54 protein-coding genes and 1 tRNA gene (2 of these 55 only partly in view) are annotated in these 56,299 nt (G+C 68.5%); 21 read left to right on the forward strand and 34 right to left on the reverse strand.

The window, feature by feature from the left end:
* Nucleotides 1-299 carry the final stretch of an alpha/beta fold hydrolase gene (locus ACLHG5_RS05315; protein ID WP_411315187.1) on the forward strand. The gene continues 673 nt to the left of window position 1, outside the view, so only the last 299 of its 972 coding nucleotides appear in the window; its start codon lies off the left edge, out of view; it ends in the stop codon at nt 297-299.
* A 4-nt stretch (nt 300-303) separates the two neighbouring features.
* The gene (locus tag ACLHG5_RS05320; protein ID WP_411318057.1) at nt 304-1,137 is read left to right on the forward strand and encodes a UbiA family prenyltransferase; all 834 of its coding nucleotides are present in this window, start codon (nt 304-306) and stop codon (nt 1,135-1,137) included.
* Nucleotides 1,138-1,185: 48 nt separating this feature from the next.
* On the opposite strand, the gene ACLHG5_RS05325 is transcribed toward ACLHG5_RS05320, so the two are convergent.
* Entirely contained in the window at nt 1,186-2,583 is a 1,398-nt protein-coding gene (locus ACLHG5_RS05325) for an MFS transporter (protein ID WP_411318058.1), read from the reverse strand.
* A 91-nt stretch (nt 2,584-2,674) separates the two neighbouring features.
* On the opposite strand from ACLHG5_RS05325, the gene ACLHG5_RS05330 reads away from it, so the two are divergent.
* Genes ACLHG5_RS05330 through ACLHG5_RS05340 form a run of 3 tightly spaced genes read left to right on the forward strand, consistent with a single transcriptional unit; the run spans nt 2,675 to nt 5,724 of the window.
* On the forward strand, nt 2,675-3,268 hold the full coding sequence (locus ACLHG5_RS05330; RefSeq protein WP_411318059.1) for a sulfite oxidase-like oxidoreductase: 594 nt from the start codon (nt 2,675-2,677) through the stop codon (nt 3,266-3,268).
* The gene (locus tag ACLHG5_RS05335) at nt 3,265-3,987 is read left to right on the forward strand and encodes a ferredoxin reductase (RefSeq protein WP_411318060.1); all 723 of its coding nucleotides are present in this window, start codon (nt 3,265-3,267) and stop codon (nt 3,985-3,987) included. Before ACLHG5_RS05330 ends, ACLHG5_RS05335 begins: the two co-directional genes overlap by 4 nt.
* A 9-nt stretch (nt 3,988-3,996) precedes the next feature.
* Nucleotides 3,997-5,724 carry a glycosyltransferase family 39 protein gene (locus ACLHG5_RS05340; protein ID WP_411318061.1) on the forward strand — a complete coding sequence of 576 codons (1,728 nt, stop codon included), beginning with the start codon at nt 3,997-3,999 and terminating at the stop codon, nt 5,722-5,724.
* On the opposite strand, the gene ACLHG5_RS05345 is transcribed toward ACLHG5_RS05340, so the two are convergent.
* From ACLHG5_RS05345 to ACLHG5_RS05355, 3 genes are read right to left on the reverse strand one after another with little or no spacing between them, the layout of a single operon-like run.
* Complete coding sequence (locus ACLHG5_RS05345) at nt 5,699-6,307, reverse strand: flavin reductase family protein (RefSeq protein ID WP_411318062.1); 609 nt, start codon at nt 6,305-6,307, stop codon at nt 5,699-5,701. The genes ACLHG5_RS05340 and ACLHG5_RS05345 overlap by 26 nt on opposite strands.
* A 26-nt stretch (nt 6,308-6,333) precedes the next feature.
* A complete protein-coding gene (locus ACLHG5_RS05350; RefSeq protein WP_411318063.1) occupies nt 6,334-8,910 on the reverse strand; it encodes a DEAD/DEAH box helicase in 2,577 nt (858 codons plus the stop codon).
* Entirely contained in the window at nt 8,903-9,862 is a 960-nt protein-coding gene (locus ACLHG5_RS05355; RefSeq protein ID WP_411318064.1) for a nucleoside hydrolase, read from the reverse strand. The genes ACLHG5_RS05350 and ACLHG5_RS05355 overlap by 8 nt, the downstream gene beginning before the upstream one ends.
* Nucleotides 9,863-9,923: 61 nt before the next feature.
* On the opposite strand from ACLHG5_RS05355, the gene ACLHG5_RS05360 reads away from it, so the two are divergent.
* Nucleotides 9,924-11,402 carry an SDR family NAD(P)-dependent oxidoreductase gene (locus ACLHG5_RS05360; protein WP_411318065.1) on the forward strand — a complete coding sequence of 493 codons (1,479 nt, stop codon included), beginning with the start codon at nt 9,924-9,926 and terminating at the stop codon, nt 11,400-11,402.
* Between the two features lie 12 nt (nt 11,403-11,414).
* Here ACLHG5_RS05360 and ACLHG5_RS05365 read toward each other — a convergent pair whose 3' ends face one another.
* Nucleotides 11,415-11,798, reverse strand: coding sequence for a hypothetical protein (locus ACLHG5_RS05365; protein ID WP_411315177.1), 384 nt, complete (start codon nt 11,796-11,798; stop codon nt 11,415-11,417).
* A gap of 199 nt (nt 11,799-11,997) precedes the next feature.
* Here ACLHG5_RS05365 and ACLHG5_RS05370 point away from each other — a divergent pair, with 199 nt between their 5' ends.
* The 3 genes from ACLHG5_RS05370 to ACLHG5_RS05380 all read left to right on the forward strand — a co-directional run bounded on the left by ACLHG5_RS05370 (nt 11,998) and on the right by ACLHG5_RS05380 (nt 12,960).
* Complete coding sequence (locus tag ACLHG5_RS05370; RefSeq protein ID WP_411315176.1) at nt 11,998-12,315, forward strand: ATP-dependent DNA ligase; 318 nt, start codon at nt 11,998-12,000, stop codon at nt 12,313-12,315.
* A gap of 103 nt (nt 12,316-12,418) precedes the next feature.
* A complete protein-coding gene (locus ACLHG5_RS05375; RefSeq protein WP_411315175.1) occupies nt 12,419-12,721 on the forward strand; it encodes a hypothetical protein in 303 nt (100 codons plus the stop codon).
* Between the two features lie 77 nt (nt 12,722-12,798).
* The gene (locus ACLHG5_RS05380; RefSeq protein ID WP_411315174.1) at nt 12,799-12,960 is read left to right on the forward strand and encodes a hypothetical protein; all 162 of its coding nucleotides are present in this window, start codon (nt 12,799-12,801) and stop codon (nt 12,958-12,960) included.
* Nucleotides 12,961-13,078: 118 nt separating this feature from the next.
* On the opposite strand, the gene ACLHG5_RS05385 is transcribed toward ACLHG5_RS05380, so the two are convergent.
* Nucleotides 13,079-13,155 (reverse strand) — tRNA-Ala (locus ACLHG5_RS05385).
* A 92-nt stretch (nt 13,156-13,247) separates the two neighbouring features.
* On the opposite strand from ACLHG5_RS05385, the gene ACLHG5_RS05390 reads away from it, so the two are divergent.
* Nucleotides 13,248-13,835 (forward strand): antibiotic biosynthesis monooxygenase, encoded by a 588-nt coding sequence (locus ACLHG5_RS05390; RefSeq protein WP_411315173.1) that lies wholly within the window; start codon nt 13,248-13,250, stop codon nt 13,833-13,835.
* On the opposite strand, the gene ACLHG5_RS05395 is transcribed toward ACLHG5_RS05390, so the two are convergent.
* The 13 genes from ACLHG5_RS05395 to rplU form a co-directional block, all read right to left on the reverse strand.
* Nucleotides 13,792-14,625 (reverse strand): MetQ/NlpA family ABC transporter substrate-binding protein, encoded by an 834-nt coding sequence (locus tag ACLHG5_RS05395; protein ID WP_411315172.1) that lies wholly within the window; start codon nt 14,623-14,625, stop codon nt 13,792-13,794. The two genes, ACLHG5_RS05390 and ACLHG5_RS05395, sit on opposite strands and share 44 nt — an antisense overlap.
* On the reverse strand, nt 14,600-15,406 hold the full coding sequence (locus ACLHG5_RS05400; protein WP_411315171.1) for a methionine ABC transporter permease: 807 nt from the start codon (nt 15,404-15,406) through the stop codon (nt 14,600-14,602). Before ACLHG5_RS05400 ends, ACLHG5_RS05395 begins: the two co-directional genes overlap by 26 nt.
* Nucleotides 15,403-16,395: a methionine ABC transporter ATP-binding protein gene (locus ACLHG5_RS05405; protein WP_411315170.1), complete on the reverse strand. Its 993-nt coding sequence runs from the start codon at nt 16,393-16,395 to the stop codon at nt 15,403-15,405. The genes ACLHG5_RS05400 and ACLHG5_RS05405 overlap by 4 nt, the downstream gene beginning before the upstream one ends.
* Before the next feature lie 109 nt (nt 16,396-16,504).
* Nucleotides 16,505-17,521 carry a hypothetical protein gene (locus ACLHG5_RS05410; RefSeq protein ID WP_411315169.1) on the reverse strand — a complete coding sequence of 339 codons (1,017 nt, stop codon included), beginning with the start codon at nt 17,519-17,521 and terminating at the stop codon, nt 16,505-16,507.
* Between the two features lie 30 nt (nt 17,522-17,551).
* A complete protein-coding gene (gene rsfS / locus ACLHG5_RS05415; protein ID WP_411315168.1) occupies nt 17,552-17,929 on the reverse strand; it encodes a ribosome silencing factor in 378 nt (125 codons plus the stop codon).
* Between the two features lie 39 nt (nt 17,930-17,968).
* Nucleotides 17,969-19,570 (reverse strand): hypothetical protein, encoded by a 1,602-nt coding sequence (locus tag ACLHG5_RS05420; protein WP_411315167.1) that lies wholly within the window; start codon nt 19,568-19,570, stop codon nt 17,969-17,971.
* A complete protein-coding gene (gene nadD, locus ACLHG5_RS05425; protein ID WP_411315166.1) occupies nt 19,567-20,169 on the reverse strand; it encodes a nicotinate-nucleotide adenylyltransferase in 603 nt (200 codons plus the stop codon). Before nadD ends, ACLHG5_RS05420 begins: the two co-directional genes overlap by 4 nt.
* 8 nt (nt 20,170-20,177) lie before the next feature.
* Complete coding sequence (locus tag ACLHG5_RS05430) at nt 20,178-20,405, reverse strand: hypothetical protein (RefSeq protein WP_411315165.1); 228 nt, start codon at nt 20,403-20,405, stop codon at nt 20,178-20,180.
* A gap of 88 nt (nt 20,406-20,493) precedes the next feature.
* Nucleotides 20,494-21,762: a glutamate-5-semialdehyde dehydrogenase gene (locus tag ACLHG5_RS05435; protein WP_411315164.1), complete on the reverse strand. Its 1,269-nt coding sequence runs from the start codon at nt 21,760-21,762 to the stop codon at nt 20,494-20,496.
* A 28-nt stretch (nt 21,763-21,790) separates the two neighbouring features.
* Complete coding sequence (gene proB, locus ACLHG5_RS05440) at nt 21,791-22,561, reverse strand: glutamate 5-kinase (RefSeq protein ID WP_411316295.1); 771 nt, start codon at nt 22,559-22,561, stop codon at nt 21,791-21,793.
* 45 nt (nt 22,562-22,606) lie between these two features.
* Nucleotides 22,607-24,244: a GTPase ObgE gene (gene obgE / locus ACLHG5_RS05445; protein ID WP_411315163.1), complete on the reverse strand. Its 1,638-nt coding sequence runs from the start codon at nt 24,242-24,244 to the stop codon at nt 22,607-22,609.
* Nucleotides 24,245-24,393: 149 nt separating this feature from the next.
* Nucleotides 24,394-24,651, reverse strand: coding sequence for a 50S ribosomal protein L27 (gene rpmA, locus ACLHG5_RS05450; RefSeq protein ID WP_411315162.1), 258 nt, complete (start codon nt 24,649-24,651; stop codon nt 24,394-24,396).
* A 35-nt stretch (nt 24,652-24,686) separates the two neighbouring features.
* Nucleotides 24,687-24,995: a 50S ribosomal protein L21 gene (gene rplU / locus ACLHG5_RS05455; RefSeq protein ID WP_411315161.1), complete on the reverse strand. Its 309-nt coding sequence runs from the start codon at nt 24,993-24,995 to the stop codon at nt 24,687-24,689.
* 185 nt (nt 24,996-25,180) lie between these two features.
* Here rplU and ACLHG5_RS05460 point away from each other — a divergent pair, with 185 nt between their 5' ends.
* Nucleotides 25,181-25,453, forward strand: a complete 273-nt coding sequence (locus ACLHG5_RS05460) for a DUF4031 domain-containing protein (RefSeq protein WP_411315160.1) — start codon at nt 25,181-25,183, stop codon at nt 25,451-25,453.
* 13 nt (nt 25,454-25,466) lie between these two features.
* Here ACLHG5_RS05460 and ACLHG5_RS05465 read toward each other — a convergent pair whose 3' ends face one another.
* The 4 genes from ACLHG5_RS05465 to ACLHG5_RS05480 all read right to left on the reverse strand — a co-directional run bounded on the left by ACLHG5_RS05465 (nt 25,467) and on the right by ACLHG5_RS05480 (nt 31,556).
* Complete coding sequence (locus ACLHG5_RS05465; protein ID WP_411315159.1) at nt 25,467-26,858, reverse strand: hypothetical protein; 1,392 nt, start codon at nt 26,856-26,858, stop codon at nt 25,467-25,469.
* A complete protein-coding gene (locus ACLHG5_RS05470; RefSeq protein ID WP_411315158.1) occupies nt 26,858-27,718 on the reverse strand; it encodes a TIGR03943 family putative permease subunit in 861 nt (286 codons plus the stop codon). The genes ACLHG5_RS05465 and ACLHG5_RS05470 overlap by 1 nt, the downstream gene beginning before the upstream one ends.
* Nucleotides 27,708-28,739 (reverse strand): permease, encoded by a 1,032-nt coding sequence (locus ACLHG5_RS05475; protein ID WP_411315157.1) that lies wholly within the window; start codon nt 28,737-28,739, stop codon nt 27,708-27,710. Before ACLHG5_RS05475 ends, ACLHG5_RS05470 begins: the two co-directional genes overlap by 11 nt.
* A 90-nt stretch (nt 28,740-28,829) precedes the next feature.
* The gene (locus ACLHG5_RS05480; RefSeq protein WP_411315156.1) at nt 28,830-31,556 is read right to left on the reverse strand and encodes an Rne/Rng family ribonuclease; all 2,727 of its coding nucleotides are present in this window, start codon (nt 31,554-31,556) and stop codon (nt 28,830-28,832) included.
* A 411-nt stretch (nt 31,557-31,967) separates the two neighbouring features.
* Between ACLHG5_RS05480 and ACLHG5_RS05485 the strand changes: the two genes are divergently transcribed.
* A complete protein-coding gene (locus tag ACLHG5_RS05485) occupies nt 31,968-32,567 on the forward strand; it encodes a vitamin K epoxide reductase family protein (RefSeq protein ID WP_411315155.1) in 600 nt (199 codons plus the stop codon).
* A 37-nt stretch (nt 32,568-32,604) separates the two neighbouring features.
* On the opposite strand, the gene ndk is transcribed toward ACLHG5_RS05485, so the two are convergent.
* The 4 genes from ndk to ileS are packed head-to-tail and all read right to left on the reverse strand — an operon-like array spanning nt 32,605 to nt 38,189.
* Complete coding sequence (gene ndk / locus ACLHG5_RS05490) at nt 32,605-33,021, reverse strand: nucleoside-diphosphate kinase (RefSeq protein ID WP_411315154.1); 417 nt, start codon at nt 33,019-33,021, stop codon at nt 32,605-32,607.
* Nucleotides 33,018-33,482 carry a DUF4233 domain-containing protein gene (locus ACLHG5_RS05495; RefSeq protein ID WP_411318066.1) on the reverse strand — a complete coding sequence of 155 codons (465 nt, stop codon included), beginning with the start codon at nt 33,480-33,482 and terminating at the stop codon, nt 33,018-33,020. Before ACLHG5_RS05495 ends, ndk begins: the two co-directional genes overlap by 4 nt.
* Nucleotides 33,482-34,873 (reverse strand): bifunctional folylpolyglutamate synthase/dihydrofolate synthase, encoded by a 1,392-nt coding sequence (locus ACLHG5_RS05500; RefSeq protein WP_411318067.1) that lies wholly within the window; start codon nt 34,871-34,873, stop codon nt 33,482-33,484. The genes ACLHG5_RS05495 and ACLHG5_RS05500 overlap by 1 nt, the downstream gene beginning before the upstream one ends.
* On the reverse strand, nt 34,866-38,189 hold the full coding sequence (gene ileS / locus ACLHG5_RS05505; RefSeq protein ID WP_411318416.1) for an isoleucine--tRNA ligase: 3,324 nt from the start codon (nt 38,187-38,189) through the stop codon (nt 34,866-34,868). Before ileS ends, ACLHG5_RS05500 begins: the two co-directional genes overlap by 8 nt.
* Nucleotides 38,190-38,510: 321 nt before the next feature.
* Between ileS and ACLHG5_RS05510 the strand changes: the two genes are divergently transcribed.
* The 3 genes from ACLHG5_RS05510 (at nt 38,511) to ACLHG5_RS05520 (ending at nt 40,731) form a co-directional block, all read left to right on the forward strand.
* The gene (locus ACLHG5_RS05510) at nt 38,511-38,861 is read left to right on the forward strand and encodes a hypothetical protein (RefSeq protein WP_411318068.1); all 351 of its coding nucleotides are present in this window, start codon (nt 38,511-38,513) and stop codon (nt 38,859-38,861) included.
* 18 nt (nt 38,862-38,879) lie between these two features.
* Nucleotides 38,880-40,094 (forward strand): phosphotransferase family protein, encoded by a 1,215-nt coding sequence (locus ACLHG5_RS05515; RefSeq protein WP_411318069.1) that lies wholly within the window; start codon nt 38,880-38,882, stop codon nt 40,092-40,094.
* A 133-nt stretch (nt 40,095-40,227) separates the two neighbouring features.
* Nucleotides 40,228-40,731: a hypothetical protein gene (locus tag ACLHG5_RS05520; RefSeq protein ID WP_411318070.1), complete on the forward strand. Its 504-nt coding sequence runs from the start codon at nt 40,228-40,230 to the stop codon at nt 40,729-40,731.
* A gap of 123 nt (nt 40,732-40,854) precedes the next feature.
* On the opposite strand, the gene ACLHG5_RS05525 is transcribed toward ACLHG5_RS05520, so the two are convergent.
* From ACLHG5_RS05525 to ACLHG5_RS05540, 4 genes are read right to left on the reverse strand one after another with little or no spacing between them, the layout of a single operon-like run.
* Nucleotides 40,855-41,511, reverse strand: coding sequence for a response regulator transcription factor (locus ACLHG5_RS05525; RefSeq protein WP_411315148.1), 657 nt, complete (start codon nt 41,509-41,511; stop codon nt 40,855-40,857).
* Entirely contained in the window at nt 41,508-43,022 is a 1,515-nt protein-coding gene (locus ACLHG5_RS05530; RefSeq protein ID WP_411318071.1) for an ATP-binding protein, read from the reverse strand. Before ACLHG5_RS05530 ends, ACLHG5_RS05525 begins: the two co-directional genes overlap by 4 nt.
* A gap of 52 nt (nt 43,023-43,074) precedes the next feature.
* Nucleotides 43,075-44,325, reverse strand: a complete 1,251-nt coding sequence (locus ACLHG5_RS05535) for an APC family permease (protein ID WP_411318072.1) — start codon at nt 44,323-44,325, stop codon at nt 43,075-43,077.
* A gap of 49 nt (nt 44,326-44,374) precedes the next feature.
* Nucleotides 44,375-45,037, reverse strand: a complete 663-nt coding sequence (locus tag ACLHG5_RS05540) for a TetR/AcrR family transcriptional regulator (protein ID WP_411315145.1) — start codon at nt 45,035-45,037, stop codon at nt 44,375-44,377.
* Between the two features lie 80 nt (nt 45,038-45,117).
* Between ACLHG5_RS05540 and ACLHG5_RS05545 the strand changes: the two genes are divergently transcribed.
* The 5 genes from ACLHG5_RS05545 (at nt 45,118) to ACLHG5_RS05565 (ending at nt 52,458) form a co-directional block, all read left to right on the forward strand.
* Nucleotides 45,118-46,482, forward strand: a complete 1,365-nt coding sequence (locus ACLHG5_RS05545) for an MFS transporter (protein ID WP_411318073.1) — start codon at nt 45,118-45,120, stop codon at nt 46,480-46,482.
* Between the two features lie 45 nt (nt 46,483-46,527).
* Nucleotides 46,528-47,415, forward strand: a complete 888-nt coding sequence (locus ACLHG5_RS05550) for a hypothetical protein (RefSeq protein WP_411315143.1) — start codon at nt 46,528-46,530, stop codon at nt 47,413-47,415.
* Between the two features lie 101 nt (nt 47,416-47,516).
* Entirely contained in the window at nt 47,517-50,078 is a 2,562-nt protein-coding gene (valS, locus tag ACLHG5_RS05555) for a valine--tRNA ligase (RefSeq protein ID WP_411318074.1), read from the forward strand.
* A 29-nt stretch (nt 50,079-50,107) separates the two neighbouring features.
* Nucleotides 50,108-50,371: a hypothetical protein gene (locus ACLHG5_RS05560; protein WP_411315141.1), complete on the forward strand. Its 264-nt coding sequence runs from the start codon at nt 50,108-50,110 to the stop codon at nt 50,369-50,371.
* A gap of 38 nt (nt 50,372-50,409) precedes the next feature.
* Nucleotides 50,410-52,458: a M3 family metallopeptidase gene (locus ACLHG5_RS05565; RefSeq protein ID WP_411315140.1), complete on the forward strand. Its 2,049-nt coding sequence runs from the start codon at nt 50,410-50,412 to the stop codon at nt 52,456-52,458.
* Between the two features lie 9 nt (nt 52,459-52,467).
* Here ACLHG5_RS05565 and ACLHG5_RS05570 read toward each other — a convergent pair whose 3' ends face one another.
* The 3 genes from ACLHG5_RS05570 to clpX are packed head-to-tail and all read right to left on the reverse strand — an operon-like array spanning nt 52,468 to nt 55,953.
* Complete coding sequence (locus tag ACLHG5_RS05570; RefSeq protein ID WP_411315139.1) at nt 52,468-53,481, reverse strand: LLM class flavin-dependent oxidoreductase; 1,014 nt, start codon at nt 53,479-53,481, stop codon at nt 52,468-52,470.
* Nucleotides 53,478-54,662, reverse strand: coding sequence for a benzoate/H(+) symporter BenE family transporter (locus ACLHG5_RS05575; RefSeq protein ID WP_411316293.1), 1,185 nt, complete (start codon nt 54,660-54,662; stop codon nt 53,478-53,480). The genes ACLHG5_RS05570 and ACLHG5_RS05575 overlap by 4 nt, the downstream gene beginning before the upstream one ends.
* Before the next feature lie 13 nt (nt 54,663-54,675).
* Complete coding sequence (gene clpX / locus ACLHG5_RS05580) at nt 54,676-55,953, reverse strand: ATP-dependent Clp protease ATP-binding subunit ClpX (RefSeq protein WP_411315138.1); 1,278 nt, start codon at nt 55,951-55,953, stop codon at nt 54,676-54,678.
* Nucleotides 55,954-56,198: 245 nt separating this feature from the next.
* Here clpX and ACLHG5_RS05585 point away from each other — a divergent pair, with 245 nt between their 5' ends.
* On the forward strand, nt 56,199-56,299 hold the 5' portion of the coding sequence (locus ACLHG5_RS05585) for a copper resistance protein CopC (protein WP_411315137.1). The gene runs 613 nt beyond the window's last position; 101 of the gene's 714 nt are visible here — the first part of the coding sequence; its start codon is at nt 56,199-56,201; the stop codon falls past the right edge of the window.

Here is a 56,299-nt window from a genome sequence, read left to right on the forward strand (position 1 = left end):
GTCACGCTCGGCGCATCCCGCGATCGCTCATCGAGGCGACGGCGCGCGACTTGCGCCCGCGCTCCTTCGTGATCGCCGCCGACGCGACGCGCGGATACGACCCCCGCAGCGAGTGGAGCACCATCCGGTGTCCCGTGCGCGCGACCCGGGGCGACCGTGATGTCTTCGTCACGGATCGTGATCTCGCGGAACTCGAGTCCGCCGTTCCCGGGAGTCGGGTCACGGTCATCGAGGATTGCGGTCACTTCGCGACCATCGAGCGCCCTCGCGCCGTGTTGCGCGCGCTCGGCCTAGCATGAGCGGATGTCGTCGACCATCGGCGCCCTCGCACGGGCGACGCACCCCGGGCCCACCGTCGTCGTCACTCTCGTCACCGTCGTGCTCGCGATCGGCGTGGGCCTCGAGCCCTGGCGGATCGGGGTGCTCGGATTCGCGATGCTCCTCGGGCAGGCATCCGTCGGGATCTCGAACGACTGGATCGACGCCGATCGCGATCGTACGGTCGGGCGCACCGACAAGCCCGTGGCGACGGGAGCCGTGTCGGCCGCGGTCGCTCGTAGCACCGCCATCGGCGCGGCCATCGTCGCCGTCGCCGCGAGCCTCCCGCTCGGAGTGCTCGCGACCGTCGCGCACACGGTGTTCATCGCCTCGGCGTGGCTCTACAACGCGGGGCTCAAGCGCACTCTCGCGTCGCTCGTTCCCTACCTCGTGAGTTTCGGTCTCCTCCCGGCGATCGTCACGCTCTCGCTCGCTCAGCCCGCGTGGCCCGGCGCATGGGCCCTCGGTGTCGGTGCGGCCCTCGGCGCGGCCGCGCACTTCGCCAACGTGCTTCCCGACCTCGACGACGATCGGCGCACGGGCGTGCGCGGTCTCCCCCACCTCCTCGGCGCGCGCACGACGGGAACCCTCACGTGGATCGCTCTCCTCGCGTCGGCGACCCTCGCTCTCGTCGGGCCATCCGACGGTGCTCCCGTCGCCGTCGTCGTGGGGTTCGGAGTGCTCGTCGGCATCGCCGCCGTGGGTCTGACCCTCGCCCTGACTCGACCGCCCTCGCGCACCCAGTTCCGCCTCATCATGCTCGCCGCCCTCGTGACCGTCGGGATGCTCGCGCTCGTGGGAGACCGCCTCGTCGCCTGACCGGGTCGGGTGCCTCCGACCCCGCGCGCGGAACAGCGCGTCGCGCCTCTAGCGCTGCGGGTGCTCGGGGAGGGGGATCGACCCGGTCGTCGGTGCACTCCGACTCGGCGTTCGGCGGATGCCGATGGCCGACACCGTTCCGCCCGCGAACAGCAGAGCGGCCGTCCAGACGAGCCCGCGATGCAGGCCCTCCACGTCGAGTTGAGCACCGACGATGACCCCCACAACCGCGACGGCGATGAGCCCCGCGACGCGCGACACGGCGTTGTTGACCGCGGAACCGATGCCGGCTTGACGCTCGCTGATGGACCCGAGAATCGCGGCAGTGAGAGGGGCGACGGTGATGGAGAGCCCGAGACCGAACACGAGCACGCCCGGGAGCACCGTCGTGAGGTAGGGCGCATCCTCGTCGATCGCGAGCATGAGCAGGTATCCGATGCCCGCGACCATCGGCCCCACCGACATGAACAGGCGCGGACCGTATCGACCGGCGAGCGAACCGAACAGGGTCGAGAGAGCGATGTTCATGAACGTCACGGGCACGAAGGCCGCACCCGCGAGGGTCGCCGAATACCCCGCCGACTGCTGCAGGAAGACCGCGACGATGAATCCCCCGAGCGAGAGGGCGGCGTAGACGAAGAACGTTGCGATGTTGCCGACAGTGAAATTGCGGACGCGGAAAAGCGAGAGCGGCATCATGGGCTCTCGAGCGACACGCTGACGCCACACGAACGCGACGAACGAGGCGATACCGACCACGAGGGGCACGACGACGACGGGGCTCGACCACCCGAAGTTCGCCTGCTCGATGAGCGCGAAGACCGGGGCGCCGATCCCGACGACGCCGAGCACGGCTCCCCCGAGGTCGACGGACCCCGAGCGGTCCCGGGTGTCCCGGTGATCGACCATCGCGAGCAGAACGAGAGTCACGGCGATGGGCACGACGTTGATCCCGAACACGAGCCGCCACGACAGGAAGTCGACGAAGAGCCCGCCGAGGATCGGGCCCGCGATGAACGCACCGCTCGTCCACGCCGTCCAGGTGCCGATCGCCTTCGCCTGGGCGGCACCGCGGAACGCCGAGAGGATGAGGGCGAGCGAACTCGGAACGAGCAGCGCCCCCGCGACGCCCTGGAGCCCTCGCGCGACGATGAGGATCTCCGCTGTCGGCGCGACGGCGCACAGCACCGACGTGAGGCCGAAGCCCACGAGCCCCCAGCGCAAGACGAGCACGCGCCCGTAGACGTCGGAGAGCGACCCCGCGACGAGGATGAGCGAACCGAGAGTGATGAGGTAGGCGTCGACGACCCACTGCTGCGTCGTGAGCCCCCCGCCGAGGTCCTCGCCGATGGCGGGGAGGGCCACAGTGATGACCGAGCCGTCGAGGAACGCGACGAAGGACGCGAGTACCGCGATCGTGAGAATGAGGCGCTGATCCCGGGTCACAGGGACAGTATGCCCCCGGCCACTCCCCGCGAGGGCGATCGCTAAGCTGAGCGTCGATCGACCACGATCGACATCGACAGGGTGGTGCCACATGGGCTTCTTCAACTCCGGGTTCTCGGGACGACGCCGACCGGACACACCGGGTCTCCCTCCCGGCCAGTACGTCACCGAGAGCTTCCCCGTGCTCTCCGCGGGGCCGACGCCGCGCATCGACACCGACCAGTGGCAATTCACGATCACGACCGAATCGGGTGAACGCCACCGGTGGTCGTGGGACGAGATGCTCGCGCTCGGAGTCGAAGACGTGGCGACCGACATCCACTGCGTCACGAGCTGGTCGAAACTGGGCACGACGTGGCGCGGCGTTCCGCTCGACACGCTCTTCGCCGACGTCGACACGAGCGCCGAGTTCACGATGGCCTCGAGCTACGGCGGCTACACGACCAACCTGCCCCTCGCCGACCTCCTCGACGGCAAGGCATGGATCGCCACGGAGTTCGAGGGCGAACCGCTCGAACCGGAGCACGGCGGTCCCGCGCGGCTGCTCGTTCCGCACCTCTACTTCTGGAAGAGCGCGAAGTGGGTCGCGGGCATCCGCCTGATGGAGAACGACGAACCCGGCTTCTGGGAGCAGAACGGTTACCACATGTACGGCGACCCCTTCCTCGAGCAGCGCTATTGGTGACCTGGTCCGTCGCGACGGTCGTCGCGGCGCGCATCGAGACCGACCGCTCGCGCACCCTCACGCTCGACGTCGAGGGCTGGTCGGGGCACATCCCCGGTCAGCACGTGGATGTCCGTCTCACGGCGGAAGACGGCTACACGGCGGTCCGCTCGTATTCGATCGCGACCTCCGCCCTCTCGAGCCTCCTCGAGATCACCGTCGATCGACTCGACGACGGCGAGGTCTCGCCGTACCTCGTCGACGGAGTCGAGATCGGTGACCGGCTCGAGATCCGCGGGCCGACGGGCGGATGGTTCGTTTGGAGGCGCGATCAGCCGGGGCCCGTGCAGCTCATCGGAGGGGGCTCGGGCATCGTCCCCCTCATGGCGATGATGCGCACCCACGCCGATGTCGCGAGCTCAGCCCCGTTTCGTACGCTCTACTCCGTTCGCTCCCCCGCCGACGCGCTCTTCCGACCCGAGATCCTCGAGCTCGAGCGGCGGGATCCCGCCCTCGATGTGACCTGGGCCTTCACGAGGAACACCCCCGAGTCGTGGCCGACGGCTCCCGCGCGACTCGATGCCGCGAGCCTCGCGTCTGCGGTGTTCCCGCCGTCGGTCGGCGCCGCGGTCTTCGTGTGCGGCTCGACGCCGTTCGTCGAGAGGATCGCGACGATCCTCGTCGACGCCGGTCACGACCCCGCCCTCGTGCGCACCGAGAGGTACGGCGGTCTCACCTAGGGTTGAAGGATGCTCGACGCGCCCGACACGACCGCCTCACCCCGTCGGGGGCGTCGCAGCGCAGCGCCCGAGGGCGGCCGCGCCGGCAGGGTGGGTTTTCCCCGCCTGGTGTGGGCCGCCGTGCTCTTCATGGCGGCGACGTCACTCACCTGGTCTGTCGCGATGCCGACCCTGCGCTCCGCCGACGAGTACGACCACGTCTCGGCGGCGATCTCGTGGTCGGAGACCGGGGAGTGGCCCGGATACAAGGAACTCCCGCTGCGCGCGGCCATCCCCGAGGTGTTCTCACCCGCGGGACTCCGCTGGGGCGAAGATCCCGACGTCATCGTTCGCCCGTCGCTCACCGACGAGAACGCGACGCCACGGTCCGAGCGCGTCTCGTTCGACGAGCTCACCCCGGGAGACCACCCGACGAGGATCAACAAGGCGGGTCAGCATCCCCCCGCCTACGCGATTCTCACGGGAACGGTCTACGGCGCCCTCCCCGACGGCATCGCCTTCGACCAGGCGATCCTGGCCCTCCGGGTCATCTCCGTCGCGCTCATCACTCCCCTGCCTCTCATCGCCGCCGCGATCGCGCGACGGCTCGGCGCCCGTCGAGGCGTGATCGCGGGCGCCGCGCTCGCCGTGTGCGCGGTTCCGCAGCTCGGCGCCTTCGGTGGCGCCGTCAACAACGACAACCTGCTCAACCTCGCGGCCGCACTCACCCTCCTCGGAATCGCCCACGTCGTCACGGGCGACCGCCGCTGGTGGGTCGGACTCGCCCTGGGGCTCGCGGGAGCGCTCGCGCTGCTCACGAAAGCGTGGGCGCTCCCTCTCGTCGCCGTCGCGTTCCTCGCCTACCTCGTCGCCGCGGCGCGCTCGCGGTCGCTGCGTCCGTGGCTCGTGTCGTTCTCCGCCTTCGTCGTGAGCGTGCCACTCGGAGCGTGGTGGTGGGTGCGCAACGTCCTCGTCTACGGAACCGTGCAGCCCGCGGGTCATCGCCGCGAGCTCGAGGACGGCCCCCTCCCCGTCGGCGAGGTCCTCCCCGACATCGGTGCGGCCTTCGTCGAACTGTTCCCGTCGAGGTTCTGGGCCCAATTGAGCATCAAATACGGCTCCGAGGCGTTCCCGAACGTGCTCCTCCTCGTGCTCACGGCGATCGTCGCGATCCCCTTCATCGTCGGCCTCGTGCGGCCCCCTCGCGGCGTCCGCCCCCTCGACGTGATTCTTCTCGTCGTGCCGATGGTCATGACCCTTGCCATCCTCGTGCTCTCCGTCACGAGACTCACGATGCAGACCGGTGTCGTCGCGGGAGTGCAGGGGCGCTACCTCTATTCGACGATCACGGTGCTCGCTCTCGTCGTGGCCCTCGGACTCGGGAGGCTCTCAGGACGGCGTGCGGCGTGGATCGTGCCACTCATCCTCGGACTCGCGGCCCTCGCGCTCACCCTCGGAAGCGTGGCGCGGGGTCTGAGCTACCACTACGGCAGCCCCCGGTGGGGATCACCCCTCGCGACTATCGACGATGTCGTCGCGTGGTCGCCCGTCGAACCGTGGGTCACCATCCCCGTCTGGGGAATCCTCGCGGCGGCCGCGCTCTATCTGCTCGTCGAACTCGTCGTGAACACCGCGCGCGGCCGCGAGCTCGTCGAGCGGGAGAGTCGCGAACTCGACGTCATCGAGGCCGAACGCCGCGAGGCGCGCGTCGAGACCGCGCCAGACTCGGGGGTCAGCTCAGTTTCGAGTCGTCGCTGAGCACGTGCCACGTGCGGTTGTGGTAGACGAGCGGCCTCGAGAGGTCGGCGTCGGCCTCGGGGCTTCCGCGCTCGGGGGACTTCGCTTCGAGAGCCTCGACGGCGAGCACGGTCGACGCACCCGCGTGCATGCGGTCGACGACCCGCCCGCGGATCCACACGGGGGCGTCGACGAAGTAGGGCTCACCCGTCTCGAGACGTGACCACAGCGACGTGTCGGCGAACCGATCGATGCCGCTCGTCGCTCCGAGCACCGCGATGGGCAATTGCGCCGCTGCCAGCAGGTGCACGACGACGGTCGACGCGCGCACGAGGGTCGGGGTGCTCGACGACTGCGCCGAGAGGGAGAACACGAGCAACGGCGGCTCGGCGCTCACGGAGAACACCGACGTCGCGGTGAGTGCGACGGGCCCCTCGCCCGCGTCGGCCGTCACGACGGCGACACCGGCGGGATGATTGCGGAAGGCCGCCTTGAACTCGTCCGCCGAGAGGACTGCTTCGCCGTCATCCAGCACGTTGATGCGGCCGGTGATAGCGGGGGCCGACTCGGAGTCGGTCGTGGCCGGGGTGTCGGAGGTCGTCATGAGTGGTCCTTCGTCGTCGCGGGGCATCAGGACATCCCGATCGATGTCACTCTGACTACTGCAACGCCCTCGGCGTCGGATTCTTCCAGGTCGACCGTCGCGGTGATCGACCAGTCGTGGTCGCCCTCCGGGTCGGCGAGGATCTGTCTCGCCTCCCACCGCCGCCCGGACTCCGTGACGACGAGCATCCGCGCACTGCGCGCGTCGGCATCGGTGCCGATGCTGTCGTGGTCGTCGAAGTAGGGGTCGAGAGCGCTCGCCCATGCCTCGGAGTCGAAGCCGACCGCCGCGTCGAGCTCGCCGAGGGCATCCCAGTCCTCTCGCGCGGCGAGCTGCACCCTGCGGAACATCTCGTTGCGCACGAGGATGCGGAACGCGCGGGCGTTGCCCGTGACACCCCGGGGCGTCGGTGGGAGGACCGACACGGTGCCGTCGGGGAGTTCCTCGGGGTGGGTGAGCTGCTCCCACTCGTCGAGGAGGCTCGAGTCGACCTGACGCACGAGCTCGCCGAGCCACTCGATGAGGTCGCGCAACTCGTCGTTCTTGATCTCCTCGGGGATCATCTGCCTCGCGGCCCGGTAGGCATCCGAGAGGTAGCGCAACACGAGTCCCTCGGATCGCGCGAGCTTGTAGAAGTTGACGTAGTCGACGAACGTCATCGCCCGCTCGTAGAGGTCGCGCACGACCGACTTGGGGCTCAGCTCGAAATCGCCGATCCAGGGCTGAGTGCTGCGATAGACCGCGAAAGCCTCGTCGAGGAGGTCGCCGAGGGGCTTCGGGTGCGTGATCTGCTCGAGCAGTTCCATGCGCTCGTCGTACTCGATGCCCTCGGCCTTCATCGCCGCGACCGCTTCGCCGCGCGCGATGAACTGCTGCTGCGAGAGAACGGGCCGCGGATCGTCGAGGGTCGCTTCGAGCACCGACATCATGTCGAGCGCGTAGGTCGGGCCCCGCGAATCGGCGGCCTCGGTGTCGGAACCCTCGGCCGGTTGCAGGAGGTCGAACACCGCGAGGGCGAACGGCGACAGCGGTTGGTTGAGAGCGAAGTCCCTCGGGAGGTCGACGGTCAGACGGATGCGTGCGCTCTCGCCGATCCCACCGCCGATCTGCTCCACGATCTCCGCGGTGCGCAGCGTTCGGTAGATGGCGAGAGCCTGCCTCGCGAGAGCGAGTTGTCGGGAGAAGGGCTCGTGGTTGTCGAACACGAGGTCGCGCGCGATCTGGAAGGCGTCGGCATCCGAACCGTCACCCGTGCGACCGATGATGTTGAGCAGCATCGCGTGAGTGATCTTCATGCTCGACGTGAGCTTCTCGGGCTCGGCGTCGATGAGCCGCTCGAAACTCGGGCGCCCCCACGACACGAACCCCTCGGGTGCCCTCTTGCGCACGACCCTTTTGAGCTTCTTCTGGTCGTCACCCGCCTTCGCGACGAGTCTCGCGTTCTCGATGTCGTGCTCGGGTGCCTGACAGACGACGCTCCCAGCGATGTCGAACCCCGCGCGACCCGCCCGCCCGGCGACCTGATGGAATTCGCGCGCCGAGAGTTGACGCATGCGAGTGCCGTCGAACTTCGTGAGCGCGGTGAGGAGGACCGACCGGATCGGAACGTTGATGCCGACCCCGAGAGTGTCGGTGCCGCAGATCACGCGGAGCAGACCCTGCTGGGCGAGCTGCTCGACGAGCCTTCGATACTTCGGCAGCATTCCCGCGTGGTGCACTCCGATGCCCGCGCGCACGAGCCGACCGAGCGTTTTGCCGAAGCTCGTCGTGAAGCGGAACCCGCCGATGCGATCGGCGATGAGATCGCGCTGCTCGCGCGTGGCGACCTTGATGCTCGTGAGGGACTGCGCTCGCTCGAGGGCCGCGGCCTGCGAGAAGTGCACGATGTAGACGGGGCCCTGGCCCGTCGAGAGCAAGTCCTCGACGGTCTCCTGCGTCGGCGTCGTGACGTAGCTGTAGTGCAGCGGCACGGGCCGCTCCACACCCGTGATGACCGCGGTCTCCCTGCCGGTGCGCGCGGTCAGGTCGGTCGAGATCGTCTCGACGTCACCGAGGGTCGCCGACATGAGCACGAATTGCACGCGCGGGAGGGTCAGGAGCGGCACTTGCCACGCCCACCCGCGGTCGGGATCGGAATAGAAGTGGAACTCGTCCATGACGACCTGGTCGACGTCACTTGACGCTCCCCCGCGCAAGGCGACGTTGGCGAGGATCTCGGCGGTGCAGCAGATGATGGGGGCGTCGGGGTTCACGGCGGAGTCCCCCGTGACCATACCGACGTTCTCCGCGCCGAAGACCTCGACGAGCGCGAAGAACTTCTCCGAGACGAGCGCCTTGATGGGAGCCGTGTAATAGCTGCGCTTGCCGGCGGCGAGAGCGGCGAAGTGGGCGCCCATCGCCACGAGGGACTTGCCCGTTCCCGTCGGCGTACTGAGGATCACGTTCGAGCCCGACACGATCTCGATGAGGGCGTCGGCCTGGGCGGGGTAGAGCGGGAGGCCGCGGCCCTCGGCCCACTCCTCGAACGCCGTGTAGACGGCATCCGCGTCGTACGACTGCGCGGTGCCCCTCGCGACGAGCGAATCGAGGAGGCGATCAGGCACGGGGGTCGACCCCGCCGATCGTGCCTGCCCTGTCGACGCGACCGACCATGCCCCACGCGCCGAGGGCGTAGTCCCAGAAGCCGTCGACGTCGAGCCGCACCGGCACGATCGCGTTCGGCTCTGCGGAGGCGAAGTCGACGACCGTCATGCCGGTCGTGTGGTGCCCCGCGGTCTCGACCTCGACTCGGGCACGCCGCGACTGGAACAGCTCGGGGTGGGTCACGTGGGCGACGGCGCAGACGTCGTGCACCGCTTGCCCGCGCCACTCGGCGTCGTCGGGATTGGTCCAGAACGTCGCGAGAGGCACGGCCAGATCGGTGCCGACGGGGCCGAGTTCGGCCATGCGCGCGAGGATCTCCGCGTCGGCGATCGCTTGCAGGGTGAGGTCGAGGCCGACCATGACGACGGTCCACCCCGCGGCGAAGACGATCTCGGCCGCCTCCGGGTCGGCGAAGATGTTGAACTCGGCCGCGGGCGTGGCGTTGCCCCGCGTGAACGAGCCGCCCATGATCACGAACGAGGCGACGCGCTCGACGATGCTCGGGTCACGGCGGATCGTGAGGGCGATGTTGGTGAGCGGGCCCGTCGCCACGAGGTGCACCTCGCCCGGTGCCGCGTCGATCTCCCGGATGATGAGGTCGACCGCAGACAGCTCGGATGCCGCGAGCTCCGCTTCGGGCAATCGCACGGTGCCGAGGCCCTCCGCTCCGTGCACGTGCTCGGCGTTCGCGGCGGGACGCGTGAGGGGTCCCTCCGCGCCCGCGGCGATCGGCACCGCGTCGAAACCGAGGTACTCGCGCAACCGCAGGGCGTTGCGCGTCGTGTTCGCGAGGCTCACGTTGCCGCCGACCGTCGTGACCGCCACGAGATCGATATCGGGGTCGCCGTGCGCAAGGAGGAGAGCGAGAGCGTCATCGAGCCCCGGATCGCAGTCGAGCAGGATTTTCGCCATGCCCCAACCGTGCCACAGTCCCCCGCTTCGATAGTCATCGCGGTGCTCGCTACACTCTGATGTGCCTTCTGAGACCCCCTCCGCCATCGACCCCGACGACCTCGAGACGACTCTCCGCGTGCTCGCGCAACTCGACGCCCTCGAGGAGGACGACCCCGACTTCGTGCGGGTGCGTCAAGCGACGGCGCGCATGTTCAAGTCGGTCAAGAAGAACCGCCGCCTCGAGAAACGAGCGGTCATCGCGGATGCCGATCGCGCCGTCGTCGCGGCCACGGCGACGGGCGCCCCCGATCGCATCGACGACGAGACGCGCGGGGTCACTCTCGCCATCACGTCGGAAGAGCCGACGGCCGGCGAACTCATCAAGTCGAGGCCGTGCTACATCTGCAAGCAGCGCTACACGATCGTCGACCCGTTCTATCACCAGCTCTGCCCCGACTGCGCGCGCCGGTCGCACGCGAAACGCGACGCCCGCACCGACCTCACGGGCAAGCGGGCGCTGCTCACGGGAGGGCGCGCCAAAATCGGCATGCACATCGCGCTGCGGTTGCTGCGCGACGGCGCCCACACGACCATCACGACGCGGTTTCCCCGCGACGCCGTGCGCCGGTTCGCGGGCATGAGCGATTCGGCCGAGTGGTTGCACCGCTTGCGGGTCGTCGGCATCGACCTCCGCGACCCGGCGCAGGTGATCGGGCTCACCGACGCGATGGCCGCGGCCGGCCCGCTCGACATCCTGATCAACAACGCGGCCCAGACCGTGCGCCGGTCGGCGGGTGCCTACGCTCCTCTCGCAGATGCCGAATCCGCGCCGCTCCCCGACGGCCCGCTGCCCGAGCTCCTGACCTTCGGTCACACGAACGACACCCATCCGCACGCTCTCGCGGCCTCGGTCGCCGAGCATCCGCTCCTCGCGAGGGCCGCCGGCCCCAAGTCGCCGGGATTGAGCGGGGACGACCTCACGACGCTCGCGATGGCCGCGGGATCGTCGTCGCTCGATCGCCTCGCCGACGGCACCGCGATCGACGCGGGCGGCCTCGTGCCCGACCACGCCGACACGAACAGCTGGACCCAGGTCGTCGACGACGTCGATCCGCTCGAGATGCTCGAAGTGCAGCTCGCCAACGTCACGGCGCCGTTCCTCCTCGTCAGCCGGCTCCGGCCCGCCCTCGCCGCCTCGCCCGCCCGACGGAAGTACATCGTCAACGTCTCGGCGATGGAGGGGGTCTTCTCCCGCCGCTACAAGGGTCCGGGGCATCCGCACACCAACATGGCCAAGGCCGCCCTCAACATGCTCACGCGCACGAGCGCCGGCGAGATGTTCGAGAGCGACGGCATCCTCATGACGAGCGTCGACACCGGCTGGATCACCGACGAACGACCGCACCCGACGAAGGTGCGACTCGCTCACGAGGGCTTCCACGCGCCCCTCGACCTCGTCGACGGCGCCGCCCGCGTCTACGATCCCATCGTCGTCGGGGAGGCCGGCACCGACCTCTACGGTGTCTTCCTCAAGGACTACGAGACGTCACCGTGGTGACGCGCGCGGAGGCTACGCGAGCCCCGGGATGAAGAGCGCCGCGAGGAGCAGCGCGAAGATCACGACGAAGATGATCGGGCCGACGACACGCACGATCTCGACCCACCGTCCGTGAGAGATGATCGACCGCGCGACACTCGACCCCGCCCCGAGCTGTTCGAGGTCGCGGACGACCGCGCGCCCCTCGGTCGCCGCCGCGATCTGCGTCGCGGCACCGAGCACGCCCGTCGCGAGCAGGATGCCCGCCGCAGCGAGCCGCACGACGAGCGGGGTGTCGGCGAGCCCCGCCTGCAGGAACGCGATCGTCGATGTCAGGAGAACGATCGGACCGAGCTGCGACACGATGATGTGCCAACGAGCACGCGTCCAGTGTGAGATGAGGTCGAGCTCGGTCATGGGCGGATCCGTTCTGCGCGGATGCCGTCACCCGCTGCTCACTCAGCGTACGACGGTCCACCGCCCGGTGACGGGTCCGGGCTTTGCTCCGGCCCCGCATGCGCTGAGGCCCCTCGCGTCGCAGTCGTGACGGGCCATCGGGTATTCTTCCCCACGACTGTTCTTTCACTGGGCAGACGTTCGGCGGAAGGGCCAACAATTGGGAAAGCTTCTCTACGGGATGTCGGGTGTCGAGATCGGTTTCGACGACCGGGTCCTCGCCCACTTGCAGGTCGTCATCGGTGCGAAACTCCGCCGCGGCGAGAACTTCTACTTCTCGTGGAAAGACGATCCGGCCGTGGGAGATGGGCGGAGCACCGTCTGGTTGAGCGAATCGATCCCCCTCTACTTCAAGTACAGCGGCGGCAAGATGCCCTCCCTCAACCGCGAGTGGATCGAGGCTCTCATGACGTCGGCCAACAGTGGGCAGGGACTGCAACTGAGCGAAGAGCACCGCCCGGCAGGCGAATCCTCCTGACCGCGGGGGCCCGCTACTCCACTCCGTTCGGCGGGGCAAGCCCTGGTGGGCTCGCTCGGGTGGCTGGTTGACTCGAGGGACAACGAGCTACGAAGGAGTGGCCATGTCCACGATCGCCCCGAACGAATTCCGCCGCCAGAGCGATCAGAGGGTGATCGGCGTCGCGGCGCCGTCCACTCTCACCGTCGAGTCGGTGGCATTCCACGCGCTCTCCGACACGGAATGGCGCGTGAGTGACACGCGAGTCGATCCGTCGGATGTCTCATCCCTCCTGGGCTTCGTCGCCCGTCAGGGCGACTTCTACTTCACGACGGCGATGTCCTCGCCGAGCGCGTCACTTCCGATGAGGTCCCTCGAGGAGGTCGCGCGCCACTTCTGCGAACTGCACGCACGCCGCGGCCGGTGAAATTTGGGCGGTAGCGCCGGCGACCGTTATCCTCGGTAGTGAACCGGGGGAACGGTTCGCGAAACGGGGGCTTCGCCATGAGAAGCAACACACACGACACCGAGGTGGCCGTCGACGTCGTCGTCGGACGGGCCCACCATCGCGTGACGGGCATCGTCGCCGCCGCGATCTTCTCTCTCGCCCTGTGGACCGTCATCGGTGTCGTCGTCTGGGCTGTCGTCAGCGCTCTCGGCACCTGAGATCACGACATCTGACCTCACGGCACCCGAGGCCGTTTCTCCTATCGTGGAACACCGCAGACGCCGTCGGCGACCGCAGACGCAAAACCGCCGCCGAGTGATACTCGACGGCGGTTGGTGGTGGATCCAAGGGGATTCGAACCCCTGACCCCCTGCATGCCATGCAGGTGCGCTACCAGGCTGCGCCATGGACCCATGCCGCCCCTCCGGATAGAAGCTCCGAAAAGGCAACTACAGCAGATTACTACACATCGGGAGTGGTCGTGAACGCACGGCATACTCGAACAATGACTTCCGAGCCCATCACCATCTCGATCAAGCGCACCGTTTCGCCCGATCGCGTCAAAGAGGTCGCGGCGTGGGCCCGAGCGGGCCAGGATCTGCTGAGTGCGACACCGGGATATCTCGGATCGGGATGGGTGAGGCCCGACCCGCACTCCCCCGAGTGGCACATGCTCTATCGCTTCGCCGACAGCTCGAGCCTCACCGCGTGGGAGCAGTCACCCGAGCGCGCCTGGTGGGTGTCGAGCGCCGTCGGCATCGTCGAGGACTCGACGATCGAGCGTCGCACGGGCATCGAGGGGTGGTTCGAGAACCCGTCTACCGTCGAGGTCATCCCGGCCGCACTGCCCGCTCCCCCGCGGTGGAAACAGATGGTGAGCATCTTCATCGTCTTCTTTCCGCTGAGCCTCGCCGCGAACAGCCTGCTCGCACCCCTCACCGGCGAGTGGCCGCTCATCGCCCGCGTCTTCGTGACGGTCGTGCTCGTCACGCCCGTCATGACCTACGTCGCGATGCCCCTCGTGACGAGGGCCCTGCGGCCCTGGTTGCTCAGGCGTCGACCGGAACGACGAGGCCGCCCCAGGTCTCGTTGATGAAGTCCTGGGTCTCCGGTGCCAGGAGCAGCTCGTACAGCTCGGTGATCCTCGGGTCGTCCTCGAGCTCGGGAGTCGTCGCGAGCACGTTGACGTAAGGGCTGTCGGCGTTCTCGATGAGGATCGCCTCGTCGGCGGTGAGGCCCGCGGGCAGGGCGAACGTGATGGTCACGAACGCGGCATCCGTGTCCTGCACGGCCTGGGGCAGGGTCGCGTTCTCGATCTCGATGAAATCGAGGTTGCGGGGGTTCTCGGTGATGTCGGCGAGAGTCGTGGGGTTCTCGGTCGTCTCGATGAGGCCCTCGGCGGCGAGCAGGAGCAGCGCCCTGCCCTCGTTCGTCGGGTCGTTGGGGATCGCGACACTCGCGCCGTCTTCGAGATCGTCGAGGCTCTCGAGGGTGTTGCTGTAGAACGCGGCACTCGGGAGGTAGACCTCGCCGACACTCACGAGCGATCCGCCTCCCGACTCGTTGTAGGTCTCGAGGAAATCGGTGTTCTGGAAGAGGTTGGCATCGACCGACCCGTCGCTCAGGGCGATGTTGGGGGTGTTGTAGTCGGTGAACTCGACGAATTCCACGTCGAGCCCCGCGTCCTCCGCGAGGGTGTCGGCGACGAACTCGAGGATGTCGCCGGCGGGCGTCGCGAGAGCGCCGACACGCAACGTCTCCGTCGCTCCGTCGGCGGAGCCCTCCGAGCCCGCGTCTGACGCGCAGGACGAGAGTCCGAGGATGGCGACCGCCGCGAGGGCCGTCGCAGCGAGAGGCTTACGGGCGAGGTGTCGTGATCGCATGGGTTTCCTTTGTTCGGTCGAGCTGTTCGGTGGGGGTCGATCGTGATCCGCGACGCGAGCGTCTCGAGTCGCGCGGGGCGGAGCGGCGGGCGTAGCGGCGAGCGAAGAGTGTCGCCACCTGCTGGAGCGCCATGACGATCACGAAGATGATGATGATGACGGCGATCATGTGGATGCCGCTGTAGCGCAGGTAGCCGTACCGGATGGCCACGTCTCCGAGACCACCTCCCGCGACGGTCCCGACCATCGCCGAGAAGTTGATGATCGACGTGACGGTCGTCGAGAGGCCGAGGATCATGGGGGCCACGGCCTCGGGCACGAGCACCTTCGAGACGATCTGCCAGCGCGTCGCCCCGAGGGACTCGGCCGCTTCGACGAGTCCGCCGTCGACCTCCTTGATCGCGATCTCGACCATGCGCGCGAAGAACGGGATGGCGACGAGCGAGAGGGGGACTATCGCCGCGGTCGACCCGATGAAGGTGCCGACGATGAGTCTCGTGAACGGGATGACGGCGATCATGATGATGATGAAGGGCACCGACCGCCCGAGATTGACGACGAAGTCGAGCACACGGTTCACGATGCGACCAACCAGTCGCGAGCCGCCGATGCGCTCGAACAGCCCGCCCTCCTCGGTACCCACGAGCACGATGCCGAGGGGAAGACCGACGATGACGGTCACGAGGAGCGCGACGGCGACCATGTAGAGGGTCTGGCCGGTGCCGAGCAGGAGCACCTCGATGAGATCGCTCCAGAAGCCCGGAGCCGAAGGATCGATCATGCTGCGCCTCCCACGACCTCGACGAGCAGACCCTGGCGTCGGAGGTCGGCGATCGCCGCCCCCGCTCGATCGTCACCGTCGGGGATGGCGAGCCGCGTGCGCCCCGCCTGCGCCCCGGACACCGTCTCGATGACGGCTCCGAGGATGCTCACGTCGAGACCGTAATCGCGAGCGAGCTGGGCGATGACGGGCCGGTCGGCCGAGCCCCCGCTGAAGGTGATGTCGACGACGATCTCGCCGGCGCGGTGCTCGACGGCGCCGAGCGGGAAGAGGTCGCGCGCGAGCCGGGATCCGGGGGCGGAGATGAGATCGACGAGAGGCCCCTGCTCGATGACACGACCACCCTCGAGAAGGGCAGCCGAGTCGCACACCGATTTGACGACGTTCATCTCGTGCGTGATGAGGAGCACGGTGAGCGAGAGCTCGCGGTTGATCGTGCGCAGCAGCTCGAGGATCGAGGTGGTCGTCTCGGGGTCGAGGGCCGATGTCGCCTCGTCAGACAGAAGCACGTGCGGTTCGGTCGCGAGCGCGCGGGCGATTCCGACGCGCTGCTTCTGCCCTCCCGACAGTTGACTCGGGTAGGAGTCCGCCTTCGAGGCGAGACCGACGAGGTCGAGGATCTCTCCCGCACGAGCCCGTCTCGACGCGCTGCGGGCTCCGCCGATCTCGAGCGCGAGTTCGACGTTGCCTCGCACGGTTCGACTCGCGAGGAGATTGAAGTGCTGGAAGACCATGCCGATGTTGCGGCGAGCGGCGCGCAGATCGGCCACTCCCACCGAGGTCAACTCGACACCGTCGACGGTGACCGTTCCGCTGTCGGGGCGCTCGAGGAGATTGACGGTGCGGATGAGGGTGCTCTTGCCCGCACCGCTCTGCCCGACGACGCCGAAGATCTCGCCTCGCGCGACCTCGAGGTCGACGGAGCGGAGCGCCGCGACGGAGGAATCGCCCTCACCGAAGGTCTTGCTGACGGAACGGAGGGAGATCACGGGCACCTCGAGGGATGGGACGGGTTTGCCGCGCTGCGCCGGGTGACGGACCTACGGGAAGACGACTCCGTCGAGTGTGCACGGTGCGGAGCCTCGCGCCAAATGCGTGTTACCGATTGTTGCGTCGGGGCTCTTCTCCGTGTGCGACGGTCGACGACCCGGGTCGCCGAGCTTCTGCTACTGCTGCTGCTCGGAGCGAGCGCATCGCGCGCACGGCCGACCGCAGCTCTTGAACGTGGTGCGTGGCGAGGAACTCCTGAGTGTGCACCCCGAGGTCGTTCGCCGCGGCATCCGTGCCGACGGTCTCGACAGGCGATCCGCCACCGAGACCGAGCGTCTCGGTCGCGACCGTGGCCTGGTAGGGCACGTACACGGGTGTCGTGACCACCAGCACGCGTCGACCCGGCGCGCACGTCGAACCCCACAGCCGGAAGGTCGCCGCAGTGTCCGCGCGCCGCGACGGGTCGGCCGACGGCGCCGCCACCACCCGGTAGCGCCGCTCCGGCGACGTCCAGTCGATCGTCGACCAGGCACCCGTGCCCTCGCCACCCGTGGAGACGCGGCACTCGTCGATACCCAGGCCGAACGCGCGCACCATGCCCACCGACATCGCGTCGACCTCGTCGTCACCGTCGACGTCGAGCAGGCGCGCGAGCTCGGACTCGGGTGCACTGAAGCGGCGGTGGGCACCGAGGAAGACGATCTCGTCCGCCGTGACCCCTCGCGCGAGCAGGGACGCCACGAATCGCGGTTTGACGAGTCCCGCGCGCACCATCCCACCGGTGAGCACTATCGAGTCGTAGTGTCCGCGCTGCGGGACGGTGCGACCGGACTGTCCGAGCGCGAGAGCCGCCCGCATGACGACGGCCGTGACCTCCGGATCGATTCCGGTCGCCGCGAGCGAGTCACGCTCGCGCCCGCGGCGGAAGTCCCAGTGCGCACTCGAGAAGCCGTCGAGATAGCCGAGTGCGTCGTCGCCGCCCGACCGGGGCACATCACCCCCGAAAGCGGCGACGACGGAGTGCAAGGCATCACTCGCCACCCACGCGTCGATGCGAGCCACGACCTCGGCCGCGTCATCCGGCTCGCCTCGCCACTCGGGAATGGCCAGCGGTGCGAACGTCACGACCGATCCGGACTCACTCGGCGATCGTGGTCAGTCGTCGCTCGCCCGCTCGGGCAGCTGTATGGGGATGGCGGGGCAGTCTTTCCACAGTCGCTCGAGCGAGTAGTACATCCGGTCCTCCTCGTGGAAGACGTGCACCACGAGGTCACCGAAGTCGAGCAGGATCCAACGCCCCTCGGCGCGGCCCTCCCGGCGCAGCGGCTTGGAGCCCGCCTCGATCAGCTGGTCTTCGATCTCGCCCGCGATCGCGACGACGTTGCGCTCGTTGCGCCCCGTCGCGAGCAGGAACACGTCGGTGAGAGGCAGCGGGCCGGATACGTCGAGGGCGACGAGATCTTCGGCACCCTTCCCGTCGGCGGCGAGGGCGGCGACGCCGAGCATTTCGAGAGCGTGGGGAGTAGCAGTCACGGGGTCCTTTGACGAGAGAGGGAGAGAAGAGGCACGGCGTCAGAGGCCGTTGAGGATGACGACGGTCACGATGACCACGGCGGCGACGAGACCGAGAGCGGCGACGACGACACCCGCGATGACGGGGAGGCGGGACTTGCTCGGCACGGGCGACTCGATCACACCGCGCGTCGACGACGCACTGCTGACCGCACGGATTGCCCGAACCGGTGCCGACTCGGCGACCGCGTCGTCGCGATCGCTGTCGTCGATGAGTGCGTCGACCTCGGGGTGGTCGAAGAGCACGGGGTGCGCGCCGGTGGACCCGAACGACCTCGGCAGATCGACCGAGCCGGTGACGATGATCTCGCCCGTGCTCGAGAGACCGCTCAGAAGGTGTTCTCCCGACTCCGGGACTGTCGGCAGCACGAGAGCGTGGGTCGTGATCGCTCCGGTCGTGACTCCCGTCGCGCGGATCGCCGACGACTCGTCGTCGACCGGTTGCGGCTCGGTGGCGGCACCCCACTGCTGATAGGGGGTCGCCCCGAGGTTCTGCGACGGCTCGACACCGCGCGGTGTCGCCGACGGTTCGGCGGCGACCACTCCGGCGGGAGGGAAGAACATGGCACCGAACGGGGTCAGGCGCTCGGGCTCGACCGACGACGAGTCACTCGAGCTGTCGGCCGCACTCTCGTCGGGCTTTGGCGCGTCGTCCGCGGGCACCGCGTCGTCTGCCGGCACCGCGTCGTCGGAGGACTCGGCCCGAGTGGACGAACCATCGTCGGCGGTCACCGTCCCACGAGCGTCGGTGTCCGCGTCGGTCGTCCGATCGACGGTGTCCCTCGTCGGGAAGGCGCCGGTCGAGAATGCGCCCGTCGTGGGGGGCTCGATGAGGGCCGGGATCTCGACGAGACCGACCGTCTCCGACTCGCGGCGCCGCTGCTCGCCCGCAGGCGCAGGCTCCTCCACGATGACGGCGTCGACTGTTCCGGTGTCGTGCTGATCGTTCTCGTCGACGACGACGTCAATATGAACCTCGGATGCCTCGACCGACGCGACAGCGTCTGCGTCGTCGTTCTCGACGGGCGACTCACCGGTCGGCTCCTCGATGACAGCGTCGAGAGCCGGCTCCGGATCGGGCGCGTCGGCGACCGCCTCGGGGCGCGACTTCGGCGCGGCGGCACCGCCCGTGATGATCTGAATCGCCCCGGTCGCGTCGATGACGACGACAGGTTCGGGCTGTCCTGCACGCGCAGCCTTCTCCCGCAGAGCGCGGAGCTCACGACGCGTCATGGTGCGTTCGTCGGGCACGGGAGTCGTGGCCTCGACAGGAGCGGGTGGGGTGTCAGGAGTGCCGCCGGCGACGCTTTCGGCCGCGGCGTCACCTGCTGCTGCGGAGTCGCTGGCTGCCGCGGGGTCGGACTTCTCGGCCTCACCCGTCGAGCCGGGTGTCGCGTGGGCGACGAAACCCGCGGGGGCGGTCGCACCCGAGTCAGTGGGGTCCCACTGCACGCGTCGGCCACCGCGCGACGAACGACGCGATGGGAGGCTCTCCTCGCTCGCGTCACGTTCGTCTTCGGTTGTCGCCCCGGCCGCGCCCTCGCGCAGTTCTGCGCGAGCCTTGCGGCGGCTCGACGGCGTTGGATCTTGCGACGCTGTCATGAAGTGCTCCGATACAAGTGGTGTTTGGAGATGTACTGAACGACACCGTCTGGGACCAAATACCACACCGGGAATCCCCGGTTCACCCGGCTTCGACAATCGGTAGACGATATCGACAGCGCAGGAACTTCGAGCAAGCTTACGCCGTGCTCGGGCAATCCCGAAACGCTGAGCTTGTGTCCCGGCCGCGAGACCGCCACGAAGTGAGCGAGCGAGAACAGTTCGGCGGAGTTCTTCCAGTCGATGATCTGAGCGACCGCATCCGCGCCCGAGATGAAGAACAGCTCGGCGTCAGGCCGCTGATCACGCAGATCGCGCAGTGTGTCGATCGTGTAGGTCGGGCCCTCCCGATCGATGTCCACCCTGCTGACGGTGAAGGTGGGGTTCGACGCCGTCGCGATGACGGTCATGAGGTAGCGATGCTCACCCGGGGTCACGACACTCTTGAGGTAGGGCTGCCCGGTCGGCACGAAGACCACTTCGTCGAGCCCGAACGACTGAGCGACCTCGCTCGCAGCCACGAGGTGACCGTGGTGGATGGGGTCGAACGTGCCACCCATCACCCCGATGCGGGGGCGGGATCCGGCGACGTCGACCACGAAACGACCTAGTGGTGCTCGGGCGAGTGGTCGGCGGAGCCGGCAGCCCCGCGGCTGTGGCGATTGGCCGCATCGCGGAAGCTCCACACGACGAATCCGAGGGCGGCGAAAACGACCGCGGCGATGAGGGCGAAGACGACGGGCGGGAACGGGATCGCGAAACCCTCGGGGTGCTCGGCGGAGGCGATGACGGCTGTGGATGCGACGGCGGTGAGCGTCGAGGCAGTGAAGGACATGGAGGTCTCCGATCGGCGGTGCGATTGCGCACTTCCAGCGTACCCGCCCGGGGATGGGACTCCCGCACCGCACGCCACGCGGCTCGGACTAGCCGCGGATGTGTCCTGCCCCGCGCACGATCCATTTGGTGCTCGTGAGCTCGGGGAGGCCCATGGGTCCGCGCGCGTGCAGCTTCTGCGTCGAGATGCCCACTTCCGCCCCGAATCCGAACTCGCCACCGTCGGTGAAGCGTGTCGAGGTGTTGACCATGACGACGGCGGAATCCACCTCGGCGAGGAACCGCTCGGCCGAACCGATGTCGTTGGTGACGATCGATTCGGTGTGGGAGGTCGAGTAGCGGCGGATGTGGTCCATCGCCGCGTCGAGGTCGTCGACGACTCGCACCGCGAGGTCGAGCGACATGTATTCGGTCGCCCAGTCGTCTTCGGTCGCGGGCCGGGCGTCGGGGAACAGCTCCCGTGTGCGGGCGTCACCGTGGATGACGACGCCCGAGGCCGCGAGTCGCTCGAGAACCGACGGGAGAACACGATCGGCGGCGTCCGCGTGAACGAGGAGGGTCTCGAGGGCGTTGCACACGCTCGGGCGCTGCACCTTCGCGTTGTGGGCGATCTCCGTCGCCATCTCGACGTCGGCCGAGGCATCCACGAAGACGTGCACGACACCCGCGCCGGTCTCGATGACGGGAACGATCGACTCGTCGACGACCGTCTGGATGAGCTCGGCACTCCCCCGCGGAATCAGCACGTCGACGAGCCCGCGGGCCCGCATGAGGGCGTGCGCGCCCTCCCGCCCGAAGTCGTCGATCGTCTGGACAGCGGTCGACGGGACGCCGACGGACTCGAGTGCGTCACCGATGACGTCGACGAGAATCCGATTGCTCTCGAGGGCGGCACTCCCTCCCCTCAACACCACGGCGTTCCCACTCTTGAGGGCGAGTGCGGCGATATCCACGGTCACGTTCGGTCGCGCCTCGTAGATCGCACCGACGACACCGAACGGCACCCGCACCTGGCTCAGCAACACGCCGTTCACGAGGGAACCGCCGCGCACGACGTCACCGACGGGATCGGGCAGCGCGACGATCTCGCGAACCGCGCTCGCGAGACCACGCAATCGCGTCTCGTCGAGACGCAAACGATCCTGCAGGGCGACACTGAGCCCCGAGGCCCGCCCTCGCTCGAGGTCGTTCTCGTTGGCGGGCAGGATGCGCGCCGACGCCCCCTCGACCGCCGAGGCGATGGCCTCGAGGGCGGCGTTCTTCTCGAGCGTCGTGAGCTTCGCGAGCCGACGCGCTGCGACGCGAGCAGCGACGAGACGGTCGTCGAGAGTGGTGGGGGCGAGAGCGGTCTGCGACATGCTCGCCAGTGTATTGCGCGAGGCGGGGCTACTCCGCGGCGTCGAACCAGGTGCCCACGTCGTCACCCGAGAGCGCCGCGGCGACTTCGGCCGTGGCCGCGACGAGCACCGGGGTTCCGTGCGAGGCAGCGAGTCGCGCCGCGTGCACCTTGGTGCCGGCGCCCCCCGTGCCGACCGATGCCGCGTCGACGACACCGAACTCGAGGTCGGAGAGGTCGTCGTCGACTCCGACGTGACGGATGATCGTGGCGCCGGGGTCGTTCGGCGGCTTCGAGTAGATGGCGTCGACATCCGACAGCAACACGAGCAGATCGGCTCCGATGAGATCGCTCACGAGTGCGGCGAGCCTGTCGTTGTCTCCGAACCGGATCTCATGGGTCGCGACGGTGTCGTTCTCGTTGACGATCGGCAGGATGCGGAGGCCCAGCAAGCGCTCCATCGCGCGCTCGGCGTTGCTGCGATGGGTCGGATTCTCGAGGTCCCCCGCCGTCAGGAGCACTTGACCCGCGACGATGTCGTAGCGGTCGAGGCTGTCTTGATACCGGTAGATCAACACGTTCTGGCCGACCGCCGCGGCGGCCTGCTGGGTGGCCAGATCGGTGGGGCGCGAGTCGAGGTCGAGAAAGGGGATACCGGTCGCAATGGCCCCCGACGACACGAGAACGACCTCGGCACCGCGAGCGTGCGCCGCAGCGAGGGCGTCGACGAGGGGGGCGATCTGCCCCGCGTTCACGCCGCTGATCGACGACGACCCGACCTTCACGACGATGCGACGCGCGCTCGTCACGCGCCTCGACACGTCGTCGGGCCGGGCCGCGCGGCCCGTCGGTCGGTCGAGCACAGGTCAGTCCTTCTCTGCCGACTCGCCAGACACCGAGTCGCCGGACACGGTCTCGCCAGACACGGTCGCATCGGCGCGCCGCTGATCTTCGCGGGACTCCGCCGCCGATCGCCCGGCACCGTCACGCTCGACCGCGAAGCCGTCGTCGTCGGTCCACAGTCCCGCACCACGCTCCTCGACGAGCTCGTCGCGAGCAGCCGCCTTCGCGTCCATCCGCTCGAGGTAGGTCTGACGCCGCTTGTTATGGGTGGGGCGCTGGTTGTCGACGAGCCGCGGATCGGTGCCTCGCGGCGCCGTGGCGAGTTCCGCCGTCGAGGTGAGGGTCGGCTCCCAATCGAAGATGATGCCGTTGCCCGCCCCGATGACGACCGTCGATCCAGCCAGCGCGCCCGACTTGAAGAGCTCGTCTTCGACGCCGAGCTTCGCGAGACGATCGGCGAGGAAACCCACGGCCTCTTCGTTCGTGAAGTCCGTCTGCTGCACCCAGCGCTCGGGCTTCTCGCCGATGATCCGGTAGACGTTGCCCCCCGAACCCCCCTCGACCCTGACGACAAAATCGCTCTCGTTGACAGCGCGCGGGCGGATGACGATGCGCGGCTTGTCTGGCTTGGCCGCGGCGGCGAGACGCTCGCTCGCGACGGACTCGGCGAGGGCGAACGACAGCTCGCGCAATCCCTCGTGGCTCACGCTCGAGATGTCGAACACGCGGTAACCGCGCTCCTCGAGATCACCGCGCACGAGGGCCGCGAGCTCGCGACCCTCCGGCACGTCGATCTTGTTGAGCGCGATGAACTGCGGCCGGTCCACGAGCGGGATCTGACCCTCGGGAACGGGATAGGCCGCGAGCTCGCCGAGGATGATGTCGAGGTCGGATACGGGGTCGCGACCGGGATCGAGGGTCGCACAGTCGAGGACGTGCACGAGGGCGGTGCACCGCTCGACGTGCCGCAGGAACTCGAGCCCGAGACCCTTGCCTTCGCTCGCGCCCTCGATGAGACCCGGCACGTCGGCGACGGTGTAGCGCGTGTCGCCCGCTTGCACGACGCCGAGGTTGGGGTGCAACGTCGTGAACGGATAGTCGGCGATTTTGGGCTTCGCGGCCGACATCGCAGCCACGAGGCTCGACTTGCCGGCCGAGGGATACCCGACGAGCGCGACGTCGGCGACGACCTTGAGTTCGAGCACGACGTCGCCGTCCCACCCCGGAGTGCCGAGCAGTGCGAAGCCCGGCGCTTTGCGCTTCGTGGAGGCGAGCGCATTGTTGCCGAGGCCACCCTGGCCCGCGGGGGCGACGACGAACCGCATGCCCGGCTCGGACATGTCGACGAGTTCGCTTCCGTCGGCGTCTTTCACGACCGTGCCGACCGGCACGGGGAGCACGAGCTCTTCGCCCTGGAAGCCGTTCCGGTGGTCTCCCATGCCCGGCCCGCCGTTCTGAGACGAACGATGCGGAGCACGGTGGTAGCCGAGGAGCGTCGTGGTCTGGCTGTCGCTCACGAGAACGATGTCGCCACCGTGTCCGCCGTTACCGCCGTCAGGGCCCGCGAGGGGCTTGAACTTCTCGCGCTTGACCGAGACACAGCCGTTTCCGCCGTGCCCCGCCTTGAGGTGCAGCGTGACCCGATCGACGAAGGTAGCCATGACCGTGCTCCCTTCGCGCCGCATCGCGGCGATAATCGTGAATCCCGACGGCGATGCGCCGCGGGTCCTGCGTTAAACAGTGAAAGCGAGCCGAAGCTCGCCTACACGTGTCTGCCGGAACGAGCCCGACGAGAACCGACTTGCGCGGGTCAGACCTGCGCGGAGACGATGTTGACGACCTTGCGGCCGCCCTTGGCGCCGAACTCGACCGACCCGGCCGCGAGGGCGAAGAGGGTGTCGTCTTTGCCGCGCCCGACGTTCACGCCGGGGTGGAAGTGCGTTCCGCGCTGGCGGACGATGATCTCGCCCGACTTGACGACCTGGCCGCCGAAACGCTTGACGCCGAGGTACTGCGCGTTGGAATCGCGACCGTTACGGGTGGAGCTTGCGCCCTTTTTGTGTGCCATGAGATGTCAGCCCCTGTGTGCTTGTCGTGTACGGGTTACTTGATGCTGGTGACTTTGACGCGGGTGAGCTCGGAGCGGTGCCCCTGGCGCTTCTTGTACCCGGTCTTGTTCTTGAACTTCTGGATGACGATCTTCGGTCCGCGGAGGTCGGTGACGACCTCGGCGGTCACGGTGATCTTCGCGAGAGCGTCGGCGTCGTGCGTGATCGTCTCACCGTCGACGAGCAGCACGGGGGCAAGCTGGATGTTGCCGTTCTCGTCTGCCTTGATGCGGTCGAGAACGACGACCGTGCCGACCTCGACCTTTTCCTGCCGACCACCGGCGCGCACAACTGCGTAAACCACTTGGAACCCTAACTATTCGGATCTGACAATTCAGACGAGAAGATATCGGTGAGATTCGCGACCAGGGATGAAATCATCGCACTCGGCGCACACCAAGGGTCCACGATACTCGATCGGCGCGCACGCGGTCAAACCAGTCCCGGCGTGGCGCGAGGCGATCGTGACGGCCTGCCTAGACTCTCGCCATGACTGTGCTCATCGACGCTCCCCTGTGGCCGGCGCACGACACCCACTGGGCGCATCTCGTGAGCGACGAATCCCTCGACGAACTGCACTCGTTCGCCCGCCGAGCCTCGCTCCCGCGCCGGTCGTTCGACCTCGACCACTACGACGTCCCCGAGCACCGGGTGCGCGACCTCATCGAGCTCGGCGCCGTCGCTGTGAGCAATCGGGAGCTCGTGACGAGGCTCGCGGCGAGCGGGCTCCGTGTGTCTCAGAAGCAACGACGCGCACTCTGAGCGGGTGCGGAAGTCACCACCGCACATCGAAGCCGTCGACGCTCCCGAGCGCGGCCCCCGTCGCGACGTCGACGAAGACCGTCGACACGGTCGTCGGTCTCGGGGCGATCTCGTAGCCGTCGGTCGTACTCGAGGCGACGTCGGCGACCGTCGTGACGGCGACATACTGGCCGTTCGGCGACACCGTGAACTCCTCGACGCTCCCCGCGCCGTCGGGGCTCTCGTAGAGCGTCCGCGACTCCGAGCCGGTGTCGACCACGAGCGAGGTCGCGAAGCTCGTCGACTCCGCATCGGGCACGGCAATCTGCTGCACGCGCGTGAGGTCGGAGTCGAGCAACTGCACGTCACCGACGAACGGGATGGCCCCGTCGACGGGAGTGCTCTCGAGGCGCTGTTCGGACCGGTCTTCGAGCGTGAGGGCGATGGGCCCGAAGACGTCGCCGACGACGAGGACGTCGCCGTTGAGCGACGCGCTCGTGAGGTCGACGAAGCTGCCGATGGGAGTCGCCGGGACATCGCCCGAGAAATCAATGAGGAAGACCGACTCGTCGATCGCCTGAACGACCGCCTCGCCGGCGGTCGGAAGAGCGAACCACGAGAGCACTTCGATCGGATCGCCGTCGAGGCCGGGAACAGCGGCCGGCAGATGCGAGCCCTCGAGGTCGATCGTGAAGAGGGTCTGCTGGAACTCCTGGTCGGCGTCATCGATCGCACTCGTGAAGGTGAACCCGAGGTATCCCACACCCGCCGAGACGAGCTCGCCGACGATGCCCGTTCCCGGAAGCACGATTCTTTCGGTGGAGCCGTCGACGAGGCTCACGAGCGTGAGTGCGCTCGACCCTCCCTCGGCGATCGTCGCCACGGCGAGGATGTCGTCGAACATCGCGAAATCGTGGATCTGGCGCCCCTCCCACACGACCTCGCGATCCGAGCCCGTGGGAGAGGCACGGATGATCCGGTCGAGACCCTCGGGATCGACGGACGGATCGGCGCGGTCCAGAAAGTGGATCTCGGCGGGTGCCGTGGCGAACGAGTGCCGGAACACCGACGGACGATCCTGATACAGGCTCGTGACCCCCGCGACGGTGACCGTGTAGTCGGTGCCGAAACGCAAGCGGTCGGTGAACTGCACGACGACGATGTCGTTGCTCGTCACGACCGTGAACTCCGCGGCGGGCGTGATGGTCACCTGCTGCTCGTCGACCTCCGAGACGGCCTGGTTCGCGAACATCCGCAACTGGGTGTCCGAGGTCGAGACCGCGGCGTCGGCGTCGAACTGGACCTCGGAGAGTTTGGGCCCCTGCAGGAGCGTGAGCCCGACGAGGATCGCGCACACGACGAGGAGCCCGGCCACGGTGAAGGCGAGCGCCCGCCCGAACGGCGTCGCGGTGAGAGAACGGATCATCAGAACAGGTAGGGCTCGCTCGGTTGGTCGGTCGGCACGACCTCGACGGGGACGAGAGCCACGGACTCGCTGCTCGAGGGGCTCGGGTTGATCTCGAACTCCCCCGTCACCGTGACCCACTGGTCGATCGCGAGCTCGCTCTTCCAATTCTCGAGGTACACGGGCACACCGATGGGCTGAGCGTCGACGGCACAGCACGTGATGATGAATCTCGACACGTAGAACACGTTGTCGGGGTCGTCGGCGTCTTCCGTCACGAATCCGACGACCTCGGCGGTCTTGCCCGCGTAGAACGCCGGGTCGCTCGTCTGCCTGAGGATCGACGCCCAATCGAGCACCGTGAACGAGGCGACGCTCGCGCTCGAGTCCTCGGCGTCGTCGAGAAGCTCGGTCGAGGTGTCGACTCCGGAGCTGTTGATCTCGCGCTGGCTCGCTGTGGCCGACGAGAGGGTCGCGGGCGGCAGCACGATCAGGGTCGCCGCGAGGGCGAGCGTGACGAACGTGCCGACGCCCGTGATTGCCGCGACGGAGCGACGCCGACGCGAGGACCGAGGCCGCATCGATCCGGCCTCGGGGTCCCCGTGAGAGCTGCTCTCGACGTTCTCGAGCCCCGCGATACCGAGTTCCGGGAGGCCGTGCTCGTGCGAATGAGCGTGAGTGTGGCCGTCCCCGTCACGCCCGATCCGCGTGAAGCTCGCGATCACGAACGCCAAACCGATGAGGGCCATCGTGACGGTGAAGACGACGTAGCGCGGGTGGATGTAGAAGATCAGCTGACCCGTCGTCGCGAGCCACAGCGAGACGACGATCGTCACCGCGATGAGCGCCAGACCGTGCCAGCGCGCGAGGTCACGCCACATAGTTCACCACCAGTCCTATCGCCGCACTCACGAGAGCGACGACGGTCGTCAATTGCACGAGGGTCTTCGTCGAGAAGGTCGTCCGCATCATCGTGAGCATCTTGATGTCGACGATGGGACCGAAGATGAGGAATGTCGCGATGGAGCCCGGCATGAAGGTCGTCGCGAACGGGAGGATGAAGAAGGCGTCGACGTTGGAACACACCGAGATGACGAAGGCGAGAACCATCATCGCGAGGATCGACCACAGCGGGTTGCTGCCGAGCGCCACGAGCACCGATCGGGGCACGATGACCTGCACGAGCCCCGCGAGCACGGCGCCGATGAAGAGCGCGGGCATGATCACCCCGGCCTCGCGCACGAAGAGCTCGACGCTCTTGCCCACGCGCGACCCTCGCGCCTCCTCGGCGTCGGCGATCGCGCACTCCGCGGCGAACGAATCGGTCAGGAGGCTGTCGGGATCGGGGTGCTTGCTGTAGAGCCAGCCGATCAGCTGTGCGATCGCGAAACCACCGAGAAGGCGCGCGACGAGGATGCCGTCGTCGAACCCGAAGGCCTGGTGGGTCGTGATGATCGTGATCGGGTTCAGAATGGGTGCCGCGATGAGGAACGTCATCGAGTCGGACACCGTGAAGCCCTTGAGCACGAGTCCCCGCGCGAGGGGCAGGTTTCCACACTCGCACACCGGGAGGAACATGCCGAGGAACGAGATGGCGATGCGTCTGAGCACGGGATTCTGCGGGATCACCCGCACGATCCACCGGTCCGGCACCCAGATCTGCACGACGATCGAGAGCACGATGCCGAGAATGACGAAGGGCAGCGACTCGATGATGACGCTGTACGTGAGCGTCAGGAGATCTTGGAAGACGTTCGGCAGATTCGGGTCGACGACCGCCGTCGACACGGACCGGAGGACGAAGAGTCCGATGATCCCCACGACGCCGATCGTGAGACCGACGATCGTCGGCACACCGATCCGTCGTTGCGGACGCGTGCGCTCGAGATCCCGAATAGCCATCGCGCACCATCCTAAAGGCGGTCTCGGGCCTGACCCCGACGGCTCGGCCCCGCGCATGTCGCGGCGCGGGGCCGGGCCTTCCGGCGTGTTCTAGAGGGCGTCGGGCTCGACGGGTGCGGAGACCGTGCCGGCGGACGAGGCGCGGCGCGAGGTGCGCGCGCGGCCCTGACCCGGGTTCTTCGGCTCGGGGAGTGCGTCGAGCACCGAGTCGAGGATCTGCTCCGCGTCGTGCGGCGACATCGCGCGAGGGGCGCGCTGCTGCTTCTTCGCGACGGGGATGTCGAGGATCGCCGCGGCGGTCTCCGCAGCCGCGATCGTCACCGTCTCGGCGGCGGCCGCGGTGGCCTCCGCAGAGGTCGCGTCGGGAGCAGGAGCCGTGGCGCTTCCCGCCGAGGGCTGTGCTCCGACCTCATCCGTGGCCTGATTCGAAGACTTCCCCGAGCGACCCCGACCTCGTCGGCTGCCGCTCTTCGAGGGCGCACCGCTTGCCGGGGTGTCGGTCGTCTCGGCGGGCGTGCCGGAACTCCCGTCGTTCGACGACGCGTCGCTCGACACGACCTCGCTCGAGACCGGATCGGATGTCGCACCCGCATCGACCGTCGGGTTCGACGCCGCCGACTCCGCGCCATCCGACATCGGGGCTGCCGACTCGGTGGCGGGCGCGATCGTGGAGGTCGCGATCTTCGCGAGGGCGTTGCGCACGTCGTCGGTGATGGCGTGGGTTCCCCCGTTGGCTTTGCCGCCCGAGGCAGACCCCGACGTCGATGACCCCGACGACCCGTTTTTGCGCCCGCGGCGTCCGGTCTCGGGTTGCGGGGTCTGACGGTGCTTGGTGACGGGGTCGTGGTGCACGATGATCCCGCGTCCCGCGCAGACCTCGCAATTCTCACTGAACGATTCGAGCAGCCCGAGACCGAGCTTCTTGCGCGTCATCTGCACGAGACCGAGCGAGGTGACCTCGGCGACCTGGTGCTTGGTCCGGTCACGGCTCAAGCACTCGACGAGGCGGCGCAGCACGAGGTCGCGGTTGGTCTCCAGGACCATGTCGATGAAGTCGACGACGATGATTCCGCCGATGTCACGCAGTCTGAGCTGACGCACGATCTCTTCGGCGGCCTCGAGGTTGTTCTTGGTCACGGTCTCCTCGAGGTTTCCGCCCGAACCGACGAACTTGCCCGTGTTGACGTCGACGACCGTCATCGCCTCGGTGCGGTCGATGACGAGCGATCCTCCCGACGGCAACCAGACCTTGCGATCGAGCGCTTTCTCGATCTGCTCGGAGATGCGGTACTCGTCGAACGAGTCCGCCGTGCCCTCGTACTTCTCGATGCGATCGATGAGGTCGGGGGCGACGCCCGCGAGATAGGTGCGGATCGTCGCTTCGGCGTCGTCGCCCTCGATGACGAGCTTCTGGAAGTCTTCGTTGAACACGTCGCGCACGATCTTCACGAGCAGATCGGGCTCGCTGTGCAGGAGCGCGGGCGACACGGCCTTCTCGGTGAGCGCGCTGATCGCCGACCACTGCGAGGTGAGCCTGTTGACGTCGAGGGTGAGCTGCTCGTCGGTCGCCCCCTCTGCCGCCGTGCGCACGATGACGCCGACGTTCTCGGGAAGCACCTCCTTGAGGATCTTCTTGAGTCTCGCCCGCTCGGTGTCGGGGAGCTTGCGGCTGATGCCGTTCATCGACCCGTTGGGAACGTAGACGAGGTATCGGCCCGGAAGCGACACCTGGCTCGTGAGCCTCGCGCCCTTGTGCCCGACCGGGTCTTTCGTCACCTGCACGAGAACGGTGTCCCCCGGCTTGAGGGCGAGCTCGATACGGCGGGCGACACTTCCGCCCGAAGAGTTCTCGGCCGCGGCATCCCAATCCACCTCGCCCGAGTACAGCACGGCGTTGCGGCCACGACCGATGTCGACGAATGCCGCCTCCATGCTCGGGAGCACGTTCTGCACTTTGCCGAGGTAGACGTTGCCGATGAGGCTCGCGTCCTGTGCCTTGGCGACGTAGTGCTCGGCGAGAACGCCGTCTTCGAGTACCCCGATCTGGATGCGACCGAATTTGGAGCGCACGACCATGACGCGATCGACGCTCTCGCGTCGCGCGAGGAACTCGGCCTCGGTGATGACCGGACGACGCCGACCGGCGTCACGCCCGTCGCGGCGACGCTGCTTCTTGGCCTCGAGCCTCGTCGAGCCCTTGACCCGCTGCGGCTCGTTGCTCGGCTCGGGCTGCGCGCGAGGCGCACGGACCTTGACGACGGTGTTGGGCGGGTTGCCGCCTCCGGAGTCGCGGTCCTCCTCGCCGGTGCGACGGCGCGAGCGGCGGCGCACGGTCGGCGCGTCGTCGTCGTTGCGCGGATCGTCGCTGTCGTCGTCGTCACGGCGGGAGTCATCCCGACCCTTCGATCGCGGCACGTAGACCGGAAGATCGGGGGCCTGGAAGAGCAGCGACGTCGTCGGCCGAGTCAGCGTCTTGCGCTCGGGTACTTCGGGTGCCTCGGCGGCGTTTGCTTCGCCGCGCGCCTCCGCGTTCGTCGGCGTTTCGGCTGGCGTGCCGGATTCGGTGGGATCGGTGTCTGTCACGGTGTCACTCTCCTGAGCCGCCGAGGTCGACGCGCGCTCGGTCGGCGCGGTCTCGCTCTCGGCGGTCGTGGGGTCTGCGGCGTCGACGAGTTCTGCGCTCGGCGCGGGAACGGTCGACTGCTCGATGGTCGGCTCACTCGTCTGAGGTGCCTGCGTGGGGGGTGTCGCTTTCGCCCGCCGGGATCCGAAGAGCCCTCTGCGACGGCGCGGTGTGTCGTTCGTGTCATCCACCATTGCTGGTGCGCTCCTAGCCCGCCCGATCAGCCGCGCTGATCACGGGTACTTTCTCTCGCGCGGTTCGTGACAGGGATGCACGACGTCGCCGCCGTTCCTCGCGTCACTCCCCACTAATTCTCGCGGTCTGCTTCCGGCCTGCCGTCGTCGCGCCTCGTGCGTGGTGCACGGTGTGGTGCGCGGATCCTCTGGCTCGGTTCGCTTCCGCCTTGGTCACTACTGGTCTTGGTCGTGCATTGGTCTTGGTCGTGCGTGTTCGGAACTCGCTATCCGACGCTCTCACTGTCGAGCGGCCCGGTCACTGCCCGGAAAGCCTTCTTCGGCATCGGCGGAGCGCGGCTCCGACGACTGCTGAGAATTATCGCACGGAGCGCTCGGAATGCCGCATCCGACGCGTGCCATAATCCGACGATGCCCCTTGATCGCCATCACCGACGACCGCTCGGCCTCGCCGTGTTTCTCGTGATCGCGGGAGCCGGAGGCTTCGTCGCCGCGTTCGCTCTCACGGTCGAGCGGATCGCGTCGCTCGCGGATCCCCGTGCCGTTCTCGCCTGTGATTTCAGTCTTCTCGTGCAGTGCGGCGCGAATCTCGAGTCCCCCCAGGGCGCGGTGTTCGGGTTTCCGAATCCGCTCCTCGGGATCGCGGGGTTCACCGCTGTCATCGCGGTCGGCGTCGGTGTTCTCGCGGGCGGCCGGTTCGCCCGATGGTTCTGGGCACTCTTCACCGTGGGCGTGACACTCGCCTTCGCTTTCGTGCTGTGGCTCATCGGCCAGAGCATCTTCGTGCTCGGCACGCTGTGCCCGTGGTGCATGGTCGTCTGGGCGGTGACGATCCCGCTCTTCTACGCCGTGCTCGCGCACAGTGTTCGCGCGGGGATCGTCCCCGCCCCGACCCGAGTGCGCTCGGGAGCGGCGACACTCATGACCTGGTTGCCCCTCGTGACGATTCTGAGCTACCTCGCGGTCGCCGTCGTGGCCCAGCTCAGGCTCGACGTTCTCGACTATCTGTGACGCCGGTCCCGGAGATGGCGGCCGCCGCTCCCGGGTGTCAGAACCAGAGAGCGAGCTCGCGACTGGCCGACTCGACCGAGTCCGACCCGTGGACGAGATTCTGCTGCACGGCGAGGCCCCAATCGCGTCCGAGATCTCCGCGGATGGTGCCGGGAGCCGCGGTCGTAGGATCGGTGGTTCCCGCGAGGGAGCGGAACCCCTCGATGACGCGGTTGCCCGTGAGTCGGATGGCGACGACCGGCCCGGACTCCATGAACTCGACGAGAGGCTCGTAGAACGGCTTGCCCACGTGCTCCTCGTAGTGCTTCGCGAGCAACTCGCGATCGGCGTGCACGAGCTTGATGTCGACGAGCTGGTAGCCCTTCGCTTCGATCCTCTGGAGGATCTCGCCCGTGAGATTGCGAACGACCCCGTCGGGCTTGATGAGGACGAGTGTCTCTTCGATGCTGCTCATTGTTTCTCCTTCGAGTCGGTTTGATCTGGCTGGTCTGTGTCGGTCGGGCGGTCTGGAGTGGTCGAGTGGTCTGATCGGTGCTCGTCGTACTCCGCCGCGATCGCGGCGTTCCGCCTGTCGAGCCTGCGCCCGGTCACGAAGCAGTAGACCCACAGCGCGGCGAAGAGAGCGCCGATGAGATACATGAGGGGCTCGAGGAGGCCCGCGGCGATGAGGAGCACTTGCACCGCGTGCCCGACGACGATCGCCCACGAGAATCGCTGCAACCTCGCGAGCGCGAGAACCACGACGAAGAACACACCCCCCGCGGTGAAGGCGACGGGTGGCGACACGCGATCGAGAGCGAACACGACGAGCGTGACGAAGAACACGAGGAGGGCCTCGAGCACGAGCACGATCGACAGGAGCGACTCCGTCGCGGATCGAGCCCGCCGTGGCGCGCGCGCGGGGCGCTCCGCCATCAGCGCGCCCATCCGCCCGCGTCGGCGAGAGCGATCGTGTCGCCCACGAGGGTGATCGAGCCGGTCACGACGACGGCGCGCCGCGCGTCGTCGCCCGCCCACTCCCGAGCGGACTCCACCGCGTCGGCGACGGAATCGAACGTGAGGGTCGCCTCGTCCCCGACGACGCCGGAGACGGTGTCGCCGAGCACATCCACCTCGAGGGCGCGCTGCGAACTCGACGTCGTCACGTGGAACCGCGATGCGACGGGAGCGAGCTCGGTGATGATGCCCGTCGCGTCCTTCTCGTCGAGCACCGCGACGACGAAACAGATGTCGTCGAACGTGAAATAGGTGCGCAGCGCGGCGGCGAGGGATGCCGCACCCGCGGGGTTGTGCGCGGCGTCGACGATGACACTCGGTTCGACGCCGAGCACCTGGAGCCTCCCCGGCGAGGTCACGGTCGCGAGACCCTCCGCGAGCACATCCCCGACGATCGCGCGCGAGCCGTCACCGAGGAACGACTCCACGGCCGCGATGGCGACGGCCGCGTTGTGCGCCTGGTGATCGCCGAAGAGCGGCAGGAAGACATCCGTGTGGGTGCCCGCCCGCCCCCGAACACTCACGACCTGCCCGCCGACGGCGACCGCGTTGCTCGTGAGCTCGAACTGCTCCCCCTCGACGGCGATGGTCGATTCGGTGAGTTCGGCGGCGCGCACGAGCTCGGCGTTCGCCTCGGGCGTCTGCGCCGCGGTCACGACACTCGCGAGGGGCTTGATGATGCCCGACTTCGTACGCGCGATCTCCTCGATCGTCGAACCGAGCCGCTCGGTGTGGTCGAGGGAGATCGAGGTGAAGACGGCGACCTGGCCGTCGGCGACGTTCGTCGAGTCCCACTCGCCGCCCATGCCCACCTCGACGATGGCGACGTCGACGGGGGCGTCGGCGAAACTCGCGAAGGCGAGAACCGTGAGCGCTTCGAAGAACGTCAGCGGCGCGTCGTCTGCCGCCTCGAGTTCGGTGTCGACCATCGCGAGATACGGGGCGATGTCGTCCCAATTGGCGGCGAATGCCTCATTGGAGATCGGGGTGCCGTCGATGACGATGCGCTCGTTGACCCTCACGAGGTGCGGGCTCGTCATGAGCCCCGTGCGGAGGTCGTGCGCGCGGAGGATGCTCTCGATCATGCGGCTCGTGCTCGTCTTGCCGTTCGTGCCGGTGACGTGGATCATCGGAAACGCGCGATGGGGATCCCCGAGGAGTTCGAGCGCCCGTCTCGTCGGCGCGAGTCGCGGCTGCGGGTTGCCCTCGCCGATGCGTCCGAGCAGGTCCTGATAGGCGCGATCGGCCGCGGGCTGGAAGAGCGCCTCGTCGCCGAGCTCCGGGTCGTCGGACAGTTCGTGATCAGACATCGATTCCCTTTCCGCGAACGGACAGTTCGACGACGATCGATCCGCGGTTCGCGTATCGATTCGCCGGGATGGTCGAGCGGTAGGCGCCCGCGCGCCCCGACACGGCGACGGCGGCGTCGATCTCGCCGGGCTCGACGGCCGCCGTCGCGACGGCCGCGAGGGTCTCGTCACCGAGCATCCCCTCGTGCGCCGCGACGCCGTCGCGGTCGTCGCTCGAAGCGAACGTGAGACTCAAGTCGATGCGGTCGCTCACGGCGAGGCCCGCGGCCTTGCGTGCATCCTGAACGGCACGCACGAGGTCGCGCGCGAGCCCCTCGGCCTCGAGTTCGGGCGTCGCCTGGATGTCGAGGATGACGAAGCCGCCGTCGCCGAGGAACGTGATGGCGTGGTCGCTCTCGGCCGAGTGCAGTTCGAGGTCGAACTCCCCGGCTTCGAGCGTGATCCCCCCGACCGTCACGACGTCGCCGTCGGCAGACCAGTCCCCCGCCTTGGCGGCGCGGATCACGGTCTGCACGTCGCGGCCGATGCGCGGTCCCGCCGCCTTGGCGTTCACGGTGAGCTTCCGGGTGATCCCGAACTCGGTGATGCTCGACTCCTCGAGTTGCTTCACGACGACGGCCTTGACATTGAGTTCGTCGCGCAGGATGTCGCCGAAACGGCCGAGGGCCTCGGGTGCGCTCGACACGACCGTGAGGCTCGGGAGGGGCAGTCGAACGCGCTTGGCCGTGGCCTTGCGCAGACCGAGCCCCGCCGACGCGATCTCCCTGACCCTGTCCATGGTCGACTCGAGTTCGTCGTCGGCCGGAAAGAGTGAGGCATCCGGCCAGTCCGTGAGGTGAACGCTCCTTGCGCCGGTCAAGCCTCGCCAGATCTCTTCGCCGACGAGCGGCATGAGGGGAGCCGCCACGCGGCACAGCGTCTCGAGCACGGTGTAGAGCGTGTCGAAGGCATCCTTGTCGTCTCCGGACCAGAAGCGATCACGGCTTCGCCGCACGTACCAGTTGGTGAGGATGTCGGCGAAGTCGCGCAACCGTGCCGTCGCCGTCGGGGTGTCGAGGGCATCCAGTTCGGCGGCGACGTCGACGATCAGTCGACGCGTCTTCGCGAGCAGGTAGCGGTCGAGGACGTCGGGGGAATCGGTGCGCCACCGGGCGTCGTAACCCTCGGCCGACGCGGCGTTGGCGTAGAGCGTGAAGAAGTACCACGTGTTCCACACGGGCAGGAGGAACTGCCGCACCGACTCGCGGATGCCCTCCTCCGTCACCACGAGGTTGCCACCGCGGATGACCGACGACGACATCAGGAACCAGCGCATCGCGTCGGCACCGTCGCGGTCGAAGACCTCGCTCACGTCGGGATAGTTGCGGAGGCTCTTCGACATCTTCTGGCCGTCGGAGCCCAGGACGATGCCGTGGCTCACGACGTTGGAGAACGCCGGGCGGTCGAAGAGAGCCGTCGAGAGCGTGTGCAGGGTGTAGAACCACCCTCGCGTCTGCCCGATGTACTCGACGATGAAGTCTGCGGGGTTGTGGGCCTCGAACCACTCCTCGTTCTCGAAGGGGTAGTGCACCTGGGCGAACGGCATCGAGCCGGAGTCGAACCACACGTCGAGTACGTCTTCGATGCGCCGCATCGTCGACCGGCCCGAGGGGTCGTCGGGATTGGGGCGCGTGAGCTCGTCGATGAAGGGGCGATGGAGGTCGGGCTCGCCCTCGGCGTTGCGGGGAACGACACCGAAGTCGGCCTCGAGTTCGCTGAGAGAGCCGTAGACGTCGATGCGCGGGAAGGCGGGGTCGTCGCTCTTCCACACCGGGATCGGCGACCCCCAGTAGCGATTGCGCGAGATGGACCAGTCGCGCGCGCCCCCCACCCACTTGCCGAACTGGCCGTCTTTGACGTTGTCGGGAACCCAGTTGATGCCCTGGTTGAGCTCGCCCATGCGGTCACGGAACTCGGTCACCCGCACGAACCAGCTCGAAACCGCTTTGTAGATCAGCGGGTTACGGCATCGCCAGCAGTGCGGGTAGCTGTGCTCGTAGCTCGCGAGACGCACGAGGCGACCCGCCGCCCGGAGCGACTGCACGAGCGTTTTGTTGGCGTCGAAGACCTGGAGGCCCGCGACCTCCTCGATGAGTGGAAGGAATCGCCCGCCCTCGTCGACCGAGATGATGACGGGGATACCCGCCGCGGCGCACACGAGCTGATCGTCTTCTCCGTAGGCGGGAGCCTGGTGAACGATGCCCGTGCCCTCCCCCGTGGCGACGTAGTCGGCCACGAGGATCTGCCAGGCGTTCTCGGTGCCCCACTTCTCGGTGTCGGCGTAGTGGTCCCAGATGCGGTCGTACCGCACGCCCTCGAGCTCGCGCCCGACGATCGTGCGAGTGACAGCGGATGTCGCAGCATCCGCGCTCGCGTAGCCGAGGTCCTTCGCGTACGCGGCGACCGTCGCCGACGCGAGCAGATACGACGCGACGCCCTCCGCCGAGCCGTCTCCCGCACCGAGCGGACCACTCGGGATGACCGAGTACTCGATGTCGGGGCCGACCGCGAGCGCCATGTTCGTCGGGAGGGTCCAGGGAGTCGTCGTCCACGCGAGGGCGCGCACCGCCGTGAGACCGAGAGCCTCGGCCTTGGGCCCGTCGAGCGGGAAGGTCACGGTGACGGTCTGGTCTTGACGCATCCGGTAGACGTCGTCGTCCATGCGCAGCTCGTGGTTGGAGAGCGGCGTCTCGTCGTGCCAGCAGTAGGGCAGCACGCGGAATCCCTCGTAGGCGAGACCGGAGTCGTAGAGGCGCTTGAACGCCCACACGACCGACTCCATGAAGGTCACGTCGAGGGTCTTGTAGTCGTTCTCGAAGTCGACCCAGCGAGCCTGGCGGGTGACGTAGTCCTGCCACTCCCCGGTGTATTCGAGCACCGAGCGTCGCGCCACGTCGTTGAACGCGGCGATCCCCATGTCGTCGATCTCGTGCTTCTCGGTGATTCCGAGCTGGCGCATCGCCTCGAGCTCGGCGGGCAGACCGTGGGTGTCCCAGCCGAAGCGCCGGTGCACCTGCTTGCCTCGCATCGTCTGGAATCGCGGAAACACGTCTTTCGCATACCCGGTGAGGAGGTGCCCGTAGTGCGGGAGCCCGTTGGCGAACGGCGGGCCGTCGTAGAAGACCCACTCGCTGCAGCCCTCGCGGTTCTCGATCGACGCCGCGAAGGTGTCGTCGCGCTTCCAGAACGCGAGGATGCCGCGCTCGACGTCGGGAAAGCTCGGTGACGGCACGACGGGACTCGCCGGCGTCGACGGCTCATGCGATTTCGGATACAAGCGGATCTCCTGGACGGGCCGAGTGTCGTCGCCGACACGATCTGTCACGAGGACGATGCACGACCGTTGCTGTCATTCATCGCGGTACCACCCCGCTTGCCGGCTCTGCTCCGCGAGGGAGTTTCGTCGACCGCTCATTAGTTGGCTGTGACGGGCCAGTCCCGCTCGGTTCTACCCGGCTCCCCGCGAGGGTTCGCCGCTCTTCCGAAAGCTCCCCGGTGATGGCCGGATCGATGCGTGTGATGACATTCTACGGCGATCGCGGATGAGAGGGTTCTCATCTTTCTGGCCCCGAGCGATCGAGACCGGCAGGATGGCGACATGCGTCGCACCGTGGGACTCGTCGCCACGGCGATCGTCGTGTGCGCGCTCCTCGTGGTCGGGGTGCTCGCGATCGGCGCGACGATGCCCGCGGACCGCGCGGGCGAGGATCGCGGTGTCGATCCGATCCTCGTGAGTCCCGCGCCAACCGAGCCCGACCCGAGCCCGACACCCTCCCCCACTGCGTCACCGAGCCCGACTCCGACACCCTCGCCGACGCTCGATCCGGCGCCGCCCCCCGCGGCGGACCCGGTGCCTGTTCCTCCCCCCGCCCCCGTCGCACCACAGCAACCGGACGACGACGATGACGACGATGACGACGACGATGACGATGACGATGACGACGATTGATCCCCGATCGGCCACGCTGTGACGGATGACTCCGCCGCTGTTCTCGACGCGGTGGCCGAGTCTCTCGGTCGCACGATAGAGAGCGCGCACCTCATCCAGGTGGAACCGAGCGGTTCGGGAACGGTGTCGGGCCACGCCGTCCGATGGCGAGACGACGATGGCGTGACCTCGTCGGTCTCTCTCTACGTCGAGACCGCACCACCTCGAGAGGGCGGCCCCGGGGAGTCCCGACCGGGAGTGCTCGTGCTCTCCGACGACGAGGGGGGCACCGCGACGGTGTGGCTCTATCCCGGTGATCCGGCCCTCCCGACTCTTCCCGCCGCCGTCTACCCCGATGCCGCGGCGCTCCTGCTCGAGCGCCTCGGTGTCGACGCGACCGACCTGACGCTGTCCGTCGTGGCGTACCGGCCGGGAAAACGCGCGGTCATCCGGATGACGACGGCCGAGCGCGTGCTCTTTCTCAAGGTCGTGCGTCCCGGGGTCGTCGACGCCCTCGTCGACCGCCATCGAGCGTGGATCGCCGCCGGACTCCCCGCGCCGGAGATCATCGCGTGGGCTCCCGACGGACTCGTCGCCATCGAGGCCCTGCGGGGAGTCGAGCTCTCGACCGTGCTCGACGAGATCTCCGAGCACGACCTCCTCGACACGATCGATGGCCTCACTCGGCGCATCGCCGAGGTTTCGAGCCCGACTCCCGCTCGGCCGTCGCTGCTCTCCCGCCTCGACTGGTACGAGGATCGGGTGAGCCGTGCGGTGGTCGAGCCCGGAACACCGTCGACGCCCGCTGCCGTCTCGGCCGTGTGCGCACGCATCAGAGCGATCGCCTCCGACGCCGGACCTCCGGAGGCCCTCGTGACCATCCACGGAGACCTCCACGTCGGGCAGATCTTCGTCGATCCCCACCGCCCGACCACCGTCACGGGCGTTCTCGACATCGACACCGCGGGCCTCGGTGACCCCGCCGACGATGCCGCAGCCCTGTGGGCGCACCTCGAGGCGACGGCGTGTCATCGCCGAGCCCGGGGAGACGCGGCATTCGCCGACCGAGTTCACGCCCTCGCGACGACCGTGCGCGAGGGATGGACGACTCGAGGCCCCCGTTTCGCTCGGCGTGTCGCCGCAATCGCCGCCGTGCACCTCCTCGGGCACGCGCTCTCGACGACGATCCCCCTCGAGACCGCCCTCGACCTCGTCGACCAGATTCTGGCCGACGAGATCCTCGCCGACGGATGACGGGGTTCCGAGACATCCGTCCGAACATGAGAGGCCTCTCACCGTCTGCCCCCTGCTCGTCTCATCCGCGCTTCGCACCATGAATGCACAGAGGTTCCCGATCGGGACCACACGGCGAACGAAGGAGAACGTGATGGATGCGAAGAAGAAGTGGACCGCGATCGGTGCGGCGTCAGTGCTCGGCCTCGGCCTCCTGGGCGGCGGCGCGATCGCGAGCGCGAGCTCGATGACCCTCGTCGACAGCACCGGCCAGTCGACCGGGGTTCCGAGGATCTCGACCGTGGATGATCGCGGCGACGAGGCCGCGACCCTGCGCTCGACGAACTCGGGCCCGACGAACGCCGACTCGGCCGCGAGCGCTCCGACCCCCGCGACGCCGGCATCGGCACCCTCCGCAGCAACGCCCGCGACCCCGCCGTCACCCGCGAGCGCTCCGTCGCCCGCATCGGCGACCGTCGCGCCCGCACCGCAGCCCGTCGCTCCCGACGCTCCCGTCGTGAGCGCCGATTCCCCCGCGAGCCCCCCGTCGCCGGCGACCCCGCCGAGCCCGCCGAGTGCCGCGAGCCCCGCTAGCCCGGCGAGCCCCGCGAGCCCGCCGTCGGCAGCGAGCGCGCCGTCACCCGCGTCGAACGACTGACGCGGTCAGCGTCCCGCAAACGAGAGGGGCGTCCGGACACGGTCCGGGCGCCCCTCTCGCTCGCTTCGCTCGCGGAGAGCAGGGTCGCTGCACACTCCCCCTTCACCCCGACTGCCGCACCCGCTAGCGCAATCGGTAGCCCATTCCGCGGACGGTCTCGATGCGGTCGGCGCCGAACTTGCCCCGCAGATAGCGCACGTAGACGTCGACGACGTTCGATCCCGGGTCGAAGTCGAGACCCCACACCCTGCTGAGCAATTGCTCGCGACTGAGCACCTGGTCCGGGTGCCTCAAGAACTCCTCGGCGAGCGAGAACTCGCGAGCGGCGAGGTCCACCGTGACCCCGGCGACCGTGGCCCGCCGCGTCATCATGTCGAGTGAGAGGTCGCCGTGCCGGAGGGTCGTCGTGACCGGTTGCGCCGTCTCTCGCAACCGGAGCCGCACTCGCGCGAGCAACTCGTCGAATTTGAACGGCTTGGGGATGTAGTCGTTGGCTCCCCCGTCGAGGCCCGCGACCGTGTCGCTCGTCGAGGTGCGCGCCGTGAGCATGATGACGGGCACGACCGATCCGCTCGCGCGCAATCGTGACAACACCTCGAACCCGTCGAGCCCGGGGAGACCGACGTCCAGCAGCACGAGGTCGACCTCCGTCGACATCGCGGCTTCGAGGCCCTCCCGACCATCGGTCAGTACCGTCGTCGAGTGTCCGGCCGCTCGCAAGCCCTTGTCGATGAAACGCGAGATGCGCTCCTCGTCTTCGACGATGAGAATCCGGCTCATGGTGCGACCTTTCCTGTCGTGGAGTGCGAATCGATCGCTCGCGTGGGGGCGCTCGGGCCCCCGGGCACGACGATCCCGAATCGTGATCCGTGCTCGCCGGTCTCGAGCGACACACGGCCGCCGTGGGCTGCGGCTATGGCCGTGACGATCGCGAGGCCGAGTCCCGATCCGCGGATGCCGCGACCCGCGTCGACGCGACCGAACCGCTCGAATATCCGCTCGCGGGCATCCGCGGGGATTCCCGGCCCGGCGTCGCGAACCCAGAATTCGACGGCCCCGTCGAGCTCGGAGCTCCCGAGCTCGATCATCGATCCCGCCGGCGAGTACTTGGCGGCGTTGTCGACGAGTTGCAACCACGCCTGGGTGATGCGCGCGGGGTCGATGAGCACTGTCGTCGCTGCCGACTCGGCGAGCGTCCACTCGTGGTCGACGTAGCCCTCCGCTTTCGCGAACACGTCGGCGGTGAATCGCGCGACCTCCACGGCGATGGCCGAGCTCGGCACACCCGTCGTCTCGGCGAGCGACTCGATGTCGTCGACGAGTCCCGTCATGCGGTCGAGTTCGTCGATCGCGAGGGTGCGTGTCGACTCCACCTCGTCGACGTTCGCGGCGTCGAGCAGCTCGAGGTGCCCTCGCACGATCGTGATCGGTGTCTTGAGTTCGTGGCGCACGTCGTCGAGGAGCTGGCGCTGACCCGTCATCGCGGCGTCGAGCCGATCGAGCATGTCGTTGACGGTCTCGGTGAGATCGGAGACGTCGTCGCGACCGAGAACCGGGATGCGCTCGTGACGCTCGCTCGCGGTGATGCGGGAGGCGGCGGCGCGCAACTGGCGGAGCGGGCTCAGAAGACGTCCGGCGACGAACCAGCCGACGAGACCGACCGCGACGAGCGCCCCGAGAGCCACGACGGTGTAGGTCGTGAAGGCCGCGTAGAGCTCGTCGAGCTCCGCCGTGATGTCGACCGCCGTGACGTAGATGCCTGGCACGTCGCCGGCCACGGTCACGGGAGCGGCGATGTACCTGATGTGCCCCTCGGTCGACAGCGCCGTTCCGAGCCGCACAGAGCCGTCGCTCACCTCGTCGACGACGCGCGAGACGAAGGCCGGGTCACGTTCGAGGTGGATGGCGAGCTCGACACCCGGGACGAAGGTCGGCTCCTCTCCGACGATGCCGAGCGAGCTCTCGTTGCGCCCCGGCACCACGCGCGCGAGCACCGCCTCGAGAGCGTCGGCCGTCGTCGCGGGAACGGTCCCGTCTGCTCGAGCGACGACCGTGCCCTCGCCGTCGCCGCTGCCCGTCGCCGACTCCCCCGTCACGACGAAGCGCGCGGCCTCGACTCGCGAGAGCAAGCGGTCGTCGAGGTCCTGCAGGGTGCGCTCGCGCTGCACGAAGAAGGCTGTCGCTCCCGCGACCGTCATCCCGATGGCGGTCACGAGCAGGATGGTCGTGAGGATGCGGAACCGCACAGACAAGCGGGGCAGTCCCCACCGTCGAGAGAGTCGGCCGCGCATCGTCTCAGTATGGCGATCGCGACGCTCCTCCGGGTCCTCTATGAGAGCTCTCTCACGAGCGCCGGCGACCAGTCGCGAGCCTCCCGACGACTCCGATGACGACGACGAGAACGCCCGCGATGACCGCCGCGGGGGGCAGGGTGACGACGAGTACGCAGCATCCGACCCCTCCGACGACGGCGAACGCCCGTCGAGCCCCCTTTCCCGTGGCATCGAGTCGGAAGGCCGCGACGTTCGCGACGAAGTAGTACAGCAGCACCCCGAACGACGAGAAGGCGATCGCTCCGCGCACATCGGCGAGGGCGATGATCGCGACGATGACGACGGTCATCGCGACATCGGCCCGGTGCGGCACGGCGAACCTCGGATGAACGGCGCCGAGCCAGCGCGGGAGGTCGCCCCGCCTCGCCATCGCGAGCATCGTGCGACCGATTCCCGCGAGGAGGCTCACGAGAGCTCCGAGCGACGCGAGAGCGGCGCCGACGCGCACGACCGGGTCTGCCCAGCTCGCTCCACTCGCGGCCACAGCGCGAGCGAGGGGGTCGGCTGATTCCGCGACCCCCGCCGCCCCCAGGGTGCCGAGCAGCGTCACGGCGATGCCCCCGTAGACGATCACGACGATCCCGAACGCGATGACGATGGCGCGGGGAATCGTGCGGCGCGGGTCGACGACCTCCTCGCCGAGGGTCGCGATGCGGGCGTAGCCCGCGAAGGCGAAGAACAGGAGCCCCGCGGACTGCAGAACGCCGTACGGACCGCTCGCGAGGAGGTCGGACTGGTCGAGAGACCACGAGGCGGTCGGGCCGAGCAGGATCGCCGACACGGCGACGACGAGGGCGACGACGACGAGGGCGACGAGAACCTTCGTGACCGCCGCCGTCTTCGTGATGCCGCGGTAGTTCACGATCGCGAGCGCGACGACGGCGGCGATCGCGACGACCCTGCTCCACCCCTCGGGCGCCGCGTACGCCGCGAAGGTCAGAGCCATCGCGGCGCAACTCGCGATCTTGCCGATCACGAACGACCAGCCGGCGACGAACCCCCACCAGGCGCCGAGAACCTCTCGCCCGTAGGCGTAGGTCCCTCCCGACGTCGGGAAGCGCGCCGCGAGGACCGCTGACGACATCGCGTTGCCGAGCGCGACGACACCGGCCACGACGAGTCCGATGAGCAAGCCGTTGCCCGCGGCCGCGGCGGCGGGCGTGAACGCGGCGAACACGCCCGCGCCGATCATCGATCCGAGACCGATCACGACCGCGTCGGGGGTTCGCAATCGACGGGAGAGTTCTCCGGGTGCGGTCATGCGGTCACCCTAGGGGCGCGCGGTGAACACCGCGGCCGCCGACCGGGCGTCACACGAACGGGCCGTGACCGCGCGCGAACTCGTCGAACGCGAGGCCGTAGCCCGCGCACACCGGATCGATGCTCGACCTCACCGACTCGTCGAGCGGCCCCCGCGTGACCCCCGCCGCGACCCACGACGCGCTCGCCGCCGCAACGGCCCCGATGACGGCGAAGGAGAATGATCGAGCGAGGGGGTGGTCGGGCGCACGGTCGAGGCGAGGTGCGACGAAGGCGCTCACGGTCGCGGCCTGCGCGGTGAACCGCGCGATCCCCGACACCGAGAGCTCGTCGCGCGTGCCCATCACGTCGGCGTGCGTCACGGCCCACGGCACAGCGTCGGGACCGAAACCTCGGGCGGCCGCGAGGAGCGCCGAGCGCACCGCATCCACGACGGGCACGTCAGTCGGTTGCGCCGCGAGTTCTGCGGCGAGGGCCGCGGCACGCGAGTCGAAGGCGACCCAGAGCACATCGCTCTTGGCCTGGAAGTAGTTGAAGAAGGTGTTGCGACTGACCCCGGCTCGCAACGCGATCTCCTCGACCGTCGTGCGCGCGTATCCCTGCTCGAGGAAGAGCTCTTCGGCGGCGCTCTCGAGTGTTTCGGCCGACGAGGCTCGGGGCCGGCCGGGAGAACTCGCGCGAGAGGGAATTCTGACCCCTCCCGTGAGTTGCAATAATGGACCGCGCCTAAGAATGGGCGAATCCCACCAGCGGCAGCTTAACCGAGCTTTCCCGATCGTGCCCGAAGGACCCCGTGACTACAACTCCGATCGCCCCCGACGTCGTTCCTGTCTCCGATCAGAAGACGGCCCGCCGCGCCGTGCGGGCCTCCTTCGTCGGAACCTCCCTCGAGTCGTACGACTTCTACGTCTTCGCCTACTTCAGCGCGATCTTCTCCGCCCCGCTGTTCTTCCCCGACATCGACCCCGCTGTCGCGACGATCAGCGCGTTCTCGCTGCTCGCCCTCTCGTACGTGGTCCGCCCTCTCGGCGCGATCATCTTCGGCAATCTCGGTGACCGGATCGGACGCCGCAAGACCCTGCTCATCACGATCACGATCATGGGTGTCGCGACGGGCGCGATCGGGCTGCTGCCGAGCTACGCGACGATCGGCCTGTGGGCGCCCCTCCTGCTGACGCTCCTCCGCGTCGTGCAGGGACTCTCGCTCGGTGGCGAGTGGGGTGGGTCGATCCTCGTCGCCGTCGAGCACGCGTCTCCGCGTCGTCGCGGGCTCTACGCCGCCCTGCCCCAGCTCGGGTCGCCCGTCGGCACGATCCTCACGGGGTCGATCTTCCTCTTCCTCACCGCCGTCCTCAGCGCCGAAGACATGCTCGAGTGGGGATGGCGCATCCCGTTCCTGCTCGCGTTCCCGCTTCTCGCCGTCTCGCTCTACCTGCGCATCGCGATCGACGAGACACCCCTCTTCAAATCGCTCCTCGCGGCGGACAAGCGCGAGCGGATCCCCGTGCTCGCCGTCTTCCGTCGTCACCCGCTCGGTGTCGCCGTCGCGATCGCGGCAGCGCTCCTCGGCATCGGTTCGTACTCGCTCATGAACACGTACACGATCAGCTACGGCGTGGCGACTCTCGGCTTCGACTATCAGGAACTGTTCACCGCGACCCTCATCGGCAGCTCGCTGCAACTCGTCACGATCCCCCTCTTCGGGCTGCTCGCGAACCGCATCGGCTCCGCCCGTGTGGTCGCGATCGGCGCGGCAGGCACGCTCCTCATCACCTTCCCGATGTACTTCGTGCTGCAGTTCGCGACGTTCCCGATCCTCGTCGCGACGATGATCATCGGCGGGATCCTGCCGACGCTCAGTTGGGCGGGCCTCGGCGGTCTCATGGCCGACATCTTCGGCGGGCCCATCCGATACTCGGCACTCTCGATCGCGTACAGCATCGCGGCGGTCATCTCCGGGCTCGTCCCCGTGACCACGCAGGCCCTCTCGATCGCGACGGATGCCGCGTGGTGGCACCCGGGCATCGTGCTCGCGACACTCTCGATCTTCACCCTCGCCGCCTCGATCATCGCGGCGCGCTGGGGCCGCCCCGCCGACGCACCCGAGGTCATCGACGCCGACGAGCGCCGGTTGGTGCGCACCCGCGGGGCCGCTTAGGCTCAGTTCGACCGCGGGCACGCCGCACAGACGACGGAGGCCGCAATGAGCGACGACACCCCCACCGAGCGCTTCGACCCGCGGCGGGGTCGCGGTGACGCCGAACCCGGGGACCGCGGAACCGGCGATGCCGCATCCGACACTCCCGCTGATGCCACGTCGTCGGACGACGCCGCGACGGAAGCCTTCGTCGTCGACAGCGGAGACGCTCCGACGAGGCTTTTGCCGCAATCGTCGACACCGTCGGCAGCGCCCGCTGACCAGCCGCCCACCGCCGCGCCGGCCACCGAGCGCCTCGGCGACGACGCGCCGACGGAGTTCATCGCCCGCACGCCCCCGAGCGCACCGAGGCCCGAATCCGTGCGACCGTCGACGAAGAAGACGACGACGCCCCCCGCTCGATCCCACGGACTCCGGATCGCCCTCATCCTCCTCGCGGCTCTCATCGTCATCGGTCTCGCCGTGCTCGCCCTCGTGCTCGCCACGCGCGATGACGACTCCGCCCCCGTGACCGAGCCGTCCGCCACCGCTGAGCCCTCGGCCGAACCGGAGCCCACGGAGGAGACGAGCGAGCCGGCACCCGAGCCCGCGCCGGAGCCCGAGACGACCGAGCCGCCCGCTCCCGACCCCGCCCAGAGCGCGAGGTTCACGAGCTTCACCCCCGCCGACGGATCGACGATCGCGTGCCCCGATGAGACCACTCGCGTGCCCCTCGTCTTCGAGTGGTCGAGCGAGGGTGCCGTGCGCGCGTTCATCGCCGTCGGGGTCGACGACGCCGCCGCGGCCCCGCAGGCCGAGGTCGAGCCGAGCGGGTCGTACACGGATTTCGAGTTCGACTGCTCGCTCGAGAGCGAGATCTACACGGTGACCCTCGACAACGACGCGGGTGTGCTCGTCAACGGCACCGTGACCCTCGTGCGCGAGCTCGGATGACGCCCCGAGCGATACGATGAGGTGACCCCACACTCAGGCACCACCACTGTTCGTTGACTCGGTGCCGCACATACCGAATCGGAGCGACCGTGACCTCGACTATGCCTGACAAGCCCGCCCTCGAAGGTCTCGAGTCGAAGTGGGGCGCAGTCTGGCAGAACGACGGCACCTACGATTTCGACCGGTCCGCCGCGGTCGCGGCAGGGCCGTCCGGCGTCTTCTCGATCGACACTCCCCCGCCCACGGCGTCGGGGAGCCTCCACATCGGTCACGTGTTCAGCTACACCCACATGGACCTCAGCGCGCGCTTCCGGCGCATGCGCGGCGACCAGATCTTCTACCCGATGGGGTGGGACGACAACGGTCTCCCCACGGAGCGACGCGTGCAGAACTACTACGGTGTGCGCTGCGATCCGAGCATCGCGTACGACGCCGACTTCGTTCCGCCGCTCGAGGGCGGCGAGAACGCCTCGAGCAAGGCCGCAGACCAGGTCCCCATCTCCCGCCGCAACTTCATCGAGCTGTGCGAGAGGCTCACGATCGAAGACGAGAAACAGTTCGAGGATGTCTGGCGCACCCTTGGTCTCTCGGTCGACTGGTCGCAGACCTACCGCACGATCGGCGATGACGCACAGACGGTCGCGCAGCGCGCGTTCCTGCGCAACCTCGCTCGCGGCGAGGCGTACCAGGCCGACGCACCGACGCTGTGGGACATCACGTTCCGCACCGCGGTCGCGCAAGCCGAGCTCGAAGACAAAGAGCAACCGGCCGCGTACCACCGTGTCGCCTTCCACCGCCCCGACGGCACCGACGTGCACATCGAGACGACGCGCCCCGAACTGCTCCCCGCGTGTGTGGCGCTCGTGGCGCATCCCGACGACGAGCGATACCAGCACTTGTTCGGCACGACCGTGACGACCCCGCTCTTCGAGGTCGAGGTGCCCGTCGTCGCGCACCACCTCGCCCAGAAAGACAAGGGGTCGGGCATCGCGATGATCTGCACCTTCGGCGACGTCACCGACGTCGTGTGGTGGCGTGAACTCGACCTCCCGAACCGCACCGTCATCGGTTCCGACGGCCGGCTCGTCGCCGACGCCCCCGAGGCCATCACGAGCGCGCCGGGTCGGGCGTTCTACGAGGAACTCGCGGGCAAGACCGTGTTCAGCGCCAAAAAGCGCATCGTCGAGCTGCTGGGCGGGAGCGGCGAGATGATCGGCGAACCGCGGCCGATCACCCACTCGGTCAAGTTCTTCGAGAAGGGTGATCGCCCCCTCGAGATCATCTCGACGAGGCAGTGGTACATCCGCAACGGCGCGCGCGATGCCGAGTTGCGCGACACCCTCGTCGAGAGGGGCAAGCAGATCGGTTTCACCCCCGAACACATGCGCGTCCGCTACGAGAACTGGGTGGGTGGCCTCACGGGTGACTGGCTCATCTCGCGTCAGCGCTTCTTCGGGGTGCCCATCCCGGTCTGGTACTCCCTCGACGACAACGGCGACCGGGGCGAGCCCATCGTTCCCGACGAGTCGGCCCTGCCCGTCGACCCCTCGACCGACACGGCTCCCGGGTACGACGAGTCCCAGCGCGGCGTCGCGGGCGGTTTCGCCGGCGAGGTCGACATCATGGACACGTGGGCCACCTCGTCACTCACCCCCCAGATCGCCGGCGGCTGGGAACGCGACCCCGAACTCTTCGACCTCGTGTTCCCCTACTCGCTCCGCAGTCAGGGGCAGGACATCATCCGCACCTGGCTCTTCTCGACCGTGCTGCGGTCGCAGCTCGAGCACGGAACGGTGCCGTGGACTAATGCGGGCATCTCGGGGTTCATCGTCGACCCCGACCGCAAGAAGATGTCCAAGTCGAAGGGCAATGTCGTGACCCCCGCCGCGATGCTCGACCAGCACGGCTCCGACGCCGTGCGCTACTGGGCGGCCTCGAGCAGGCTCGGAACCGACGCGGCCTTCGACCCCCAGAACCCCAAGCAGATCAAGATCGGCCGCAGGCTCGCGATCAAGGTGCTCAACGCCGCGAAGTTCGTCTACTCGTTCCCCGAGCCCGCAGTCGACGGCGGTGCCATCACCGATCTGGATGCCGACCTGCTCGCCGAGCTCGACCGCGTCGTCGGCATCGCGACCGAGGCGTTCGAGTCCTTCGATCACGCGCGAGCGCTCGAGACCACCGAGCACTTCTTCTGGACCTTCTGCGACGACTACCTCGAACTCGTCAAAGAGCGTGCCTACGGCGCGGGCACCCCGGAGGAGCAAGCGTCGGCCGTCACGACGCTCCGCACCGCCGTGGATGTCCTGCTGCGTCTCTTCGCCCCCTTCATCCCCTTCGCGACCGAAGAGGTGTGGTCGTGGACGCACGAGGGTTCGGTGCACACGGCACCGTGGCCGACCCCCTCGAGCGACGCTGCTCCGCGCGGCATCCTTCCCGCCGTGAGCGCCGCCCTCATCGGAATCCGCCGCGCCAAGACCGACGCGAAAGCCTCGCAGAAGACCCCCGTCGACTCGGCGACGATCGTGGCCCCGGCAGCGAGTCTCGCTCTCGTGAGGCTCGCGGGAGCGGACCTCGCCGCGGTCGGCCGCATCGCGGCGCTCGACTTCGCCGAGGGCGACGACCTCGCCGTCGTCGACGTGGTGTTGAGCGAGACCGACGGCTGACCGGACCCCACGACCAGAACGGACACGCCATGCAACTCGGAACTCGATGGTCGGTCGGCGATGAGCCGCCCGCGCGCCTTGCCGCCGCCGTCATCGACGCGGTGAACACGGTCGAACAGGACCTCCGCGACGTGGACACGGCGCAGTGGCGCTGGACTCTGACGTGGCTCGAGTCTCTGCCCGTCGTCGAACTCGACGACGGCACCGTCATCCGATTCGACCCGTCGACCGACACGGCCACGACCCTGCCGCCGGCAGACGAGGATGCCGAGGCCACCGCCGACGCCGACTAGCGCCCGGGAGACCGCCGGGAGACACCTAGGCTGACCCCATGGCCGACCCCAACCCCTTCTTCGCACCGAGCACGCTGCCCTACGGCCTGCCGCCGTTCGCCGACATCCGTTTCGAGCACTTCCGGCCGGCGTTCGAGAGGGGGTTCGCCGAGCAGCTCGCCGAGATCGCCGCGATCACGAGCAACCCCGACGATCCCACCGCCGAGAACACCCTCGTGCCCCTCGAGCGCAGCGGCTGCACCCTGCACCGGGTCGCTACCGTGTTCTTCACCAAGACGGCGACCGACAGCGACCCCGCGAGCGATGAGCTCGAGACCGAACTGGCTCCCCTGCTCGCCGCCCACGCCGACGCCATCAGACTCGATGCCGCACTCTTCGCGCGTGTGCTCGCCGTCGACGAGGCTGCGGCGCACGGAGGCGCCGACCGCCTCGACCCCGAGACGGCGCGACTCGCCGAGCGCACGCGTGTCGAGATGACCCTCGCGGGGGCCGCTCTGTCCGACGACGACAAAACGATCCTCCGCGACTACAACTCTCGACTCTCGTCCCTCACGACCCGGTTCGAGAAGAATCTGCTCGCCGACACCAACAGCCTCGCGGTGCACGTCACGGACGTCGCCGACCTCGACGGTCTCGATGACAGCCAGGTCGCGGCGACCGCGCAGGCCGCGCGCGACCGCGGCCTCGACGGCTTCGTGATCACGCTCGTCCTCCCGACCGGGCACCCCTACCTCGCGTCTCTCACCGTGCGCTCGACGCGGGAACGGCTCATGACGGCCTCGCGATCACGCGGCGTTCGCGGGGGCCGATTCGACAACCGCACCCTCGTGCTCGAGATCGCGCGCATCCGGGCCGAACGCGCGACGCTCCTCGGCTTCGAGAATCACGCGGCGCTCGTCACGGCCGACGAGACGGCGAAGACACCGGAGAACGTCGCCGCCATGCTCGAGAGGCTCGCGCCCGCGGCCGCTCGCAACGCGCGGCTCGAGAAGGACGTGCTTCGCGACCACGCGCCCCACGACATCGAGGCGTGGGACTGGGCGTTCGTCACCGAGAGGGTGCGCGCGGCGACCTACGACCTCGATGTCGCCGCTCTGCGCCCCTACTTCGAGGCCGAGCGCGTCTTGCGCGACGGCGTGTTCTTCGCGGCGACACGGCTCTACGGCGTGACCTTCGCCGAGAGGCACGACCTGCAGTCGTACCACCCGGGGTCGCGCATCTTCGAGGTGCACGACGACGACGGATCGCCCGTCGGTCTCTACGCCCTCGACCTCTACACGCGGGACTCGAAGCGCGGCGGGGCGTGGATGAACTCGCTCGTGTCGCAATCGGCGCTCCTCGACCTCCCTGTCGTCGTCACCAACAACCTCAACGTTCCGAAACCGCCCGAGGGTGCACCGACACTGCTCACCCTCGACGAGGTGACGACCGTCTTCCACGAGTTCGGTCACGCGCTGCACGGGCTCTTCGCTCGCGTGACCTATCCCTCGTTCAGCGGCACGAGCGTCGGTCGCGACTTCGTCGAGTACCCGAGCCAGGTCAACGAGATGTGGAAACTGTGGCCCGAGGTGCTCGCCAACTACGCCGTGCACGTCGACACGGGCGAACCTCTCCCGGCAGACGTCGTCGATCGGTTGCGCTCATCCGGGCGGTTCAACGAGGGGTTCGCGACGAGCGAGTACCTCGCTGCCGCGATGCTCGACCAGGCGTGGCACACACTCACGCCCGCCGATTTCACGGGCCCGGATGCCGTCACCGACGTCGAGGCGTTCGAAGCCGCCGCGCTCGCGAGGTTCGGTCTCGATGACCCCGCCGTGCCTCCGCGGTACTCCAGCACGTACTTCGCCCACATCTTCTCCGGCGGGTATTCGGCGGCCTACTACTCCTACATCTGGAGCGAAGTGCTCGATGCCGAGAGCGTGCTGTGGTTCGAGGAGAACGGCGGACTCACGCGCGCCAACGGCGACCGCTTCAGGTCGAGACTCCTCGGAGTCGGCGGCTCGAGGGACCCTCTCGACTCGTTCCGCGACTTCCGTGGTCGCGACGCGACGATCGAGCCTCTGCTCGACCGCCGGGGGCTCGGCTGATCGGGAGCTCTACGCGGCGAGATCGCGCAGGGTGCGGAACTTCGTGTCGAGGTCGGGACCGCCGGGCGCGACGAGCACCTCGTTCGCGCCGGTCTGCTCGGCGAGCTCGGTGATGCGTGCTCGCACCTCGGCATTCGTGCCGATCGCCTGCAGCGCGTCGCGATCCGACGCGAAGGCCAGCTCGGCGTCCGTCCACTCGTGGGCTTCGGCTTCGGCGAGACTCGGCATCCGGCCCGGGCGCCCGCCCGACCGCAGTCGCAGACCCCAGAGGTTGCCCGGCAACGCGAGGCGGTGCGCGAGGGCGGTCTCGTCGGCGACGATGGCCGAGACGCTCACCATCGCGAGAGGAGCGTCGAGCACCGCGGACGGTTCGAAGCGCTCGCGGTAGAGCTCGAAAGCCCGCGCCGTGTCGACCCCGCCGGCGAAGTGGTGGGCGAATGCGAACGGCAGTCCGAGCATGCCCGCGAGCTGCGCGCTGTACCCGCTCGATCCGAGCAGCCACATGAGGGGCGCGTCTCCCTGGCCGGGCACCGCGACGACGGTCGACCCGACCCCGCTCTCGAGCGGAGCGATGATGCCGAAGAACGCGAGGAGTTCGACGACCTGCTGGGGGAAGTCGTCGACCGTCTCGGCGCCGACGTTGCGGCGGAGCAGTCGGGCCGTGAGGCCATCAGTGCCGGGGGCCCTCCCGAGTCCGAGGTCGATGCGGTCCCCGTGGAGTGCGACGAGGGTACCGAACTGCTCGGCGATCACGAGCGACGAGTGGTTGGGCAGCATGACGCCGCCCGAGCCGACGCGGATGCGCGTCGTGGCCGCCGCGATCGCGGCGATGAGGACCGCGGGAGCCGAGCTCGCGACCGCATCCATTCCATGGTGTTCCGCGACCCAGAATCGGCCGTAGCCGAGCTCGTCGGCGAGCTTCGCCGTCTCGATGGTCTGGGCGAGAGCGTCGGTGTGGGTCATCCCCTCACCGATCGAGGCGAGGTCGAGCACGGACAGCGGAGGAAGAGGCGAAGAAGTCATCGCCGTCTCAACCACGAACCCCGGTCGGACATTCCGCCCGGGCGCTTGCGCAGCCACAGCATGACGACGGCACCCGCGAGGAGCCCCCACAGCGCCGAGCCGACACCGCCGATGACAACGCCGCTCGTGACCACGAGAAAGGTCACGAGGGCGGCGAGCCGGTGCTCCGGCACGTCGAGCGCGCTCACGATCGCCGCGGTGAAGGCGCCGAGCAGCGCGAGTCCGGCGACCGCATTGATGAGCGCGGGAGGAGACGCCGAAACGAGTGCCGTCGCATAACCGGCCGTGAGGGCGAGGGCGAGTGACGAGACGCCGCCCGCCACAGCGGAGACCCAGCGGCGCGACGCGTCGGGGTGCGAGTCCGGTCCCGCCATGATCGCGGCGGTGATGGCCGCGAGGTTGACGGCGTGGCCGCCGAAGAATGCTCCCACCGAGGTCACGACCCCCGTCGCCATGAGCACGGATGGGGCGGGTGCGCGGTAGCCGAACGTCGTGAGCACGGCGAACCCGGGCACGTTCTGACCGGCCATCGTCACGATGAAGAGCGGGATGCCGAGGCTCGCGATGACCGCGAGGTCGAAGACCGGAGCCACGATCGCGAGGCTCGGCGAGACGAGCGTCGCCGTGGCACCGTCGGTCTGCGCGGTCAGGGCGACCGTCACGGCGGTGACCACGAGGGCCGCAGGTACCGCCCAGCGGGGGGCGAAGCGGGAGACGACGAGCCACGCCGCGATCGTCGGCAGCGCGAGCGCGGGGAGCGCGACGGCGGCGACGACGGGCGCGAGGCAGAGCGGGAACAGGATGCCCGCGAGCATGCCGCTCGCGAGAGGCTGTGGGATTCGGGTCAGGGCCTTTCCGAGCACGGGGACCGCGCCGACGACGACCACGAGCACGCCGCACACGATGAAGGCCCCCACGGCGGCCCGGAAGTCGCCCGTGATCGATTGAGCGGTGACGAGCAGGGCGGCGCCGGGCGTCGACCACGCGAAGGCGAGAGGGATGCGGTAGCAGAGGGAGAAGACGATCGACAGGAGCCCCTGCGCGACACACAGGATCAGGAGCCCGGACGCCGCTTGTTCGGCGGTCGCCCCGACCGCCGTCAACCCGGCGATGACGATCGCGAACGAACTCGCGAATCCGGTGAGGGAGCCGACGATCCCGGCGAGGACAGGCTGGACTATGGTCGAGCCGGCTCTAGGCGGACTTCTCGGTGCGCGCCGCTTCGCGCGGTACGATGGTCGGAGCCGCGTTCTCGAGCACGGACGCCCTCGTCACGATGACCCGCGAGACGTCGCTCGTCGACGGGACCTCGAACATGATGGGTCCGAGCACCTCTTCCATGATGGCGCGGAGCCCGCGGGCGCCCGTCTGGCGGAGCACCGCGAGGTCGGCGATGGCTTCGAGAGCCTCCCGATCGAACTCGAGCTCGACGCCGTCGATCTCGAACATGCGCTGATACTGACGAACGAGGGCGTTCTTCGGCTCGGTGAGGATGGCCATGAGCGCCACCTGATCGAGTTGGGTCACGGTCGTGACGACGGGCAGTCGCCCGATGAACTCGGGGATGAGGCCGAACTTGTGGAGGTCTTCCGGCAGGACCTCGCCGAAGAGATTCACGTCGTCGCCCTTGCTGTGCAGAGGGGCACCGAAACCGATGCCCTTCTTTCCGGCCCGGTTGGAGATGATGTCTTCGAGCCCTGCGAACGCTCCCGCGACGATGAAGAGCACGTTGGTCGTGTCGACCTGGATGAACTCCTGGTGCGGATGCTTGCGCCCTCCCTGCGGGGGCACAGACGCGACGGTGCCCTCGAGGATCTTGAGGAGCGCTTGCTGCACACCCTCGCCCGAGACATCCCTCGTGATCGACGGGTTCTCGGCCTTGCGCGCGATCTTGTCGATCTCGTCGATGTAGATGATGCCCGTCTCGGCGCGCTTGACGTCGTAGTCGGCGGCCTGGATGAGCTTGAGCAGGATGTTCTCGACGTCTTCGCCCACGTAGCCCGCCTCGGTGAGCGCCGTAGCGTCGGCCACCGCGAACGGCACGTTGAGGCGCTTCGCGAGAGTCTGCGCGAGGTAGGTCTTTCCGCACCCGGTCGGACCGATGAGGAGGATGTTCGACTTCGCGATCTCGACGTCGTCGACGAGGGTGTCGGCCGACGTGATGGTGTTGCGGGCGCGGATGCGCTTGTAGTGGTTGTAGACGGCGACCGAAAGAGCGCGTTTCGCGGGCTCCTGCCCGATGACGTATTCCTCGAGGAAGTCGAAGATCTCGCGGGGCTTGGGGAGATCGAACTCGCTCGCGACCTCATCGCCGGCTTCGGCGAGACGCTCCTCGATGATCTCGTTGCACAGTTCGACGCACTCGTCGCAGATGTAGACCCCGGGGCCAGCGATGAGCTGCTGCACCTGCTTCTGGCTCTTGCCGCAGAACGAACACTTGAGCAGATCTGCGCTCTCACCGATTCGAGCCATGCGCCCGGCCTCCCCTTGGTTCAGTCACCCCGGCGTGGACCGAACATTCTTACGTCGTGTATCGAAACGTGCTACTGATTCGAGCCTAACCCGTGCGACCGACAGTCATGGGCAACCACCCCGATTGTTAACCCGCGTCACGACGGCGCCGGTCCAGGCGCGCGATCGGGGCGGGGTCGGCACGCGTGCAGGCGGAGGTCGCGCGCGTCCCCTACCCTGGAGTGGCTCCGAACCGAAGGATCCGTATGCCGTCGCCCACTCGCACTCGCCTCACGACCGCGGCGCTCGTCGCCGGCGCCGCGACCCTCGCCGGTGTCGCGACCCTCGCCGCCCCGGCGTCTGCCCA

The sequence above is a fragment of the Marisediminicola sp. LYQ85 genome, assembly GCF_046600695.1.
Classification (GTDB): Bacteria; Actinomycetota; Actinomycetes; order Actinomycetales; family Microbacteriaceae; genus Marisediminicola.

Bases quoted from the DNA above. Each gene is read 5' to 3' on its own strand.
- ACLHG5_RS05320 (WP_411318057.1), top strand. From the start codon at position 304: ATGTCGTCGACCATCGGCGCCCTCGCACGGGCGACGCACCCCGGGCCC.
- ACLHG5_RS05330 (WP_411318059.1), top strand. From the start codon at position 2,675: ATGGGCTTCTTCAACTCCGGGTTCTCGGGACGACGCCGACCGGACACA.
- ACLHG5_RS05340 (WP_411318061.1), top strand. From the start codon at position 3,997: ATGCTCGACGCGCCCGACACGACCGCCTCACCCCGTCGGGGGCGTCGC.
- ACLHG5_RS05345 (WP_411318062.1), bottom strand. From the start codon at position 6,307: ATGACGACCTCCGACACCCCGGCCACGACCGACTCCGAGTCGGCCCCC.
- ACLHG5_RS05355 (WP_411318064.1), bottom strand. From the start codon at position 9,862: ATGGCGAAAATCCTGCTCGACTGCGATCCGGGGCTCGATGACGCTCTC.
- ACLHG5_RS05365 (WP_411315177.1), bottom strand. From the start codon at position 11,798: ATGACCGAGCTCGACCTCATCTCACACTGGACGCGTGCTCGTTGGCAC.
- ACLHG5_RS05375 (WP_411315175.1), top strand. From the start codon at position 12,419: ATGTCCACGATCGCCCCGAACGAATTCCGCCGCCAGAGCGATCAGAGG.
- ACLHG5_RS05380 (WP_411315174.1), top strand. From the start codon at position 12,799: ATGAGAAGCAACACACACGACACCGAGGTGGCCGTCGACGTCGTCGTC.
- ACLHG5_RS05390 (WP_411315173.1), top strand. From the start codon at position 13,248: ATGACTTCCGAGCCCATCACCATCTCGATCAAGCGCACCGTTTCGCCC.
- ACLHG5_RS05395 (WP_411315172.1), bottom strand. From the start codon at position 14,625: ATGCGATCACGACACCTCGCCCGTAAGCCTCTCGCTGCGACGGCCCTC.
- ACLHG5_RS05400 (WP_411315171.1), bottom strand. From the start codon at position 15,406: ATGATCGATCCTTCGGCTCCGGGCTTCTGGAGCGATCTCATCGAGGTG.
- ACLHG5_RS05420 (WP_411315167.1), bottom strand. From the start codon at position 19,570: ATGACAGCGTCGCAAGATCCAACGCCGTCGAGCCGCCGCAAGGCTCGC.
- ACLHG5_RS05430 (WP_411315165.1), bottom strand. From the start codon at position 20,405: ATGTCCTTCACTGCCTCGACGCTCACCGCCGTCGCATCCACAGCCGTC.
- ACLHG5_RS05435 (WP_411315164.1), bottom strand. From the start codon at position 21,762: ATGTCGCAGACCGCTCTCGCCCCCACCACTCTCGACGACCGTCTCGTC.
- obgE (WP_411315163.1), bottom strand. From the start codon at position 24,244: ATGGCTACCTTCGTCGATCGGGTCACGCTGCACCTCAAGGCGGGGCAC.
- rpmA (WP_411315162.1), bottom strand. From the start codon at position 24,651: ATGGCACACAAAAAGGGCGCAAGCTCCACCCGTAACGGTCGCGATTCC.
- ACLHG5_RS05460 (WP_411315160.1), top strand. From the start codon at position 25,181: ATGACTGTGCTCATCGACGCTCCCCTGTGGCCGGCGCACGACACCCAC.
- ACLHG5_RS05465 (WP_411315159.1), bottom strand. From the start codon at position 26,858: ATGATCCGTTCTCTCACCGCGACGCCGTTCGGGCGGGCGCTCGCCTTC.
- ACLHG5_RS05470 (WP_411315158.1), bottom strand. From the start codon at position 27,718: ATGTGGCGTGACCTCGCGCGCTGGCACGGTCTGGCGCTCATCGCGGTG.
- ACLHG5_RS05475 (WP_411315157.1), bottom strand. From the start codon at position 28,739: ATGGCTATTCGGGATCTCGAGCGCACGCGTCCGCAACGACGGATCGGT.
- ACLHG5_RS05480 (WP_411315156.1), bottom strand. From the start codon at position 31,556: ATGGTGGATGACACGAACGACACACCGCGCCGTCGCAGAGGGCTCTTC.
- ACLHG5_RS05485 (WP_411315155.1), top strand. From the start codon at position 31,968: ATGCCCCTTGATCGCCATCACCGACGACCGCTCGGCCTCGCCGTGTTT.
- ndk (WP_411315154.1), bottom strand. From the start codon at position 33,021: ATGAGCAGCATCGAAGAGACACTCGTCCTCATCAAGCCCGACGGGGTC.
- ACLHG5_RS05495 (WP_411318066.1), bottom strand. From the start codon at position 33,482: ATGGCGGAGCGCCCCGCGCGCGCGCCACGGCGGGCTCGATCCGCGACG.
- ACLHG5_RS05500 (WP_411318067.1), bottom strand. From the start codon at position 34,873: ATGTCTGATCACGAACTGTCCGACGACCCGGAGCTCGGCGACGAGGCG.
- ACLHG5_RS05510 (WP_411318068.1), top strand. From the start codon at position 38,511: ATGCGTCGCACCGTGGGACTCGTCGCCACGGCGATCGTCGTGTGCGCG.
- ACLHG5_RS05520 (WP_411318070.1), top strand. From the start codon at position 40,228: ATGGATGCGAAGAAGAAGTGGACCGCGATCGGTGCGGCGTCAGTGCTC.
- ACLHG5_RS05525 (WP_411315148.1), bottom strand. From the start codon at position 41,511: ATGAGCCGGATTCTCATCGTCGAAGACGAGGAGCGCATCTCGCGTTTC.
- ACLHG5_RS05530 (WP_411318071.1), bottom strand. From the start codon at position 43,022: ATGCGCGGCCGACTCTCTCGACGGTGGGGACTGCCCCGCTTGTCTGTG.
- ACLHG5_RS05535 (WP_411318072.1), bottom strand. From the start codon at position 44,325: ATGACCGCACCCGGAGAACTCTCCCGTCGATTGCGAACCCCCGACGCG.
- ACLHG5_RS05550 (WP_411315143.1), top strand. From the start codon at position 46,528: ATGAGCGACGACACCCCCACCGAGCGCTTCGACCCGCGGCGGGGTCGC.
- valS (WP_411318074.1), top strand. From the start codon at position 47,517: ATGCCTGACAAGCCCGCCCTCGAAGGTCTCGAGTCGAAGTGGGGCGCA.
- ACLHG5_RS05560 (WP_411315141.1), top strand. From the start codon at position 50,108: ATGCAACTCGGAACTCGATGGTCGGTCGGCGATGAGCCGCCCGCGCGC.
- ACLHG5_RS05565 (WP_411315140.1), top strand. From the start codon at position 50,410: ATGGCCGACCCCAACCCCTTCTTCGCACCGAGCACGCTGCCCTACGGC.
- ACLHG5_RS05570 (WP_411315139.1), bottom strand. From the start codon at position 53,481: ATGACTTCTTCGCCTCTTCCTCCGCTGTCCGTGCTCGACCTCGCCTCG.
- clpX (WP_411315138.1), bottom strand. From the start codon at position 55,953: ATGGCTCGAATCGGTGAGAGCGCAGATCTGCTCAAGTGTTCGTTCTGC.